Annotated in this window: 42 protein-coding genes, 1 pseudogene and 1 CRISPR repeat array; of the genes and pseudogenes, 13 read left to right on the top strand and 30 right to left on the bottom strand. The window is 47.6% G+C overall.

Annotated features, from left to right (window positions below; all coding sequences use genetic code 11):
- Positions 1 to 464: 464 nt before the first annotated feature.
- Entirely contained in the window at positions 465 to 1,088 is a 624-nt protein-coding gene (locus tag ACDJ59_RS20435) for a pyroglutamyl-peptidase I (RefSeq protein WP_413405310.1), read from the bottom strand.
- Positions 1,089 to 1,109: 21 nt separating this feature from the next.
- Positions 1,110 to 2,111: a Gfo/Idh/MocA family protein gene (locus tag ACDJ59_RS20440; protein WP_413405313.1), complete on the bottom strand. Its 1,002-nt coding sequence runs from the start codon at positions 2,109 to 2,111 to the stop codon at positions 1,110 to 1,112.
- A gap of 488 nt (positions 2,112 to 2,599) precedes the next feature.
- Here ACDJ59_RS20440 and ACDJ59_RS20445 point away from each other — a divergent pair, with 488 nt between their 5' ends.
- From ACDJ59_RS20445 to ACDJ59_RS20475, 7 genes and pseudogenes are all read left to right on the top strand, one after another.
- Positions 2,600 to 4,330, top strand: coding sequence for a helix-turn-helix domain-containing protein (locus ACDJ59_RS20445; RefSeq protein ID WP_413405315.1), 1,731 nt, complete (start codon positions 2,600 to 2,602; stop codon positions 4,328 to 4,330).
- 99 nt (positions 4,331 to 4,429) lie between these two features.
- Positions 4,430 to 5,503: a FecCD family ABC transporter permease gene (locus ACDJ59_RS20450; RefSeq protein ID WP_413405317.1), complete on the top strand. Its 1,074-nt coding sequence runs from the start codon at positions 4,430 to 4,432 to the stop codon at positions 5,501 to 5,503.
- A gap of 2 nt (positions 5,504 to 5,505) precedes the next feature.
- Positions 5,506 to 6,522, top strand: a complete 1,017-nt coding sequence (locus ACDJ59_RS20455) for a FecCD family ABC transporter permease (protein ID WP_413405319.1) — start codon at positions 5,506 to 5,508, stop codon at positions 6,520 to 6,522.
- A gap of 61 nt (positions 6,523 to 6,583) precedes the next feature.
- Positions 6,584 to 7,530 (top strand): annotated as a pseudogene (locus ACDJ59_RS20460) (iron-hydroxamate ABC transporter substrate-binding protein).
- A gap of 291 nt (positions 7,531 to 7,821) precedes the next feature.
- The gene (locus ACDJ59_RS20465) at positions 7,822 to 8,229 is read left to right on the top strand and encodes a MarR family winged helix-turn-helix transcriptional regulator (protein WP_413405321.1); all 408 of its coding nucleotides are present in this window, start codon (positions 7,822 to 7,824) and stop codon (positions 8,227 to 8,229) included.
- Positions 8,230 to 8,312: 83 nt separating this feature from the next.
- Positions 8,313 to 10,097: an ABC transporter ATP-binding protein gene (locus tag ACDJ59_RS20470; RefSeq protein WP_413405323.1), complete on the top strand. Its 1,785-nt coding sequence runs from the start codon at positions 8,313 to 8,315 to the stop codon at positions 10,095 to 10,097.
- A complete protein-coding gene (locus ACDJ59_RS20475; protein ID WP_413405325.1) occupies positions 10,081 to 11,922 on the top strand; it encodes an ABC transporter ATP-binding protein in 1,842 nt (613 codons plus the stop codon). Before ACDJ59_RS20470 ends, ACDJ59_RS20475 begins: the two co-directional genes overlap by 17 nt.
- A 674-nt stretch (positions 11,923 to 12,596) precedes the next feature.
- Here the strand turns inward: ACDJ59_RS20475 and ACDJ59_RS20480 are convergent.
- The gene (locus ACDJ59_RS20480) at positions 12,597 to 14,012 is read right to left on the bottom strand and encodes an ATP-binding protein (RefSeq protein WP_221819310.1); all 1,416 of its coding nucleotides are present in this window, start codon (positions 14,010 to 14,012) and stop codon (positions 12,597 to 12,599) included.
- A 415-nt stretch (positions 14,013 to 14,427) separates the two neighbouring features.
- On the opposite strand from ACDJ59_RS20480, the gene ACDJ59_RS20485 reads away from it, so the two are divergent.
- Positions 14,428 to 14,763 (top strand): hypothetical protein, encoded by a 336-nt coding sequence (locus ACDJ59_RS20485; protein WP_413405328.1) that lies wholly within the window; start codon positions 14,428 to 14,430, stop codon positions 14,761 to 14,763.
- 304 nt (positions 14,764 to 15,067) lie between these two features.
- On the opposite strand, the gene mglC is transcribed toward ACDJ59_RS20485, so the two are convergent.
- The 7 genes from mglC to ACDJ59_RS20520 all read right to left on the bottom strand — a co-directional run bounded on the left by mglC (position 15,068) and on the right by ACDJ59_RS20520 (position 24,868).
- The gene (mglC, locus tag ACDJ59_RS20490; RefSeq protein WP_307414744.1) at positions 15,068 to 16,087 is read right to left on the bottom strand and encodes a galactose/methyl galactoside ABC transporter permease MglC; all 1,020 of its coding nucleotides are present in this window, start codon (positions 16,085 to 16,087) and stop codon (positions 15,068 to 15,070) included.
- A gap of 15 nt (positions 16,088 to 16,102) precedes the next feature.
- Positions 16,103 to 17,608: a sugar ABC transporter ATP-binding protein gene (locus ACDJ59_RS20495; RefSeq protein ID WP_413405331.1), complete on the bottom strand. Its 1,506-nt coding sequence runs from the start codon at positions 17,606 to 17,608 to the stop codon at positions 16,103 to 16,105.
- Positions 17,609 to 17,682: 74 nt separating this feature from the next.
- Positions 17,683 to 18,744 (bottom strand): galactose ABC transporter substrate-binding protein, encoded by a 1,062-nt coding sequence (locus ACDJ59_RS20500; protein WP_036672480.1) that lies wholly within the window; start codon positions 18,742 to 18,744, stop codon positions 17,683 to 17,685.
- Positions 18,745 to 18,916: 172 nt separating this feature from the next.
- A complete protein-coding gene (locus tag ACDJ59_RS20505) occupies positions 18,917 to 20,095 on the bottom strand; it encodes a substrate-binding domain-containing protein (RefSeq protein WP_413405334.1) in 1,179 nt (392 codons plus the stop codon).
- Positions 20,082 to 21,869, bottom strand: a complete 1,788-nt coding sequence (locus tag ACDJ59_RS20510) for a sensor histidine kinase (protein ID WP_413405336.1) — start codon at positions 21,867 to 21,869, stop codon at positions 20,082 to 20,084. Before ACDJ59_RS20510 ends, ACDJ59_RS20505 begins: the two co-directional genes overlap by 14 nt.
- Before the next feature lie 26 nt (positions 21,870 to 21,895).
- A complete protein-coding gene (locus ACDJ59_RS20515) occupies positions 21,896 to 23,629 on the bottom strand; it encodes a response regulator (protein WP_413405338.1) in 1,734 nt (577 codons plus the stop codon).
- Between the two features lie 336 nt (positions 23,630 to 23,965).
- Positions 23,966 to 24,868, bottom strand: coding sequence for a tyrosine-type recombinase/integrase (locus tag ACDJ59_RS20520; protein ID WP_413405340.1), 903 nt, complete (start codon positions 24,866 to 24,868; stop codon positions 23,966 to 23,968).
- A gap of 168 nt (positions 24,869 to 25,036) precedes the next feature.
- On the opposite strand from ACDJ59_RS20520, the gene ACDJ59_RS20525 reads away from it, so the two are divergent.
- Entirely contained in the window at positions 25,037 to 25,237 is a 201-nt protein-coding gene (locus ACDJ59_RS20525; RefSeq protein ID WP_017690333.1) for a cold-shock protein, read from the top strand.
- Positions 25,238 to 25,341: 104 nt separating this feature from the next.
- Positions 25,342 to 25,614 carry an HU family DNA-binding protein gene (locus ACDJ59_RS20530; protein ID WP_036606368.1) on the top strand — a complete coding sequence of 91 codons (273 nt, stop codon included), beginning with the start codon at positions 25,342 to 25,344 and terminating at the stop codon, positions 25,612 to 25,614.
- A 331-nt stretch (positions 25,615 to 25,945) separates the two neighbouring features.
- On the opposite strand, the gene ACDJ59_RS20535 is transcribed toward ACDJ59_RS20530, so the two are convergent.
- Positions 25,946 to 26,590, bottom strand: a complete 645-nt coding sequence (locus tag ACDJ59_RS20535) for a CatB-related O-acetyltransferase (protein WP_413405343.1) — start codon at positions 26,588 to 26,590, stop codon at positions 25,946 to 25,948.
- Positions 26,591 to 26,625: 35 nt separating this feature from the next.
- Positions 26,626 to 28,314, bottom strand: a complete 1,689-nt coding sequence (locus ACDJ59_RS20540) for a methyl-accepting chemotaxis protein (protein ID WP_413405345.1) — start codon at positions 28,312 to 28,314, stop codon at positions 26,626 to 26,628.
- A 352-nt stretch (positions 28,315 to 28,666) separates the two neighbouring features.
- Here ACDJ59_RS20540 and ACDJ59_RS20545 point away from each other — a divergent pair, with 352 nt between their 5' ends.
- Together ACDJ59_RS20545 and ACDJ59_RS20550 are read left to right on the top strand one after the other, a co-directional pair.
- Positions 28,667 to 29,167, top strand: a complete 501-nt coding sequence (locus ACDJ59_RS20545; protein ID WP_413405347.1) for a MarR family winged helix-turn-helix transcriptional regulator — start codon at positions 28,667 to 28,669, stop codon at positions 29,165 to 29,167.
- 29 nt (positions 29,168 to 29,196) lie between these two features.
- The gene (locus ACDJ59_RS20550; protein WP_413405349.1) at positions 29,197 to 30,138 is read left to right on the top strand and encodes an NADP-dependent oxidoreductase; all 942 of its coding nucleotides are present in this window, start codon (positions 29,197 to 29,199) and stop codon (positions 30,136 to 30,138) included.
- 92 nt (positions 30,139 to 30,230) lie between these two features.
- On the opposite strand, the gene ACDJ59_RS20555 is transcribed toward ACDJ59_RS20550, so the two are convergent.
- From ACDJ59_RS20555 to ACDJ59_RS20600, 10 genes are all read right to left on the bottom strand, one after another.
- Positions 30,231 to 32,228, bottom strand: a complete 1,998-nt coding sequence (locus tag ACDJ59_RS20555; protein ID WP_413405351.1) for a CotH kinase family protein — start codon at positions 32,226 to 32,228, stop codon at positions 30,231 to 30,233.
- 228 nt (positions 32,229 to 32,456) lie between these two features.
- Positions 32,457 to 36,782: an alpha/beta hydrolase fold domain-containing protein gene (locus tag ACDJ59_RS20560; protein ID WP_413405353.1), complete on the bottom strand. Its 4,326-nt coding sequence runs from the start codon at positions 36,780 to 36,782 to the stop codon at positions 32,457 to 32,459.
- Between the two features lie 95 nt (positions 36,783 to 36,877).
- Positions 36,878 to 38,428, bottom strand: a complete 1,551-nt coding sequence (locus ACDJ59_RS20565) for an extracellular solute-binding protein (protein ID WP_307414754.1) — start codon at positions 38,426 to 38,428, stop codon at positions 36,878 to 36,880.
- 140 nt (positions 38,429 to 38,568) lie between these two features.
- On the bottom strand, positions 38,569 to 40,980 hold the full coding sequence (locus ACDJ59_RS20570; RefSeq protein ID WP_413405356.1) for a DUF4962 domain-containing protein: 2,412 nt from the start codon (positions 40,978 to 40,980) through the stop codon (positions 38,569 to 38,571).
- A gap of 35 nt (positions 40,981 to 41,015) precedes the next feature.
- Positions 41,016 to 41,783: an SDR family NAD(P)-dependent oxidoreductase gene (locus ACDJ59_RS20575; protein WP_413405358.1), complete on the bottom strand. Its 768-nt coding sequence runs from the start codon at positions 41,781 to 41,783 to the stop codon at positions 41,016 to 41,018.
- Positions 41,784 to 41,814: 31 nt separating this feature from the next.
- Positions 41,815 to 43,653, bottom strand: a complete 1,839-nt coding sequence (locus ACDJ59_RS20580) for a cache domain-containing sensor histidine kinase (protein WP_413405360.1) — start codon at positions 43,651 to 43,653, stop codon at positions 41,815 to 41,817.
- Positions 43,650 to 44,687 carry a response regulator transcription factor gene (locus tag ACDJ59_RS20585; protein ID WP_413405362.1) on the bottom strand — a complete coding sequence of 346 codons (1,038 nt, stop codon included), beginning with the start codon at positions 44,685 to 44,687 and terminating at the stop codon, positions 43,650 to 43,652. The genes ACDJ59_RS20580 and ACDJ59_RS20585 overlap by 4 nt, the downstream gene beginning before the upstream one ends.
- Positions 44,688 to 44,729: 42 nt before the next feature.
- Positions 44,730 to 45,608 carry a carbohydrate ABC transporter permease gene (locus ACDJ59_RS20590; protein ID WP_036672498.1) on the bottom strand — a complete coding sequence of 293 codons (879 nt, stop codon included), beginning with the start codon at positions 45,606 to 45,608 and terminating at the stop codon, positions 44,730 to 44,732.
- 13 nt (positions 45,609 to 45,621) lie between these two features.
- Complete coding sequence (locus tag ACDJ59_RS20595; RefSeq protein ID WP_413409872.1) at positions 45,622 to 46,539, bottom strand: ABC transporter permease; 918 nt, start codon at positions 46,537 to 46,539, stop codon at positions 45,622 to 45,624.
- Positions 46,540 to 46,595: 56 nt separating this feature from the next.
- Positions 46,596 to 46,805 carry a tautomerase family protein gene (locus ACDJ59_RS20600; protein ID WP_413405366.1) on the bottom strand — a complete coding sequence of 70 codons (210 nt, stop codon included), beginning with the start codon at positions 46,803 to 46,805 and terminating at the stop codon, positions 46,596 to 46,598.
- A gap of 582 nt (positions 46,806 to 47,387) precedes the next feature.
- On the opposite strand from ACDJ59_RS20600, the gene ACDJ59_RS20605 reads away from it, so the two are divergent.
- Entirely contained in the window at positions 47,388 to 49,124 is a 1,737-nt protein-coding gene (locus tag ACDJ59_RS20605; protein WP_413409873.1) for a methyl-accepting chemotaxis protein, read from the top strand.
- 276 nt (positions 49,125 to 49,400) lie between these two features.
- On the opposite strand, the gene ACDJ59_RS20610 is transcribed toward ACDJ59_RS20605, so the two are convergent.
- From ACDJ59_RS20610 to cas5c, 8 genes are all read right to left on the bottom strand, one after another.
- Positions 49,401 to 49,799, bottom strand: a complete 399-nt coding sequence (locus tag ACDJ59_RS20610) for a PIN domain-containing protein (RefSeq protein WP_100528579.1) — start codon at positions 49,797 to 49,799, stop codon at positions 49,401 to 49,403.
- Positions 49,800 to 49,801: 2 nt separating this feature from the next.
- A complete protein-coding gene (locus tag ACDJ59_RS20615) occupies positions 49,802 to 50,062 on the bottom strand; it encodes an AbrB/MazE/SpoVT family DNA-binding domain-containing protein (RefSeq protein ID WP_100528578.1) in 261 nt (86 codons plus the stop codon).
- Between the two features lie 277 nt (positions 50,063 to 50,339).
- Positions 50,340 to 51,386: a CRISPR direct-repeat array (repeat unit 33 nt; unit sequence ATTTCAATCCACGCACTCCATACAGAGTGCGAC).
- A gap of 193 nt (positions 51,387 to 51,579) precedes the next feature.
- Positions 51,580 to 51,870 carry a CRISPR-associated endonuclease Cas2 gene (gene cas2, locus ACDJ59_RS20620; protein ID WP_026081267.1) on the bottom strand — a complete coding sequence of 97 codons (291 nt, stop codon included), beginning with the start codon at positions 51,868 to 51,870 and terminating at the stop codon, positions 51,580 to 51,582.
- Positions 51,871 to 51,879: 9 nt separating this feature from the next.
- Positions 51,880 to 52,911: a type I-C CRISPR-associated endonuclease Cas1c gene (gene cas1c, locus ACDJ59_RS20625; protein WP_017690348.1), complete on the bottom strand. Its 1,032-nt coding sequence runs from the start codon at positions 52,909 to 52,911 to the stop codon at positions 51,880 to 51,882.
- Positions 52,908 to 53,567, bottom strand: coding sequence for a CRISPR-associated protein Cas4 (gene cas4, locus ACDJ59_RS20630; RefSeq protein ID WP_017690349.1), 660 nt, complete (start codon positions 53,565 to 53,567; stop codon positions 52,908 to 52,910). The genes cas1c and cas4 overlap by 4 nt, the downstream gene beginning before the upstream one ends.
- The gene (gene cas7c, locus ACDJ59_RS20635) at positions 53,554 to 54,423 is read right to left on the bottom strand and encodes a type I-C CRISPR-associated protein Cas7/Csd2 (protein ID WP_017690350.1); all 870 of its coding nucleotides are present in this window, start codon (positions 54,421 to 54,423) and stop codon (positions 53,554 to 53,556) included. Before cas7c ends, cas4 begins: the two co-directional genes overlap by 14 nt.
- The gene (gene cas8c, locus ACDJ59_RS20640; protein ID WP_413405370.1) at positions 54,424 to 56,352 is read right to left on the bottom strand and encodes a type I-C CRISPR-associated protein Cas8c/Csd1; all 1,929 of its coding nucleotides are present in this window, start codon (positions 56,350 to 56,352) and stop codon (positions 54,424 to 54,426) included.
- Positions 56,349 to 57,071, bottom strand: a complete 723-nt coding sequence (cas5c, locus tag ACDJ59_RS20645) for a type I-C CRISPR-associated protein Cas5c (protein WP_100526597.1) — start codon at positions 57,069 to 57,071, stop codon at positions 56,349 to 56,351. Before cas5c ends, cas8c begins: the two co-directional genes overlap by 4 nt.
- Positions 57,072 to 57,671 lie beyond the last annotated feature (600 nt).

A 57,671-nucleotide genomic window follows, 5' to 3' on the forward strand; every position in this document is an offset into this window, starting at 1 on the left:
TATAAGCCTTACCGGGTTTCGGGTTTCGGGTTTCGGGTTTCGGGTTTCGGGTTTCGGGTTTGCGGTTTGCGGTTTTAGAGTCTATTTTTTACCTAGGCAAAAAACTTTCATCAAGATACTTGCTGCAAACTAGTGACCTCACTAACCATGTTGGACTACACTACACATGACACATGACACACGAAATAGAAAGAGCTGTCCCCTAACGTCAGACTTATGACGATGGGACAGCTCTTTTTTTCACTTTATATTCAACTTCATATTTATACTCATATCTAACACTCTACTCAACCCAAGATCGAAGTGGAAAGAAACCCATGCAACTCCACGCTCTCCACGTCATCTTGAACCCTACTGTACTCCATCATCCCACCCCACTGCTCTCCCTTTCACAACTGAGGCCTACGAATCCAACCCTCGTCTACGATCTGCTGCAACCGCAGCCGAACAATCGGAATCATCCCCTACGAATCAACCACAGCCGTGCGGATCATAATCCGTAGCGCATCCAGCATCATGGGAATAGGCAACGAAGGGACGGAAGGCTGCAACACCGCCATCTCTGTTGAGGCGGGAAAGTGTACAAATCCGGCACGTATCGGAAGTTGCCCTACTCGAATGTGATCTAGTACCCGGTACATTGTGTTGTTGCAGATATATGTACCTGCTGTATTGGACACGGTAGCGGGAATACCCGCTGCGGACATGTCCTTCACCATGGCACGTATGGGCAACGTGGAGAACAAACCGTCCGGGCTGCCGTCTACAATTGGCTCGTCAACAGGACGCTGTCCTTGGTTATCCGCGTAGGAGCCTGCCGGAATGTCTTTGACATTCACGGCGATCCGCTCCGGTGTGATGGATGTTCTGCCCTTGGCCAGCCCACAGGCGATGACGACATCTGGCCGATAGGCTTCCATCTCTGCGATCAGCAGGTCTGCACATTCATCGAAGTGCACGGGCAACAGTACTATTTTTAGCTTAGCACCCTCGATCACTTCGTTTGCAAGAGCATCCATTAATGCCCCCGTCGGATTCACCGCATCCCCGCCAAAAGGTTCAAACCCGGATATCAGAATCTTCACCATCACACGTCAGCTCCTGTCTGTTTACTCCGATTTGTAACGTAATCCCCACTGGCCCCGAATCGTGTCCATCAGCTTCATGATTTCCAAGGATTCGTCCAGTTTAATGGTGTTGCTCTCCGTCCGACCTTCGAGGATACAACGTCCCGCTTCTTCTGCCTCAAAAGCATAACCAATACATGTTCGATCATCCGTGAACTTCTCCGGCTCGTCCTGACCATTCACATGCAGAAAGGCTTCTTTACCCGCCAAGAATAAAGGAAGACGAATCTTGCCTTCCGTACCGTATATGACCGCTTCATTGCTGAGGTTCAGACGGATGGCAGCACTCAGTGATGCAGAACGTCCCTCGGAATAGGACAACAACACGGAAAACTGCTCGTCCACACCCGTCTCACCGATATTGGCCGTACTCCATACATGCTGGGGCTGTTCACCAAAGATCATCGATGCAAAGGAGATCGGGTACACCCCTGCATCCAACAATGCGCCTCCACCCAGATCCGGATTAAGCAACCTACCTTCCGGCTCCCAGCCGACACGGAATCCAAAGTCTGCCTGGAGCAAACGTACTTCACCAATTCGTCCTTCTGCAATCCATGCTCTGGCTTGAGCGATCGGTGGCAAAAAGCGTGTCCACATCCCTTCCATCAGGAAAAGGTTACGCTCCCGTGCCGTCTCCACCAGTTGCTCCAACTGACGCGCGTTCATCGTAAACGGCTTTTCACATAGCACCGCCTTGCCTGCCTCCAGACAAGCCATTACATTCTCCTTATGCACAGGGTGAGGTGTTGCCACATAGATAATATCTACCTCAGGATCTTGCAGCATTTCATCATAAGAACCGTAAGCGCGTGCAAAACCATATTCAGCTGCAAACTTCTCCGCACTTCCCGCTGTCCGTGAACCTACCGCTGCTTTCACTGCGTTCCCGGCATGCTCCAAATCCCTTGCAAACTGGGATGCAATCCATCCCGTGCCCATAATGCCCCAACGTACTTTGTCCCGTCCCGCTATTTCTGTCATATTAAAGCCTCCCTACTGCAATTTGAGTTGAAAAGGTTCATGATTCAGATCAGGCCAACATGTTATCCCCTCTATTTTACCAAAAAGAAACGCTTACGTCAGAAAACGATTTCGATTATGTGCTTTGAATAGACTTCAAGCTCATCAGGGCCTCGAACATATCTGTGTACATTTCAATTCTCCAGTAGATTTGCTAAGATTATCAGCAGACTAGGGCCAAGAAGTCTTGTCCCTTAACATACTTGTAACTAGCGACAATCTGGTTAAACTATCGATCACATCTGATAACGGGATCATACCCGTGTGCTATTCATAAAACATCTGATTATACTGCAAACGCGCTTTTGACAAGACAGCCAGTAATCATAACATCATGCAAAACGTATCAATAGACGTTCAAGAAAGACGTTCAGGTCCGAGAAAATATGGTACGTTCCAGATTCAATTATTACCTAAACTGTTCCAAAGAGAGGAGGTCGCATAGCAACATGACTACCATCCCCGGTACCGCCCACAGCGGCATGAATCCATACACGTTACATCAGCAGACGAGTCCCAATTCAGAAAAGGAATCCTCAATCCGAGCAGACCTGGATACATTCTTGAATGATACCCTGATCGAACTTCGTCAGGCAGAACATATTATAACCCGTGAGAAATGGCGCTGGTCCACAACTGAGTTAGCTCATCATACCTTCATATACATGCACAAATTCACAGGCCAACTGATCATGAATGGGATCAAATCTCACGTGATTCGCAAATCAGCTTGTCTGTCCCTACCAGGAACTGCAATTGAACTGATTAGTGATGAAGACCATGATATTGAACTGTATATCATTCACTTCGATCTGTATCGGGCTACGGAGAAGACAAAAGCCAGACGAATCTACGAACGTGAGCTCAGTTCACCTGTTACAGGCTGGATTCAGGGCCCATTTTACGGTATACAGCGCATTGCCGCACAGCTTACACAATTAAGCAATGAAGGTTTGGAAACAGGCTTGAAAGCACAGCTCTTCCTGACGGAACTGTTACATATGCTCTGGCCTCAAGAAGACCAGACTGACGTGGGGGCTGGGCAGGATGAACCCGAACAGTGGCTCAGGTCCACCCTGCAATACATGAGCGAAAACTATATGCACGAGATCAAGCTGGAAAAGCTGGCTGAACTGGCTGACATGCACCCGTCCTATTACTCGCAGCTATTCAAGAGCCGCATGCAGAAAAATCCGATTGAATACATCACTCATCTGCGTATGAACCGGGCCAAGGAATTGCTGCTCACTTCCGATCTGCGTATCCGTGATGTGGCTCGTGAAGTGGGTTACCGTGACGAATTTTATTTCAGCCGACGTTTCCGAAACCATGCCGGTTATGCGCCAACTTCCTATTCGAAGCAGGTCCACCGAAATATCGTGTCGCTCTCCTATCCATACACGGACCACCTGATGACACTTGGTATCACGCCATGCGCAGCTCAGATCCAAGGCCATCTTCCTCATATGCCCAAATCGCTGACGCTGCCCTTTCACGCCTATGAACCTTGGGAACAGGGACGTCAGGCTTTCCTGGATGTGAATCCCGAATTGATTCTGACCAAGGACAATGCAGCTACCAAAGCCATGGAGCATATTGGCGATGTCGCGCCCATCATCACGATTCCCTGGAACCAGACAGACGTCTTTGGTCATCTGCACCAGATTGCAACGATTGTGGATCGTACCCAAGCAGCGACAGATTGGCTGGATCGACATGAACGCAAGGCAGAGCGTGCACGCAAAAAAATCAAGGAATTCGTCGGGGACATCACCGTTGCCGTTGGCACGTTAACGCCTAAAGGTCCACGGATGTACAGCCATCGGAACTTTGGACATGTCTTTTATCGAACCTTGCAATTGGCCGCTCCTCAGCGCATTCAGACCGAACTGGCTGGCAAATCTCCCGGCGTTGGATTCAACTGGCTGCCCTTTACACCAGGAGAATGGGACGGACTGGAGGCAGATGTGCTGGTACTGGCGATTAATTCTATGCATGAAAAGGCAACACTGTTGAAAGAGATGGCTTCGAATCCACTGTGGAACAGCCATCCTGCGGTAAAAAACGGACGTGTACATCTCATCGACTGGAACTCGTGGGTCGTATATGCTCCATATTCCATCAACATCCAGCTCGATGAAGCGCTCTCTATGTTGACGAACAAACCTTCACTTTTGTAATCTAAAAAATGTCCATCTCCAAAATCTTAATTTATGCCATGTACGGGCCTGAATTAAGATTCTATAATGATCACTAATTGATAATGATAATCAATAACAATGAAATGCGTTGTTGGTACCAAAGGAGTGACCCGTATTCAACATCCGGGACTGCCACATCGTCCGTCTAATTCAAGAAAATCTGCAGTGACCGTTGGGCTGACGTTTTTGTCTGCCATAGCCATACTGCTGCTAAGTATGTTTGTCGCAATCTCTTTAGGTGCCAAAGGGTTAACGCTGGAAACCGTATGGGCTGCCATATTTCAGTACAACCCAGCTTTGACACCACATCAGATTATTCATGAGCTGCGGCTGCCTCGTGTCCTTGCCGCGGTTATTATCGGCGCTGCATTTGCTGTTGCAGGAGCTTTAATGCAGGGTATTACGCGTAATCCGCTGGCAGACACGGGCATTCTGGGCATCAATGCTGGAGCCACTTTTGTCGTAGCACTGAGCTTTGCCTTTTGGCCTGGACTGCCATACGGCTGGATTATGTTTTTATCATTCGTGGGAGCTGTTCTGGGCACACTGCTTATTTTCCTGCTTGGAATGGCAGCACCTGGTGGTCTGAATTCCATCAGACTGACCGTTGCCGGAGCCGTTATTGCAGCCATGTTAACCTCGCTCAGCACAGGTGTTGCCATTTATTTTGACCTGAGTCAGGATCTGGCCTTCTGGTATGCGGGTGGTTTTGGCGGAATAGAATGGCGGCATCTGAAGTTAATTCTTCCCGTGCTGCTCGTGACGCTGGTACTGATCATGCCACTCGCCCGGCGTGTATCCCTTATGTCACTCGGTGAAGAAGTAGCGATTAATCTCGGGATCAACTTGCGCTGGACGAGGTTTCTCGCCCTCGCAGCGGTTGTTGTGCTGGCTGGTGTGTCCGTGTCGGCAGTAGGCTCGATTGGATTTGTTGGACTTGTCATCCCTCATATCTCCCGCAAACTGGTGGGTGTGGATTACCGACTCATCATTCCGATGTCTTCTCTGCTTGGAGCGATTTTACTGGTGCTCGCCGATCTGGGCTCACGCATCGTGAACCCGCCCGAGGAGCTCGCGGTAGGCATTATGGTCGCTTTTGTCGGTGTACCTTTCTTCCTCTATCTGGCCCGTAAAGAAAGGAGGGCCTTGTAGCGATGAATTTTAATACACCCTCACGAGGTAAACGTTCGATAGTTGTCAGTATCACGCTGCTCTGCATCGCCATTGCCGTTATTGTGATCAGCCTGAACACGGGAACCATTCGTCTCTCCCCAGTGGCTGTGTTACAGACTTTGTTTGGTAATGGCAGTTCGGATGATCAGATTGTACTGTTTGATTACCGACTTCCTCGCATCCTGGTAACTGTACTGGCCGGAGCAGGACTTGGTATTGCTGGAGCAGCCCTGCAAGGGATTACCCGCAATCCACTGGCGGACCCGGGTATTCTGGGATTACATGCGGGGGCAGCATTTGGACTAATGGTGTTTGTTAGTCTCTCCTTTACAATGGATGGCTCTGTAGCCTTGTTAATTCCGTTGTTTGCTTTTGCAGGCAGTGTTGCTGCCGCCCTGATCATCATGCTGCTGTCCTATGATCGGCACAACGGCGTATCACCCATTAAGCTGATTCTGGTGGGAATCGCGGTAGCAGCCGGGTTCCATGCGTTGACACTCTACCTATCCCTACGTCTGGATGAAGATACCTATTCCTTTGCCGCTCGCTGGTTGGCAGGTAGCGTCTGGGGCCGGGATTGGGTTCATGTGCAAGCGTTGCTGCCTTGGGTGGTGTTATGTATCTCGTACATCTGGAGTCGATCCAAAACGCTCGATGCCTTCAATCTTGGAGATGCTGCCGCAACCAGTATCGGGACACCTGTCCGATCCCAGCGTATTATTCTGCTGCTCTGTGCCGTGGCCTTGTCTGCCGTTAGTGTATCGATGGCTGGTGGGATCGGCTTTATCGGTCTGGCAGCGCCTCATCTGGCGCGCAGACTTGTCGGTCCGATGCATCGGCATCTGATCCCTGCTGCCGGACTCATCGGTATGGTTATTCTGGTGACCGCCGATACGATCGGGCGAACGATCTTTCAGCCTAACGCCATTCCGGCAGGCGTGGTGGTTGCTGCGATTGGTGCGCCTTACTTTTTGTACCTTTTAGTACGAAGCAAGTGATCTTTTTTTTCAAAAAACAATAAAGACATCCAAGAGATGTTCAAGGAGAATGTGACTACCCATGTTAAAGAAAAATCTTATGCTTGTCATGAGTATCTGTCTGGTGCTTGTGCTCGCAGCCTGTGGAACGACCAATAATTCATCATCTGCTTCTGGTGGTTCGTCTACGGATACTTCAACTAAGAATCAAGACAACAGTGCAAATTCGGGAGAGCAACGCATTGCCTCCATGTCGATCCATCTGACCAATGATCTGTTGTCTCTCGGCATTACTCCGGTTGGTTCCGTTATCGGTGGCGAAGCCAAAGGTTTCCTGTCCCATGTTGCTGATCAACTTCAAAATACAACGCCACTTGGTCCGGTTAAAGACCCTGATATGGAAGCTTTGCTTGCCCTGAAACCCGATGTGATCTATCTGGACGAAGAATTTTCCGGTGGTGATATTGCCAAATTCGAAAAAATTGCTCCGGTGCATGTCTTCATCTGGATGACGGCACATGGCGCGACCATCTGAAAGACATTGGCAAACTCGTGAATCGCGAGAAGGAAGCCGAGCAATACATTCAGGACTACGCAACCGAAACGGAAGAAGTGAAATCTCTGATTCATGACACGATTGGTGATGGTACTGTGATGGCGATCCGTGTTACTGCCAAAGAATTACGTGTGTTCAGTACACGCCGTCCCATGGGTCCCATTTTGTATGAGGATCTCGGTCTGACTCCTGCCAAAGGGATCACAGATATCGATTCGACTAAACCGTATCAAGTCGTCTCCCGTGAAATATTGCCGGACTATGATGCAGATGCGATCTTTGTGGTTGTGAATTCGGATGATGAAGCCCAAACCATGTTTAAGGAGCTGCAAAACAATCCGATCTGGCAAGGTCTGAAAGCAGTCAAAGCCGGTCACGTCTACCCGATTGGTGCACAACCTTGGCTGGATTATTCCTCTATTGGAAACAAGATGGCCATGGATGAAGCCAAAGAAATGTTCTCCAAGAAGTAAGTTTCCGTACACTCAACACTAACGTGTGACAATACCAAAAAACCTCTCTTTAGAGACCGGAACAGAGTTAGTTATCATACTCTCTTCCGCTCAAAGCAGAGGTTTTTGTGTTTTAATCTATTTTACTTGTTTACTTTCCAGCCAATCGACCTGGAAATACCTTTAATCCAAAATAAATGATCTTTATTCACTTGACGATATGTCAAATCGAACTTAAGATTTAGTTAGTCGACTAACTAAAAGGATATGAACGGAGCGGATGATATGAACCCAGTCCAAAATGATCGGTTAATGGGCCAGCTATCCGAACTGGTGAAACTGAAACGCTACAAAGTTCATGAGAAACTTGTGAACCACCCCGAGTTATACCCGGGGCAGCCCCCTTTGCTGTTCCAGCTTGAACGGGAAGATGGACAATCCCAGAAAAATCTGGCCGAACAACTTCAGCGCAGTCCCGCAACGGTAACCGTGATGCTCAAGCGTATGGAATCATCCGGTTATGTGAGACGTGAAGCAGACCCGAAAGATATGCGCAGTTTGCGGGTATACCTGACGGATCAAGGGCGCTCTGCGCTACAAGAATTGAGAGAAGTGATTCAGGAGTTGGAACAGCAAGCCCAGAAAGATTTTACACCGGAAGAATCCGAGATCATGTCTGAACTTGCACAGCGTATGCTTCAAAACCTGCGTGAAGCTTGAGGTAATACAGACTTGCGATTGAAGCAGCTAAAGGTATTATGAAATTGATTCACTTATGCTATGAAGATTGAGGTGATTCCCTATTGTGGACGTTAAAACGATTCTTGACCCCGTATAAGTCGGCGGCAATCGTCGCCCCGCTGCTCATGGTACTTGAGGTTACCATGGACCTGCTCCAGCCCAAGCTGATGTCCAGCATCGTGGATGATGGTGTACTTGCAGGGAATCTGCCCCATATCATAACTACAGGTCTGATCATGCTACTTGTTGCGTTAATCGGCTGGGTTGGCGGCGCAGGCTGTACACTCTATTCAAGTAAAGCTGCCGTTGGATACGGCACAGATCTGCGACAAGAACTGTTTGACCATATTCAAACCTTCTCCTTCCGCAATCTGGATACGTTTCAGGAAGGATCTCTGATCACTCGTCTGACCAGTGACATTACCCAGATGCAGACCTTTGTACAGATGCTGCTACGGATGTTTATCCGTTCACCAATGCTAATCATCGGTAGTATCATCATGGCGTTTACGATCAGTGTAAAGCTGGCTTTGATTCTTATTGCGACTGTACCGGTGCTGTTTATTATTTTATTTATTCTGATAAAAGCTTCCTATCCGCTGTTCGCCAGTGTGCAGAGCAAGCTTGATCAGGTCAACGCTGTGCTTCAGGAGAATCTTGCCGGCATTCGTGTCGTCAAGGCGTTTGCACGTGCGCGTCTGGAGAAAAAGCGGTTCAAACAATCCAATGAAGATTACACTACAACCGCCGTCAAAGCCTGGCGTATTGTCACACTGAATGCACCCGTACTCAGCCTGATGCTGAACGCTACCATTGTAGCGGTGCTGTGGTTTGGAGGTTTCCAGGTAGTGGGAGGCGATATTGCTGCCGGGGATCTGATTGCTTTTATCAACTATGTCACGGTTGTACTCTCGTCCCTCACGTCGATCGGCATGATGATGATGAGTTTCTCCCGCGCCAAAGTATCAGCTGCACGGATCAACGAGGTGTTACATACACAGCCGGATATTCAATCGGGAACCGACAACTCCGGGAATGTACAGTCACATCAGTCTAAACGTCAACAGTTCCCATACCAACCTTCTCCTCTTCCCTCCCACACAGGCGGTCAAGTGGAGTTCAGAGACGTATCTTTCCGTTATGACGGAGACCATGCACTCACTGACATTAACCTGAAGGCTCGCCCGGGTGAGAAAGTGGCCCTGATCGGTTCAACAGGTTCAGGCAAAACCTCGCTGGTGCAGCTGATTCCCCGTCTATACGATGCTTCGCAGGGTGAAGTGCTCGTGAATGGAGTGAACGTTCGCCACTGGGATCTTCAGGATCTTCGCAGCCGTGTGTCCATTGTGCTACAGGAATCCATCCTGTTCAGCGGCAGCATCCGGGATAACATTTGTTTCGGCCGGCCCGGTGCAACGGATGCTGAATTGCGTGCTGCGGCACAAGCTGCGGCAGCGGATGATTTTATTATGAAACTGAAAGATGGGTATGACACGGAGCTGGGTCAACGCGGGGTCAATCTGTCCGGTGGACAGAAACAGCGGATATCCATTGCACGCGCCCTGCTTATGCGACCAGAAGTACTGATTCTGGATGATAGCACCAGTGCCGTGGATCTGCGTACGGAAGCGAGCATTCAGAAGGCTTTGCAATCCTTGATGAAAGACAGCACGACCTTTTTGATTGCACAGCGGATCTCCTCCGTGAAGGATGCAGACTGTATATATGTCATTGATGAAGGACAGATCGTTGCCAGAGGCACACATGATGACCTTATGGCTCATTCATCACACTATCAAGCCATCTATTATTCGCAGCAACGGAAGGAGGATGTTCAATTTGGCTAAACCTGCATCTTCCTCCATACAACAAACGGTCGTGCCTCCCATCGGAAGACCCGGACCAGCGGGAAGAGGACCTGTTCCCAAAGTCAGAGCCAAAAATGCTCGCCATGCCCTGATCCGGGTATGGTCGTACATGGGACGTCATCGCAAAGGAGTCATTGCTGCATTAGTGCTGACGGCTCTTGGAACACTGCTTAATCTGGCAGGACCTTACCTTCTCGGCCGTGCCGTTAACGAACATATCGTGCCCAAAGTAACAGCGGGTTTGCTGAAGGAATGTCTCCTCTTGCTGAGTGTTTATGTCCTTGGCTCACTCCTGATGTGGGCTCAATCCTATGTCATGATTGGTGTGTCCCAACTGACCGTTAAGGATCTGCGACATGCGTTGTTCTCCCGACTACAAGAGCTGCCTGTCAGCTTTTTTGATAAAAATCAAAGCGGGGATCTGATGAGCCGGGCGACCAATGACATCGATAACGTATCTACAACGCTGAACCAAAGCGTAACCCAATTGATGTCCAGCGCCATTTTGCTAGTTGGCTCCTTGTCGATCATGTTTGCACTGGATGTTCGGCTTACCCTGCTCAGTCTGGTGACTGTACCGTTGATTACCATCGCCACTCGCCTGATCGCGTCAAGAACACGTAAACACTTCACAGCCCAGCAGAAATTGCTTGGTGAGCTTAATGGGTATGCTCAGGAAACCATTGCTGGACAAAAAGTCGTAGCGGCTTATAACCGTCAGGATCAGGCACATCAACATTTTGAGAATTTGAACGAGAAACTGCGCACATCCAGCACACAGGCCCAGACCGTTTCGGGTTTGGTTGGACCTACGATGAACGTGATGAACAATATCGGGTTTGCCATACTCGCTTCTGTAGGTGGATGGATGGCTTATCATGAAATGACGTCCATCGGACTGATCGTCAGCTTTCTCGCTTACTCCCGCCAGATTGAGCGGCCGCTCAACGATCTGGCCAATCAGTACAATCTGATTCAGGCTGCAATCGCAGGTGCTGAACGTGTGTTCCACATCATGGATACGCCTGGCGAATACGTGGAGGAACAGAAGAAACAACTGGACCAGATTCAAGGCAAAGTGGTATTTGATGACGTCTCTTTCGGATACAGTGCGGAGCGAGACATTCTTAAGAAAGTTAGTTTTACTGCAAAACCTGGTGAGATGATTGCACTTGTTGGACCCACCGGCGCAGGCAAAACGACCATTATCAACCTGTTGCCCCGTTTCTACGAGATTACAGGCGGGCGGATTACCATCGATGGATGTGACATCACGGAACTGGAGAAGGATCAATTACGGCGGCAACTCGGCATTGTACTTCAGGATGCCTACCTGTTCTCGGGTACCATTCGTGACAATCTCGCCTACGGCAAGCCGGACGCAACCGATGAACAGATCAGACAAGCGGCTGAGCTGGCGAATGCACATTCGTTCATCCGCAAACTGTCACAGGGCTACGATACGCCCATCATTTCCGGAGGAAGCAATCTGAGTCAGGGACAGCGACAGCTGTTGACCATTGCCCGAGCAATTCTGGCGGATCCGGCTATTCTTATTCTGGATGAAGCAACAAGCAGCATCGATACGCGTACGGAGATGCAGATTCAAGAAGCGATGCGCACTTTAATGAAAGACCGTACCAGCTTTGTCATCGCCCACAGACTGAGCACGATTCGTGAAGCCGATCAGATTCTCGTCATTGATGATGGACAGATCGCTGAACGGGGCAACCATGATGAGTTGATGAAGCAACAAGGATTCTACTATCAGTTACATCAGGGACAGCTCAATAAGTCGAACTAAAGCGACTCTGCAAACTTACTCCATGCCGAAGCGGACCTTAGCGCGTATGGAGCAAGTAATTACGCTGTATCCTGAATGTGGGAGAACATGTCCTTCGCGTGCGAACAAGCGATCAATATGCCACAAAAGTGGATTTAATCTATTCCAAATGAAAAGCTCCACTCCGTGCCGGGCGGGCTTGAGGACATCGTCCAGCTCGCGGTTGGAACAGAGCAAGAGCGTAAACTAACGAATCTGAGGCGCCTTATTCAAGCTTTTGAAGCTCCCTCAGAAATCTAAAGAACCTGAGACACGTTATATCCAAATAAACAGCCATTTTCAGCGTTTTTTCATGGGATGTTGGGAAATAACGTGTCTGAAGTTTCTTACAAATTAAAGTAAGGACTTGAAGGCCAAATAAGACGTCCTATGTTCCTTAGAAAATCGACTACCCATTCGCCAGGATCAACCGGCTTGAACTTCAGACTTTTATATGCTGACCTCCATCATCATATCGCTTACTTGAATTTGCAGACACACTTATAGCTAAAATGATCTGAACCAATGTAGTCTCCACACATCAACTTATTAATCGAAATATTAAACGCCGCACGGGGTTCTTCTGGACCCATGCGGCGTTTTTATGTTTTTGTCTAATGACTACTTAATTGCTATCTCTAGGTAAGTTATATGATTTACGTCTCCATGGGCAGATGAAGCGTGAAGGTGGAACCAACCCCCATTTCGCTATGGACGGTAATTTTACCATTGTGATCCTGAACGATTTTCTGGCAGAGTGCAAGTCCAAGTCCCGTACCTTCTTCTTTGGTTGTATAAAATGGATTAAAGATGGTGGATAGCGAATTTTCCGGAATGCCGCTTCCTGTATCTGTAATTGAAATGAGTACTGCGTCTCCGTCCTGCAACAAATCCATATGAACCTCACCAGGGTCTGTCATTGCTTCAAAAGCGTTACGAATCAGATTGATCAATACCTGCACAATTTTATCTCGATCCATGATGATCACAACTGGCTCATTAGTCATTTCAAGCGTAATTTGATGCCCTCGGGATGCCGCATCTGACTCGGTCAAAGACATCACGCGTTCAAGGCAGTGACCCAAATGTTCAGGCTTCATGTGATTCGCATGTGGTTTGGAAAACTGCAAAAATTCAGCCGTCAGATCGGTTACTCTTGTCACCTCACCCATAATCACTTCATACCATGGCGCGATATTAAAGGCTTGTCCACGGGAAAGCTGCAAGAATCCCCGAATTGCGGTAAGCGGGTTACGAATTTCGTGTGCCATACCTGCGGCCAGTTCACCTACAGCCCTTAGCCTTTCGGAACGAAATACTTCTTCTTCATTTTTCAGCCATTTGCTGCGCTGTTGTTGAAGCAGCCTATCCTCGGCTACCGTCATAAAGTGCTGCAACGAATCCGACATTTCCGGGTACAGGGAGATGCTGTAGCTTACCTGGAGTCCTTGAAGCTGCACGGATAGTAGTGACGACATTCGTTCTTCCACATCCTGTATCTCTGGCAAAACGACCGCAAATCGGTCTCCTGCATACCGGGATATGCCATAGGCCTCGGTGAAATGATTGCTGATCATCTGCCCTGTACCTGTGATTACCGTACACCAAGGGTCTTCTGAATCTTTTTTAAAGCCGCTAAAGTTATTGACGTTCAAAAGGACAAGCAAAAAAGACCGTTGCTCTTCTACTGTCTTATGTAACATCTCCATGTAACCTTCGTAATTCAACAGTCCGGTAAGCGGATCATGCAGGGTCAGGAACCGATTTTTTTCCCGAAGCCTGCGCTTCTCGACCTCACTGTTGATTAAGGTATGGTACAAAAAAATGATAACAACCGAGGTTAACAGGTCAAATAACGAAACCAGCAAAGCATATGTATCTACAGGCACATACGAAAGCCGAATCAACGTATATTGCAGCATAAGCAGCAACGAAATCGGCAAGGTCTGCGCCAACCTTGGTTTGTCCTGGATCATTGAAATAATGAGCATATAATATAGCATGTTGCACCAGTTCAGTTCACTGAAATAGTGGAATATCCCGAGAAAAATCCACTGAAATTTTCGCAGCACAGGATATCGTCTCTCCCCATAAATACTTGCTACCAATAATATCGCCGAGAGTGACATTATTGCCATATGAGGGGTAAGCCTGAGAACATAAGAGGACAGAATGACAAGCAGACAACCTAGCGGGAATATCACCATTTTCATCGTGTAACTAAGCAAACAGCCTCGCCCCCTTTGACATAAAACTCACATCAAACAACTTATGTACATGTATTATATCGATTATGATTAGCTGATGTTGTCGATTAGTGGAGGATCGTCAAATTCGCACGAATGTATAAATTATGAAGGCAATAGGACATATGATGTGATTGTAATCAACAAAAGTGAAACAATTCCTCTTCACATAGATCATTATCGTGGTACAATACATTAATGGATTAATTTAGGAAAAATTCTTAGTTATGGAGGATGTCACATGACAACACAACGAAAACCACTGGGCCTCGGAACACTCTCTCTACTCGTACTATTGATGGGTCTCGTCTTTAACTTCCAATGGGGCAAAGCAAATTTTATGATCAGTCATTATCTTTTTAACTTAATAAACATACCGATTTATAGCAACGGAACTCAAGGACTTCACATTCCTTTTGTAGTAGCAGCCCTCTTCTGGATTCCAGCCTTCTTGATCGCCAAAAAAAATCGTTCACATTATGGCACAAGTGTATCTTATAACGTCGCCGGATTCATGTTGCTCTTATGCATCATTGGACCAGTTATCCCCATTATCGATTGGATGGTCAATGGTTAAACTATTAAAGCCAGCTCTCTATATCCCGAGGGCTGGCTTCTTTGTTGCTTTGCTGCTTTGCTGCTTTGCTGCTTTACCATATAAGATGAATGGAATTTTTATACCATAACGTAGAGTGCAGAACCAATCTGAAGAAGCGATAGCGTTCGCCTAAAGCTTTCTAGGAGAAAGCTACATCGGAAGCACACGCTTATCAACGGATTTTCCCCTATTAATATAGGGAATCAAGAAAATCAGGGGATAAGGGCGATCGGTGGATGGTACTGCACTCGGAGTACAACGTTGTAACCTTTTCACGTTAATCTTATTTTTTCGCCATATACTTACGGATGTCAAAAGCCACCGCAGCAACAATGATCAATCCTTTGATAATCAACTGCCAGTATGGACTTACACCGATAAACGTTAGACCATAGTTGATGACCCCGAAGATCAGCACACCCGCCATAACCCCAGGTACCGTTCCAATACCTCCTGCCGTTGATACGCCGCCTACCACACATGCGGCAATCGCATCTAACTCATACATGTTACCGTAATTGTTTGTTGCTCCACCTGTGCGTGCTGCCTCAAGCACACCACCCAGACCATACAGTGCACCCGCAATGGCATACAGGGCAACCAGGTTGCGAGCCACATGAATCCCGGATACATGCGCCGCCTGAATGTTGCCACCGATCGCGTACATGTTTTTGCCGAGACGTGTTTTGTTAAAGATCACCCAGCAGATTAATGCCACCGCAATAGCAATGAGGACAATATACGGGATGGAATAACCTCCGCCCAGATCAATGTATCCAGAGCCAATGACAGTGAAGTCCTCTCTTAATCCTCCGATCGGCTGTGACTGGTTGGGTTCCGTATCAAAATAAATGGAGTTCAGTCCATACACGGCAACCATTGTACCCAGTGTTGCGATAAAAGGAGGCACATGTAATTTGGCGACAATGAGTCCATTTACCAATCCCACGAATAGACCCGCGGTAATCCCGACAAGGATCGGCAGCCCCACCCATAAGTGGGGCAGATCGGGGAAGAAGCGGTTTGCATACTCATCAATTTGCAGCATCGATGCTGATACAACAGCCGTAAGACCAACCACCCGTCCAGCGGACAGATCAACCCCGCCCGTGACAAGGATAAAGGCTGCACCGAGCGCAATAATGGCCCGTGTGGAGGACTGCTGCAAGATGTCCCGCAGTGTGGAGAAGGCCAGAAAATTCGGATCGGCAATCGCAATACCAATAATGAGCAGGATCAGTACGATAAAGATGGCGCGCTGTGTTACATATTGTTTTACTTGATTGATCATCTGTGTGTTCATCTGTTTCCCTCCTGACTAAGCCATCCGCTGCTGCGCGGCCAGCCTCATAATATCCTGCTCGGTTGCCTCGGCTCCGTCCACGATTCCAGTGAGACGCCCTTCGCTCATCACCATAATGCGATCCGACATACCCAGAAGCTCAGGCATCTCTGAACTAATCATGATAATGCTTTTGCCCTGACGAGCCAGTTCCGTAATAATGGTGTAAATCTCAAACTTGGCCCCTACATCGATTCCACGTGTCGGTTCATCCAGCAGCAGAATCTCCGGGTCGGTCAATAACCAACGGGCCAGCAGAACTTTCTGCTGATTGCCGCCAGACAGGTTTCGAATCAGCGTGTTAACTGAAGGCGTTTTGGTTCTGAACTTCTGCGTCTGCTCCCGTGCCACTTCGCGGCCCTTTTTCTCGTCCAGTAAGCCCACGCGATTTCGGTAGCGCCCCAGACTGGCAATGATCGTGTTCTCATACACCGACAACACCGGGAAGATTCCTGTGACTCTTCGTTCTTCGGTGAGCAACGCGATGTTATGACGCTTCGCTGCTGCGGGAGAGTTAATCTTCACCTTGCGCCCATGAATCGAAATCGTACCTGAAGCGAGTCCGCGCAGTCCAAACAAGGACTCAATCAGTTCTGTCCGCTGTGCTCCAACCAGGCCGCCAATGCCAAGCACTTCACCTTTTCGCAGCTCAAAGGATACATCACGAAATGATTTAGACTGGCTTGATGTCAGACCCTCGGCTTTTAATATCACTTCACCGGGTACGTTCGTCCGTTCCGGGAAACGTTCGTCCAGATCACGGCCAACCATACGCGTAATGATCAGATCTGTCGTTAGATCCGCAGCATCCCATGTCCCGACAACGAAACCATCACGCATGATCGTCACTTCATCCGAGATGGTCAGGATCTCCTCCATCTTGTGTGAAATGTAGATAATGGATACGCCGCGACTGCGCAGTTCATTAATAATGGTGAAGAGTTGATCCACTTCCTTGCCTGTCAGGGAAGAAGTTGGCTCATCCATGACGATGACTTTGGATTGAAAAGAGACCGCCTTGGCAATTTCCATGGATTGAATCTTGGAGACAGACAGTGTTCCCGCCTGAGCCTTCGGATCAATATCCAGGTTCAAGTCCTTGAACAGGGCCAGCGTATCGGTATACATCCGTTTCTCGTCCACCAGTATTCCCCTCATCGGAAAACGACCCAGCCATATATTCTCCATCACCGGACGATGCGGGACCGGATTCAGCTCCTGATGAATCATGGATATGCCTTGCTGAAGGGCCGCTTTGGAATTCGGAATATCCACGTCCTTTCCTTCGATGCGTATCGTTCCTTCATCTGGACGATACATGCCGAACAGACATTTCATAAGTGTGGATTTCCCCGCTCCATTCTCTCCCATCAAAGCGTGAACCGTCCCCGGCTTCACTTTCAAATTGACCTGACTTAGTGCCTGCACACCCGGAAATGCTTTGGAAACTCCATTCATCTCCAGCAAGTAAGGTGACTCCATCTTGGTTCCTCCCTTCCATATGACCGGCAAAAAAGGGACGCTACCCGAATGTCGGACGTCCCTGTCTCGTGCTGTTATTGGGCGTCGGCGATGTTGTCTTTTGTAATCTTTTTGTATGCAATCCAGACGTATTTACCATCTGTAATGTCGTATTTGGTATTTTCCTTTGTTGGTGTCTCACCTTTAGCAAGAACGGAAGCCAGTGCCACCGTAGCTGCACCCTGATTCTTGGCATCATTAAGCACCGTGCCCAGCATCGTGCCATCCTGGAGAGCCTGAATGGCTGGAGCTGTTGCATCTACACCTACAACCGGCATGGATTTGCCATCCTTGAAGTATCCGGCTGCTTTCAATGCCTCAATGGCTCCCAAGGCCATGTCATCATTGTTTGCGAGAACGGCTTCAATCTTGTCACCATGGGAAGCCAGGAACGCCTGCATTTTCTCCTGACCTTTCACCCGATCCCACATCGCTGTGTCTTCCGCCAGCGCTTCCACTTCGATACCGGCATCCTGGATCGCCTGAACCGAATATTTGGTCCGAAGCTCTGCATCCTGGTGACCCGGTTCCCCTTTCAGCATGACGTATTGCAGTTTGCCATCGCCGTTTTTGTCCGCTTCCGGATGTGCTTTCCAGTAATCCACAATTAGCTGCCCAGAGATCGTACCCGACTCCTCCGCTTTGGCTCCTACGTAGTACACTTTATCCCACTTGTTCATATCTTCAGCTACTGGCTCACGGTTGAGGAACACCACTGGAATATTCGCTGCCTTGGCCTTGTCAATGATGACACCTGCCGCCGTGCGGTCCACCGGGTTCACAGCCATTGCATTATATTTCTTGGATACAAACAGATCCACTTTCTCATTCTGGGTTGGCTGTGCATTCTGGCTATCCACGATATCCAGGGTCGCAATACCTTCCGCTGCTGCGGTCATCGCATTACGTACACCCGTCATGAATGTATCATCGAATTTGTAGATGGCAACACCAATCTTGGGCGTTTCCGTACCGGCTGCTGTCTGGCCTCCTGTATCTGTTCCCGTACTTCCACCTGCACTGTCTCCGCCGCTGCTACACCCCGCCGCCACAACCATACATGCCGTAATCAACAGTGTCATCCATGTTTTCTTCATATCCTAATGACCTCCCCCAAGTTCATTCGGCTTCACCGATGTCTTTATTATGAAAGGGTTTACATTAAATTCGAATACAATATCTTCACCTGTTCTATCGAAATCTTCCTCAAGTTAACAAACACCTTAATTTTTATTCAGCATTCGTTCCGGCACTCGTTCTAGCATTGGTTCATTGTACAAAAGGAAACAACAGCTTCTGGTTATCCATCCAGAACATATTGTCTGTACTAACCAGCTTGGTCTCAAGTAACACTCTAGCTTGCACCTGTTGATTGTTCAGCCGCGCAACGGCTTGATTCAATCCCAGATAACCTGCACTGTATCCATTCTGGACGATGAGATGATCAAAGACCCCTTCTTGCAATTGCTCCAGTTGCTGTTGTTCACTGCCAAACCCAACAATCCTTATCTTGTCCGCAGATTTTCGTCGATTCAGTTCATCAGCTGCTCCCAGAGAAGCAGGTTCCTGAAGAGTAATGAAGCCATCCACCTCCTGCTGGTCCAGCAATTGCTTCGCAGTCTGCCAACATCCATCCCGTGTATTACATATCGATTTGGGTTCCACTTGAATATTAGGATACTGTACCAAGGCTTCCATAACTCCCTGCTCTCTCTGAATAAGACCAGAATTAAGAGGATCGGGGCCCAATAAGGCCACATGCCCTTTCCCTTCCAGAAGCTCCGCCATAGCCTGGCCGGCCTGTCTTCCCGCCTCAACATTATCCATCGAGATGAAACTGGTGATGCCTTTCACGGGAAATTCATCGTTAAGCACAATGACAGGAACAATGGTTCCATTGGAATTTGTTGTCTGTGCCTCCTGAATGATGTCACTAAGTGCCTTCTCACTTAGGGGATCAACCAATAGAGCTGATGCCCCCTGCTTCAGAGCCGAGGCGGCGGCCTTAACTTGAGCCTGCTCTCGCGCACTGCGAGACAACGTTTGGCTGTTGATATTTGCCTGTTTGACCTGCATCTGACTTCCAGCAGAGTCCAGAATGGCAGGCGTGTACACATCACCATCGGAAGGGTATGCTTCCACGGTAATCAGTTCGGCTCCGTTCTCTTTGGCAGCCGCTTCAGCACCAAGCCGGATGGCTTCCGCAAGTTCCCCTGTCCCAGCTGGCGTAATCAGCGCGATACGTGGTGGTACTGCCGTAGCATCGGGACTCGATAAGCCACAGGCGCTGCATATAAGCAGACAGCAGCTTGCAGCTGTCAGGGTTACTAACCGACGTTTCCGGATTCCAGGGAAACTCGCAGCAACCTTTTTCCAAAACGTACGAATGTATGACCCTACAACTCTGTGGCTGTGGATATCACTCCTATTCTCCTTATTGTCTGTCATCAGGCTCGCCCTCCTTCTGCTGCGATTGAATGGGGATCCGAATCCAGACCGTGGTGCCTTCTTCCAATTCACTTGCAAATTCAAGTCCGTAACCCTCCCCATAATAGAGCCGGATTCGGTCATGGACGTTGCGTACCGCTACGCCGGAGCCTGCACCGCTTTTGATCACAGGACGACCACTTAATAATCCCGACATCTGTTCTTCCGTCATGCCGACCCCATTATCTGTAATGCGAAACACCAGCTTGTTGTCCTCACGATAAACATCGATCTCAATACATCCTTCGTCCATGTGGTACTCGATGCCATGAACAATGGCGTTTTCAATCAGGGGTTGAAGCACCAGCTTTAATGTAAGGCAATCCAGAAGCGTCTCATCGGCTTTAATCGTAAAGTTGAATTTGCGCTTGAACCTCATCTGCTGAATCGTCAAATAATGCTGCGCATGCTCCAGCTCTTCCCTGATCGTAATGATCGTTTTACCTTGACTAAGGCTGATACGGAACAGGCTCGAAAGAGACGTGATCATCGTAATCACTTCTTCATTGCGGCTCATGCCTACCATGCGGACTACGGAATTCAGGGTGTTGTATAAAAAATGTGGATTGATCTGAGCCTGTAAAGCCTCCAGCTCCAGACGCCGCTTCTGTTCTTGTTCATGGATGATCTCATCCATCAAGGTGCGAATTTTATTGACCATCAGGTTGAAGCGACGGGATAGTCGTTCCACCTCCAGCGGCCCTTCAATAGGCAACTCCACGTTGAAATCCCCGCGCTCCACCGCCTTCATCTTACGTTCCATTCGCCGGATCGGACGCGTCAGACTGGAGGAAAGAAACAGGGATACGAGAATGACCAGTACCAGAACAACGACCAGTACACGAATGAGATATCCATTGACCTCCTGACGCGTTGTCATAATCTCATCCAGATAAGCAACACCGACGATTTTCCACCCGATATTGGCAACGGACTTCACGGTATTCAGCCTTTTCTGTCCATCTGCTTCATCTTCGTAACTGCCGGAAGCCACCAAAGCCTGTTCGATATTCTCGCTTTTGAGTCCCATATACATCAATTGTTGCTGCGGATGGTACACGATATTGCCCGCACTCTCATCGATAATATACACGTATCCTCGTTGCCCCAGACTGACCCGACGGCTCAGTTCATCCATCTGTTTGAAATTGATATCGACCAGCAGGATAACCTGCCGATCCTGACCATTTTTCCGTATCGTTATGCCTTTGCTCATGGATACGACCCATTTATATGGGCCTGTGTACATGTTCTGAATATGAGGTAACGAGAAACTCAGGTGATCCGGCACACGAAGCGCAGACTGAAACCACCCTTGCTGTGTCACATGGGCGCTGGTTTTTAATTCGGCTGTAGGTCGGTTCTTGAGCAATTTCCCCGTGGAATCAAGCAGAGTAATCGAGATGATATCTTCACGACTGCTGAGCAGTGTGTCGAGCTGTTTGTCCACCAGATCCCCTTCCCATGTCCCGTCACGCAGCATGTGTTCCTCAATGGCACGGTACAGATGCGACATACTGCGGACGTAATCCTCCAGGTTATAACTGACCTGATCCACAATCTGTCTCGTCGTCAGTTCCGCACTTCGCTCGGCAGCCTGTGTGAACTTATCGTGTAGAAGCATCGCCATGATAGTCAGCACCAGAACGATGAAGACAGAGAAGGACCATGTAATAATAAACCGGATACTGCTGACCCTGGACGAACGCAGACGAGAGCGTAATTGAAATCCCATAGACTTCACCCATCTGGACAGGAACTTCATCGGATCGAACCTTCACTTGCTGCCTGAGAAGCCTGTTTACGATATTCTTTGGGCGAGACGCCAATATGTTTTTTGAAACAAAAACTGAAGTAATTCGGTTCGGCAAAGCCAACCTGCTCCGCAATCTGAAACGACTTCAGCTCTGTCGAGCGAAGCAGTTCACGGGCTGCCTCCATTCGGATCTGCATCAGGTACTGCAGGAAGGTAAGTTGTACTTCTTTTTTGAAAATGCCACAAAAATAACCGGAGCTGATATGCAAATGCCCGCACACCTTCTGAATGGACAGGTCCGGGTCGGCATAATGCTCTTTGGTGAAAACTAACGCCTGCTCGACAATATCCTTGTATACATGCTGGCGTCCGCTCGCAATGCGATGTTGCACGAGTAGACAGACCTCCTGTACCTTCTTCTGTGCCTCAGTGAGTCCCGGCAGTCGGAACAAATCCGTATACAACTGGAACCCTGCACCAAAGATGTCTTCCATCGCTTCTCCTGATGCCTGTGCTGCCTTCCATACTGTTGTTAATACTTCAATTAAATAGAGCTGAATATCACTTCGCCCGTGTTCCACAGTAATTTCCCGGAAAATGATCGCCAGTGCTTCCTCCAGCTCTGCTTGTGTACCTGCCTTCAGGCATCGTGTCAGCGTCTGTTGCTTCAATTCATCGAACCGCAGCTTGCCCGCCGTCTGTCGCTCTACGTCCGCAATGTATATGATTGAATCCGTCCCGGGCACAAGCCGATAATCCAACGCCAGCAGGGCATCTTCATAGGCATGATTCACATCCGCGAGTGTATCCACAATCTGACCCGATCCCACCGTAGCCGGGATACGTAAATAGTGGTTGATGCTGCGCATCACATTTTCCAATGCCTTCTGTTGCCGCTTCGCTCCATCTGTACCGCCCGTGCGATCCACATAGAGCAGGACAATCGTCTCCTGATGCATAAAGGCATGACCAGCCCCATGCTCCGCCCAGACTTCTGCCGCAATGTTAAGTGCAGCAAAGCGTTTCAGTTCAGCATCCTCAGATTGACGCAAGGAACCTCCGGGAACAAATATCTCAGACTGATCCGCTGCCTCGGATGTTGTTTTGTTATGTCGCTGTGAAGGCTCGCTGAATACTCCCTCAGACTTCTCCTTCTGTACATCTCCATCCATATGCAGTGTCAATACGGACACACCATAACGTTCTCCTGTCAGATCCAATCCGCATTGTTTTGCTTTACTATGAATATATGTCGAGGATTTCTGTCGATGGAGCAAGGTCGCCATCAGATCTGCCTGTAATAAAGGCAAACTGGTATGATAGTGTTCACGCAGTTGCTGTACATCTTCACGCTCAGCCACTTCAGACGCCATCTGGGCGCGCAGTCTTGTGAGCAGTTCGGTGAGATGTCCTGCTGAGAACGGCTTCAGCAGATATTCATCCACACTTAACGAGATGGCTTGCCTCGCATAATCAAATTCATCATACCCAGTCAAAATGACCACCTTCACGAGTGGATTACGCTTCCTCAATCTTTGTGCGAGTTCCAGACCATTCATGAATGGCATGCTGATATCCGTCATCACAATGTCCGGCTCTACCCGCTCCGCCATCTCCAATGCTTCCCGCCCATTCTCAGCCAAACCGACTATCCGCAGATCGAGCGCTTCCCAATCGACCTCTACAACAAGTCCTTCACGCACATCTTCTTCATCATCCACCAGCAGTACCCGGTACACGTTTGGATTCCTCCCTTTTGATGACGGCCTTATGCCCTATCAACGAATATATATGTAACATTGTGAATCCATTTGATTTCTTATTGCTCACCGAATTGAAGCAAAATGCAAAGGCTCATGTTGATCTGTTCCAAGGTTGCCATCATAATATACAATATTATCAGGGATATGTAATCGCTTTCTTCATTAGAGGTAAGGCAACCCTGTCGGGCAGTGCCTAAGTGAGATGTGAAGGATCGTATATGAATGCTAAAGGTAGGTTAAAGTAATACAAACACGGAAAATTTCGAAGTACTTCTAATAAGAGGTGTTTTCATTCTGACTATAATTCAGACTTCATTCTTGTTCTTTACGATGATTCGTACTTAATGCTTTAAAATAAATCATTGTTGTATCTGGGTTGGTGTGTCCCATTATCTCGGCCAAACGGTGCAGTGGCGTATGCTCAGCCATGGCGTAGCCAAAACGATGACGCAGGTCGTGTGAACTCAGTCCTTCCAGCCCTGCTGTTATCATTACTTTTTTAATCAGGTGGCGCAATGCTCTCTCCGTTAAACGATCGTTTGTCTTCTCTGAAGGAAAAAGGTACGCACGATCGGTAGCAAGATCAGATAAGTACTGATTCAACATGACAACACACTGTATATTCAAAGGGATCTTACGTTGCACGTTGCGTTTATCGGCTCTCACTGTCAGGTGACCGCTTCGTCTACCAAGTTCGATATCATGAGGCTTGAGGTTGCATACCTCCATCGTTCGCAAGCCTGTGTGAAACATAAGGGTCAGGATGGTCTGATCACGAAGGGAATTACCATACTCCACTGCCGCGAGGAATGCCTGCTCTTCTTCCAATGTCATTCGGCGTGGACTTACTTTGTCTTCCGGAATGAATTTTAATGGTTTGGAAGGGTCATGACTGAGCCTGGATTCCAAGACAGCCCATTTGAAAAAACGCTTCAGCGTAATCAACCTCCGGTTAATGGTGGCTGGTTTCAATAACATAACTTTGTGAGCATCTTCACGATAACTGACTAAAGTGGATGTATCCACATCTTCAATTCGCGGTGAGAACTCTTCGCTGAGCATGGTGCTTTCCTTGTACCATTCGATAAAGTGTTTCAGATCACTTGTATATTCCTTCACGGTTTTGGGATGCAATTCTCCCTCATTAGCAAGCATATGTATGAATTCCTCTATCGTCGCTTCCCGCTGCACCGAAATCCCTGATGACTGATTCATTAGAAAATACCTCCAAATCTTGACTTATATTAGCGGACATGGTATTATCATATTAATCGATACATTAGCGGACATCAAGTTCGTGGTTTAAATGCACCAGGTGAGTGTCAATTTTAATTTATACTCGTCATAATGATCGGCTAAAAACTTATTTTTTGGAGGAATCACATGCAAACAGGTACAGTGAAATGGTTCAACGCGGATAAAGGATTCGGCTTTATCGAAACTGAAGAAGGAACAGATGTATTCGTTCATTTCAGTGCAATTCAAGGTGAAGGTTACAAATCTTTGGACGAAGGTCAACGCGTTCAATTTGAAGTAACTCAAGGTAACCGTGGACCACAAGCTGAGAACGTTACTAAACTTTAATTATATGAAAGCTGCCTTATTAATAAGGCAGCTTTTTATTTACACATATGTTGCACAGTAAAGAAAAGATTTCACATCCCAAGAATGAAAGCGAGGTATTCCCCATGGATAAAGAACAATTGATCACAGAAGTAGCTAAGGCTGGCGGTTTCTCCAAGAAGAATGCTGAAAAAGCTGTAACCGTTGTACTGGACTCGATTCTCGAAGCTCTCAAAGAAGGCAAAGAAGTTCAACTGGTCGGATTCGGGAAATTTGAAGTGCAGAAGCGCGAGGCAAGAACGGGAAGAAGCCGGAAAACAGGCAAAGAAATTCAACTACCTGCAGGTAAAGTTCCTGTATTCACAGCAGGCTTAAGCATGAAAGAAGCTTTAAATTAAACAACGCAACAACTTATTGAAAAGAGGTTTTTATTCAAACACACAATGATAATATGGATTTAAATGTCGTGTTTACTACCGTTGATGATATCATTAACTTTTATTCAGGCAAACAGACAAACTCGGATCATACAGAAAATCACACTCATTTGAAGCCCCCATCAACAAAGTCTGATTGTACCCTACGACCACCCACCCGTTAAATTAACATTTCATCTTGGACAACAAGAGGCCCTGATCCGCTCAAAACGGTCCAGGGCCTGATTTGCTTGGAAGCCGGCTCCATCAGGAACCAGCTTTTTTTGTCTTTTAAGCACAATGCACATCCATCCTATTTGCTGTTCAGAAGTTCGCGCAAGATCTGTAGATCATATGTAGAGACAAGACGTTCCAAATGCGTATCCAGCCATTCCTCATCCTGATCCCACCACTTCAATTCCAGCAGCAGTGCAATCGTCTCTTCGTCAAAACGCTTTTTAACAGTCTTGGCTGGGTTACCACCAACAATCGTATAGGGTTCAATGTCCTTAACAACGGTTGAATTGGAGGCAACAATTGCCCCGTCTCCAATCGTGATACCAGGCATGATCGTTACATTTTGTCCAAGCCATACATCGCTCCCCAGTACCGTGTCACCCTTATATGGAAGTTGTTCCAGTGTAGGTGTCACACGCTCCCATCCTCCACCAAAAATGTTGAACGGATACGTGGTCATACCCTCCATCCGATGATTCGCACCATTCATAATGAATGTCACACCTTCCGCAATTGCACAGAAATTCCCAATGACTAGGCGATCACCAATAAAGTCATAATGATGCTGTATCCGGTCATAGAATTGCTCTGGCGGATTTGTATTATCGCTATAGTACGTATAATCACCGATGTCCACGTTGGAACGCGGCGGCAGGTTTTGAATGTAACATACCGTACGGATATTCTCATTCGGGAAAAGTTTTGTTTTATCAGGGGCCATATTGTAGTCCCTCCTTTTCCCTATTGTAACAGATATTAAATCTTAAACGGACTAAGTGAGGTCTGCAGCTCTGTCGACACATCAGACAAAATAGCCGCAGATGCCTTGATCTGCTCTACCGACTTGAGCTGTTCATGGACAGAGTCGGCAGCCTGTTGTGAATTGGTACTAGCAGTTTGCGCATGGCGAGCGATCTCATGCACAGAAGCCACAATCTGTTCCACGCCTGCGGACATCTCTTCACTTGTCCCAGCCATGTCCTCAATCTCTGTAGCAATACGCAGGTTTGTATCCCGGATCAGGCTGAAGTTTTGCTCCGTTTCCCGGGTCAATCGCAGTCCTTCCTGTACTTCGTCCTTCACTCTCGACATGGCCGATAGCGATTGCTGCATATCTTGTTCCATGGCTTCGACCAGTTCTTCAATACGATCTGAAGAGTCTCCAGCTTGTTCGGCCAGTTTACGAACCTCGGTAGATACGACGGCAAATCCTCTGCCATGCTCCCCTGCTCTTGCTGCTTCAATGGATGCATTGAGGGCAAGCAGATTCGTTTGATTTGCAATCTCATGAATGGCGGAAACCATCTGGCTAATCTTTGCCGACTTCCCTTCCAGCATACGAATGACTTCATCCGTTGTTGTAACGGAAGATTCAATGGTAGACATCTGCTGAACGGTAAGTTGCACCGCTTCACCTCCGGTTTCAGCCTGTTTGCGTGAATACAAAGCAGAGTCCGAGATGCTGGAGGCGTTGTCCGCCATGCGTTGTACGGCTATCGCCACTTCTTCCATGGCCTGCAGATTATCTTCCGTACTAATTGTCTGACTCTCGGCTCCTTGTGCGACTTGTTCAACGGAGGATGCAATCTGCGCCGATTCTTTGGACGTTTGGTCCGCAATCTTCAGTAGCAGCCCAGTCGAATGCTCTGCTTTCTCCGCAGCTTGAAGTCCTCCTTGAATGATGACCTGGAGATTACTTCTCATCTCATTGTATCCCATGCCCAGCATGCCAATCTCGTCTTGGACGTTGTCCACAACTGGCTGTGTGAAATCGCCCGTACCCGCACGTTTAATCGCTACGGATACCCGTTCGATTCTTACTCTCACCCTGCGAACGTACAGCAGGATCAGGGTAATTGCGACTAACATTGCAAGCAGGAATACGATCAGGAATGTCTTGAGGAACGAGGAGATAATCACATCAATTAACGATTGAGAAGCGCCAACATAGAAAATTCCGATAATCTCTCCGGATGCGTTCTTGATTGGTTCATAGGCCGTCTGATATTTCTGACCCACAACCACGGCTTCACCGAAGTATTTTTCCCCTTGCTGCAAAACGGTCTGGGCGACCTCGTCCGATACCTTCGTGCCGACAGCACGCTTTCCGTCCACCATGACATTTGTTGCAACACGTTCGTCACCTCGGAAGATCGTCACCGTGTCCCCAGACGCTTGTCCAATCTCATCCACCAGTTCAAAGTTGCCTTCCAGCGCGGTATCTCCCTTGAATAATTGTCCGTCCTTAATGGCCCAATCTCCTGGATGCTTATATGTAATGATACTATTCGCCATCTCCAGATCTCGCTTCGCTTTCTCTGTAGCAAATGTCGTAATCCCCTGTCTCATCTCCAGGATTACACTTACCGCCACGGCTGAGGAGAAGACGATAAATATACTGATAACGATCAAACTGATTTTGGTACCGATGCTCATGCTTCGCATGTGTGTGAGCCACCCTTTTCCCTATGTAATTGTGGGGATATTCAAGCCGATTTCGATTCCGTTTCGAATATCACTATAGTCTTATCGGTAGGAGTGTTCACAATATTTATAATATTTCAGTGACTTTTATCACAGTAATCAAAATTAAAAATCAAAGTTTTTCCGCTTTCTCCGTAATTATGTGAGAATGATCTGCTGTCTGGAAATTTAAACAATCTAGAAAGAGAAATTGGATATGTCAATATTCATGTATAAGTAAGCACAAAAAATATATCACTTAATTATGTTGCCAACCACATATTTAAGTGATATATTTATGTTGCCGACAACACAATTAAGAAAGTTGAGGTACATGATGACAACCAAAGATGATTTCAAAAAAAATGATAATCTTCAAGAATTAAATAATGAGGAATTCAGTGCAGTAGCGAACTATCCCATCAGTTTTAGCATTTTTGCTCTGGCACGCTCTCACAAGGGTCTTGCTGCGCAGTTGATTCGGGATACCGGGCTTTTTCCCGGTCAAGAGATTATGCTGATGCAGTTATATGCCCAAGACCATCAATCCCAAAATTCTCTCGGTCGCACACTTCGCCTGGACCATTCAACTGTAGCCAAGTCTGTTCGCCGCCTGGAAGATGCCGGTCTCGTTACTCGGAGTCGGTCCAAAACCGATGGACGGGTGACCATTGTATCCCTGACAGAAGCCGGACGCGCACTGGAGGATCAAGTGAATAACGCTTGGCGCCAAGTGGAGCAGATCACCACAGCTGGCCTCTCCGATGAAGAGAAGAACTTGCTTTTATCTCTTTCACAGAAAATTGCTGCACAGATTGATTCATCTCTATCCTAAATTTCCTTAACGAATGGAGCATGTACACAATGCATACATCTAAAATGAAAGCTATTCAAATTCATCAATACGGAGGATCCGATACATTACAGTTCGAACAGGAAGTCCATAAGCCCCAGCCAGCTGCCGGCGAAGTTCTGGTACGCATTCAGTATGCTGGAGCCATTCCACTGGACTGGAAGATTCGTAACGGCTGGTTGCAGGACGTGTTTGTCAAAGAGCTGCCTTATACACCCGGAACGGCCATGTCAGGCATCGTTGAGTCCGTGGGAGAAGGTGTCGATACCTTCAAGCCGGGAGATCGCGTTTTTGGTAATGTGAACGGAAGTTATGCCGAGTATGGTATGGCTCCTGCTCAGGATTTGGTGCATATGCCAGACGACCTGAGTTTTGAGGATGCTGCGACCATTAAAGGCGGAGCTGAAGCTGCATGGAAAGCACTGTTCACCGAAGGTGAGTTGGAAGCCGGGCAAACCGTTCTGATCCACGCTGCTGCGGGCGGTGTCGGACAATTCGCGGTGCAGCTGGCAAAATGGAAAGGCGCTCATGTTATTGCTACCGCGTCTGGTGCCAATGTTGATTTTGTTGCTTCATTGGGTGCTGATCAAGTGATTGATTACAAGACAGCCTTGTTTGAAGAACTGGTAAGCAATGTCGATCTGGTTGTTGAAGCTGTTGGTGGAGAGATCGAAGATCGCTCATGGAGTGTTCTGAAACCTGGGGGTAAACTGGTATCGTTAACTCAACTGCCTTCTGCCGAAAAAGCAGCGCAGTATGGCGTTACAGCCAAGTTTAATTCCAAATTCCCGACATCAGAGGATCTGTACACAATCGCTCAGCTAATCGCTAACGGTTCCCTCCGTTCACAGATTGATTCCATCTTCCCTTTAAGTGAAGCGAATCAAGCGCATGCCAAAAGTGAGGCCAGACATGGACGAGGTCGGATTTTGCTGGATGTTCGCTCCGTCTAACCTGAAAAGCAGAACAAAAAGGGATTCGATCTGACCACCGAATCCCTTTTCTTATTCTCCATACAACAACGTTGATCTGCAGGAGATATTTCTTATTTGGATGTAAGGCTTACTTGTGCAGCGGTTTGATCCCAGTCCACGGTAAGTCCCAGTCCTTCTGAGATGAAGCGTACAGGCACAAGTGTGCGACTGTTTTGAATGATCGCTGGTGCATCAATTTCGAGTGTCTCCCCATTTACGGTTGCGGTGCTGCTCCCGATCTTGAGCACAAGGGTCTGATCATTCAGAACAGCTGTTACCGACTTCGCCGTTTTGTCCCAAGTCACTTCTGCACCCATTGCTTCAAGGATTGCGTTCACAGGCACCATCACTCGGCCATTTTGCTGCAGTGGGTCCTGATCCGGGAATGTGATCGATTTACCATCGAGTGTTACGGTAATGGTTTTGTCGTTTGTTCCGGATGAGGTATTCGAACCTGTCTCTTCCGAAGTCTCAGGCAAAGGCGTTACTTCACGTCCAAGCTGCTCTTGCAGATTCGCAAGACGGTTCAGTGCAAATGTCGTCAGTGATCCGGCTGCCATGGAGCCCATGCCTCCGCCGCCAAAGTTACCACCAGGGCGTGTCTGCGTATTATCTGTACCCGTTGTTGCATCTGTTGTACCGTTTCCAGTTGCAGCACCCGACTGAGTTGGAGGTGTTGTTCCATCTGGAGGTGTCATTCCTTCGAAACCTTCAGGCGGCGTCATACCTTCCATGCCTTCAGGTGGGGTCATGCCTTCAAATCCTGCTGGTGGTGTACCGCCCCCCATACCACCTGCCGCGTCTGCATTGGCAGAATAAGCGATGTTGGATTCAAACTGTTCTGTCGTATAAAACTTCGTTGGATCTGCTTCCACATAAGGACGAATCTCATCGGCAAGGCCAGTAATACGATCCTGAATGCCTTCCATATAGTCTGTCAGTTCATTGACGTAGCTCAAATATTTTTCCTTATACTCCGGCACAGCAAGCAGGTTGTTAATCATCGGTACATTTTCCATGTTAATGCCTAGTACCGGCTCGTTCACAGATACGTTTGTTGCGTTCGTGTTGGTCGTGGTTGATCCGGTTGTTGTGCCACGTCCACCTCCACCCGAGTACCCGTTGAAGGACATGTTGAAGTCCCAAGGAACAACGGTGAACTTGCCAGAGGCATCACTGTAAAGCATGTAGTTGTGTCCTTTGTCACCGTTGTAACTGTCATAGTTGCCAAAAACCATGTTGCCTGCAATATATTGAAGTGCCGAATTTACGTCCAGTACACTTTCAATATCACCTTTTTCACCTTCTGGCATCTCGTTCAGCGTTTGGATGAAGGTTTTGAGTTTGGCTTTATCCTTATCCGTACCCAAGTCTTTGGTGATTGTACTGTAGTCACTGCCCTCTTCATATTGAAGATAACTCTTCTCATCCGTATCATAGAGGACGCCTTCTTCGTAATCCTCACCGTAGTTGCGCTCCAGATAGCTATCATCCACCGCTTCAACGCCAGTATAGAAACCAACCAGCTCGCCGTTAACGTACAAATTAACATAGTTCGTCATTGGTACATCCATGCCAATGCTGCGCAGTGCTTCATAGTGAAGAACTTCACGCATGTACGACGGATCGGCGTAGTTATTGTTTAGTACCATTTTATCCAGTCCAAGCAGCGTTTGTGTTTTGTCGTATTTATCAAACTTCAGTCTGAAACTGTAACGGTCCGAATCTTCCATTGATGCTACGGCTTTCAGGGTCAGATTGCCCTTGGTGGAAAAACCGACATTGTCCAGCTTGTTGCCGTCCACTTCCACACTAACATTCTTATAATCCTTATCCAGCGGACTTTCGAGCATGCTCTTCCAGTCTGCATCATCAATCGTCACACTCACATTAATGACGTTATCCGTCTGGAACAACGATTCATAAGCTTGCGTCACGCCTGCACTCGTGGTTGTCGCTGTGTTCTCTGCGGCAAATGCCGCATTCGGACTTCCGATCAGCCCAAAAGATGACGTTACCATGGTCAGGGATAATGCCGTTACTGCAACTTTTCGTAATAAAATATTCAAATGATGAATCCTCCTTCTTGGTTTCTCGGTAAGCAACTGGGGCTTATGTAATCATGGTAGGGGACGAACCTTTAGTGAATCTTAAATAAATGATTCATAACAAAAAGTAGCCCATCAGGCTACATAAGTTGAACTATAAATGTTACACCTTATCACTCCGATTGCAGTATGGTGTAAAATTGAGCTTCAACTTATATAGACGCCTGCCAGGCTACTTGTTCTGATTCTTTATAACTCGGTAACGGTCACACCTGCTGCTTTGTAATAATCCTCATTCACATTGTTTAGAATGTTGGCCTTCATTAGAATGCCTACTCCGGCAAAGAGGCCGATTCCGTTTGTATTCCCTTCAATAAGGTTATTTTCAATCCACACGTTCTCAGGGTCCCCTTCGCCGACATTGCCTGCTCCGGCATCACCTTTGTCGCGCTCAAGCCTCACACCCCAGTAACCGCTCGCCGTATTGTTACGAATTACATTGCCGCGAATCACCGTGCCCGGTCCGTTCAACACTTTGATCCCTGCTGCCTCTGCAATCACTGTAGTATTCTCGATGAGATTATCCTCAATTAGGGTATCGGGGGTACCCATGGTTACCGAAATACCGATTCGACTGTTGGTAATTGTGTTGTCATGAATGTAGTTCCCTTTGCCAGACTTGCTGTGGTTGCTTGGCGCCGAACCCCCGGTATTGCCGAGCCCAATCCCTGCGCCTGTCAATACGTCCATAATGACATTGCCGGAGATTTCATTCAAATACTCCAGTTCACCATGAAGGTCGATGGCGTCCAACTTTGTTCCGTTAAACGTATTGCCACGTAACACATTATTATGAGCTACAAACTGAATCAGTGCTCCATGTCTGAGATAAGGACCTTCAAATGTACTGTCCTCAACCACGTTCCATAATGTATCATTGTCAAATCCGAGCCGATCGGTCTTGGCCGTTCCCTGAATCGAAATGCCATAACCTGAACCTCCAGGGCCCAGATCTGTTGCATTGCGGAAGGTTGCATGCTTCACAACAACATCGCGGCTGTGCTCAATGCGGATTGCCATTCGTTTGAACTTCTCCACAATTACGCCGTCAATCGTAATGTCATACGATGGTGCCTCGCCATAATTGGCGATATGGATCATGCTATCCGGCCCCCCTGCGGAGGGATTATTGGATTGATGATCGGTCGTGTAGCTGCCGGACCAGGCTGAAGTTATGGTCATGTTGGATACGAGAATGCTATGCTGAGCCGATGCTTTCAGAACGGCACTTCCCGTCACCTGATTCAGCGATGTCTTGAGCACAGTTCCTTCACGGCTCTCACCTCTCAGATTCACTCCGGATTTGAGCATCAGGTTGGTGCTGCCATCCGGCCAGGATAACAAATTGTACACTCCATCAGGCAAAAACACTTCATCCCCAACGTTGGCCTCGTCCATCGCAGCCTGTATAGCAGGGCGGTCATCACTCGTGTTGTCAGCAGGATCTGCTCCATAATCCCGTACATCAATTATACGTCCGGTCACGGCATGTGGAGCATGGACAGCATGTGGTGTGCCATCCGTTTCCGTTAGACCTGGGGCGATAAAGGGCATCGTCCCTTCAGGTGGATGGGGCACGATGTATGGAATTAGAGCCACAGGTGTCCCTCCCCCTGCAAAAGGAGCATACAGATGCACATCGCTCAGACTTGTGTAGATACTTCCATCGGAATTGCCACGTCCGGTGATTCGCACATAACGTGCAGAAGTGTCCGGGATATCAAACGCCTGCATTTCGGTTGTATCCCCACTACTTTCGCCATTAAATATCTGGGTCCACTGCTCACCGTCAACAGACGATTCCATCTCAAAAGATGTCTTTCGGATATCCCCTTTGTAAAAACCAATCCCAACATAACCCACTGGCTGTGCCTGCCCCAGATCAAATGTGATCCATTGCCCCTCTCCTGCAACAGACCAGCGTGTATAGCTGTTATTGTCGAGGGTATTGGTCGCCAGGTTGCCGTCGCTGCCACTTGCCGTGACGGAAGCCACAGGCAGGGACGATACCGGAACGCCAAGGGTTATCATTTCGGTTGATAAAGCACTGCTGATGTTGCCCGCTTCGTCAATCGCCCTCACTTGAAATGTATATGGTGTATCCGCTGCAAGTCCGCTGTCCCGGAATGACTGCTTACCTTGTTCGCTCAGCAGAACTCCATCCCGATAAATCCGGTAGGCAGATACAGCCGTATCGTCACTGGCAGCAGGCCATCTCAGTTCTGCAAAATCCGTTCCCCAGTTGCGAATCTCCAGCTCGGCTCCCTGCTCCCATTCGGGTAACTGCGTGTCACTGCCCTCTTCAATCAAAGCAATGACTGATAACTGTGGTCGCGGATTACTCGTTCCGTTGGCTTCCTTGGTATATACGTTTACAGAGACACTTGTTGCCCCCGCGTCCCCGAGCAAAAATGCCACTTGCCCAACATCTGCACGTTTCTTCACATAATCGGTTACATCCACTTCATAGACTGCCGGACTTCCATTCCGATCTGCCGTGACATGGAGTGTGCCCAGCAGCGAAGCTTCGCTCAGACTTTGGACGGGAGCATTCGACCAGGTTAATGATGATTCATTCCAGTCTGTAGCATCCACACCATACAGAGACAACTCTGTATCGGTATTCGATGTTCCTTTCTTGGCGGCAATCCGTAGTCGATACCGATCTCCTTCCGGCTCATTTCCGGTCATATCAAATTTGAGATATACATATTTCTTGGTTGATGAAGTGGAAGAAATACTTAGTAATCCGGTGCTGGAACCTGTAGCCTTATTGAAATTCAGGTCAGGCTTGCTGCTGTCAATCGCCGCATCGTCGCTTGGCAGTTTGCTGGCGATGACCTTCTCAATCAATGGTGTTTCTTCTTCCTCTTCTTCATCTCCATACGAAGTGTCTTCGGGATTACTTTTGAAAATAATTGGCTCCGTAACGATCCGGTTCTTCACATGTTCATCCAAGAAGGCCCATGCCTCCGCATTAGCATTCTCGGAAGCTGTACCTGTAAATCCATGGCCCTGACCGGGTACAATCTTCACATCCACCATCGGGACACCCGCAGATTGAAGCTGCTCTGCAAAAGTAACACTGTCCGTGTATGGAATGGTGGCGTCAGCATCCCCGTGGCGAATCCAGAACGGTGGATCATCCGGTGAAGCATACGTGCCCGGCATCGCAAGTCTGGCCTGTTCCGGTACATCCAATGCGCGATGACCGCCTAGCAGAGCCGTGACCGAGCTATAATTATTGGCAAATGTCGTCGTAAAATCAGCGGGTCCGTACCAGTCGGCAACCGCCTGCACTTTGTCCGAATACTCAGGCCATCCGCCAGAACCTTCGAGATTCGGTACCTCTACCGTGACTCCTGTATCAAGCACGACGGGATCACCAGCGACCAAGTCCCCCGTGGTCCCGAGTAATGCGGCCAGGTGACCGCCCGCAGATGATCCCCAGACGCCGATACGACTTGGGTCCAGATTGTACTGGGCGGCATGGGCCCGCAAATATCGGATAGCAAGTTTGACATCCTGAATCTGGGCAGGGAAAGGCGCCTCAGGCGTCAGCCGGTAGTCCAGAGATACACCGATGTAACCACGTTTGAGTACATAATTGCATATGGAGTTTAATGCCTGCTTCCGATCCCCGTGGTTCCACCCACCTCCGTGAATATAGATCATGACTGGCATCGGTTCAGCTGCCGCAGTCTCGGGAACAGCAATGGATGAATACATCGCCCGTCCACCAGCCATGCCAATCTCCACATCCTCGTATAAAGTCACTCCTTGCGGTGGTGTAAATTTAGTATTCTCCTCTCCAGGTGGCACTGGGGACGGGGCAGGCGTTATACCCGGAATGGCCTGACCGTAAATGGCAACATTGTCGATATACATGTTGGCCTGCATGACATCTCCTGTCCGAAATCGAATATTCACTGTACTGTTATTGTTCGCCTCCGCACCCAGCGTCCAGCTTTTTAAGGTATTGCCTTCCTTATTCTTTATGTCTGGATTTCCTGGGGGAAGTTGGAACGTCTCCAGCGTTGACCAGGAAATTCCACCATCCTTCGACCATTCAATAATCACGCTTCCGCTTATATAGGAGGAAGCTCTTGTGTAGTAGCTTAGCCGGATGTTTCCGTATCCGGTCAGATCAAGTGGCAACGCGAGTGCATCGGTTCCGTCTATCTTGATCATGTTGGGTTGGGATGGTGCGGTTGTTGAAGATGACGTTTTGGCCTTGCTCCCGCCCGCACCGTCCTGACGCCATGGTGCCTTTAATGCAATTCCGCCCGTAGAGCCAAAATTGTCGGGATCATCAAAGTTTTCCGCGTAAATCTCCAGTTCGGGCCCCTCGGGTTCCGGGATATTTTCTTCCTGTGCAGCATTGATAACAGAATGAGGAATATCGTCTTCCATCGCCCGGACTTCATGCACAGGAATGGCGATACCGGTAATGAGTATGAAAGATATGGCAACAAGTGCAGCCCGCTTCGTCCACGTTTTGAACAAGTCTTTCATTAGTATCCCTCCGTATTCACCTGACTTGCCACTCCAATGACAGAAAAACCTTCCGATCGCTGTGATCGTGTAAATGTATTGTTCAACTTATATCGTTAGCGACGCGGGGCTGACACTCCCTCACCCTTCTTAAATTTCTCCGTAGCTTCCTCGATGGCCTGATCGCCACCTTTGGATTTCCATTCCTCAACCACTTTTGGCCAATCGGAGATGGGCTCCTTACCATAAACCATCTTGATCATGTGCGTGAGCAATACTTGAGGAGGTGTATCCGAATTGGGAGCAATCTCGGGATTCTGCACAAAGGCCTCCAACCGCGGATCAAAGTTGATGCCATCCCGGCCTTCTTTGGCTAAAATCGTATCGTAAATATTCATCAGTTTCCTGCCTTCTTCTGTCAGCGATAACGAGCCTTTATTGTACGTTGTGTCCTGAACAAACCATAAGAAAGACTGACGGTAACGCTCTTCATCCACGCCAGCGGAATCCGTTGGAGCGGTGTACGAAATCACGCCATTATCCTCTGTGTAGGTTTCTCCTTCCGTGCCGTACGTGAAAAACTTCTCCGCTTCATCGGACACCATCCAGTTAAAAAAACGGATAATGGAAGCCGGATCAGCCGCATCCTTATTGATAAAGTAGGCACGTGTCACCGGACCGTACAGATAGTAACCACCTTTACCGTCCGGGCCAACAGGGGAAGGGATAATTTCGATTTTGGCATCGGGAACCGACGCTTTGATCTGCTTCTCCCATTGAATCAGTTCGTTGGCGTTCATGGACCACATGCCCGCCTTGCCGGAGAGAATCGTATTTTTGAATACCGTCGAATTGATGGTCGCAAACTCTTTGTTAATCAGCCCTTCTTCGTACATCGTCTTATAAACCGTCAGGGCTTGCTGCATATTCTCGTTATCCATGAACTTGGGTACAATCTGGTCGCCCTGCTGCTCCATCATGGACAGGAACTGCTGCACATCATAGGCACCAAAGAAGGTATCCGCATATTTGAAATCTTCACGCCCCATATATGGATTCTCCACACCAAGCTTTTTAAAGGCACGCAGCACTTCCAATGTTTCTTCCACCGTGGTGGGCACCGGCAATCCCGTTTGGTCCAGCAGATCCTTACGAATCCAGGTTGCCCGGCGGGATGGATTGGATAAATATTCGGGAATGGCATAGATCTGGCCGTCATGGGTGACCTGGTCCCAGGCTTCCTTCGGCACGGCTTTCAGCAAATCTTGCCCATACTGCTGCAACAGCTCATCCAGCGGCTGGAATACTCCGGCTTCAACCGAGCCGGCCATCTCCTTGCCGTTGACACCGCCATCACCCTGCACCACATCAGGAATATCGTTGGTGGCAAACATTTGGACCATTTTCTGCTCATATTCCTTATGAGGCACAAGCACGATTTTCAGATCACTATTGGTCAGCTCCTCCAGCTTTTTCACCCATTTATCCTGGTTGATGTCCGGTGACTTCTCCACATACGTATACGCCAACGTTCGCAGTGACATGGAGAACCTCGTCTTGCCGTCTCCCCCATTCTCACCAGATTCAGCCCCACTCCCCTTGCTGCATCCCGCCATGAAGGTTGCCGCCAGCAATAGCGCCATGCCTGTGACCATCCACTTTTTCATGCTACCCCTCTTTTCATCCTGATTTAGGTTTAGGTATCACTTATTGTGAAGCGCTTTCATAAAGATGATAAAACATCCCCACCGCCTGCAACAATGGGGATGTTTTAGATGAGATTGCGTTTTCTTTAGGTCAGCACTTACTAGTACGTCTTGGATACCTCGATCTTCTTTGTTACACCGTTGTCGGTAAAATAGAGATGGATACCGTGATCTTGGTCATCGATGAAATAGGGGACATACTTCGGCTCCTCGATCTTATATGGTACAAGCAGCGTAACAATTGTATGACTTGTGGCAGACCGCGTTTCCGCGCTCAGATGATAATGTCGGTCCAGCCCTTCGTACTCTGCCGGGTCCACCTCTGCAAATTGATCCGTCTGGCTAAGCGCCAGTTCACCGGAGGAAGCATAGACAAATGTCCCCTCAAGCCCCGCCTTAGTACCGTTCAGGCGGAAGCTCTGCCCTTTCAACTGTAGCGGGTGCAGCGCATGGAACAGCCATTGAATGCTGTCCGGTTTCTCCAGATCAATGTGGTCCACAATAACGAAGTAGGCGGATTGCAGAAAATGAATCTCCCGTACAACACGCTTCACATGAGGTACGGTGCTGGCATAAGCATCGGTCGCTACCGCGCGCACATAACCATCGCCATCCCGCCAATAGGCCTCTTCGATCTGACCGGTTGCAGCCATATTCAGCACCTTATTGTTCTCGGCATACTGACCTGCTCCGCCAATCAGCAGATTGTTTTTGGAGCGTGTCTGCCTGCGCCATTCCCGGTGAAAGGAGCTTCCGTGCGCGATATAATAGCCCGTATCCGCCGCGAGCGGCTCACCGAATGCATGCAGAGTAAAGCTGTTCTGATCCGCATGACTGTGGCTGATCGAGCCATAACGGCTTGACTTGAGAAGCAGCATGATATGCTCATCCGGATCATCCATCCGGTGATGCATGGCTACCCACCCCACATCACGGAACCACTTCAGCGGCTCGATGTCCACAGGCGACTCTTCCTCCACCTGCGGATAATCGTGGCGGTATACTAATTCGTCAAAGTTAAAGTCCCACCAACCGTAGTTATAAAAAGCACCCTCTGTCCCCGGATCAGATTGACGTACACGCTCAAAATACCACTGGTACGAGCGATTGCCTGTAACCCCAGCCAGTTGGCGCACAAGATAACCTGTTTTCAAGTTTACCGGGTCACCCAGCGTAGACTGGTCCCCAAAGCTGGCGCGCCGTGCATCAGGCGGGTAGACGTAGAATGGAAAATCCCCGGTACGCTGGAAGAATGGCCGACGGAAAAAGTCGATGCCCGCATAGTTTCGCAGCAAATTCATCGCTTCGGTCACATAGGCCATGCCTGTTGTCCAATACATCGGACCTTCGGCCCAACCTCCATCACTGCCTCCCCATGGGGAGTACAGACAGGCATAATAATCGATTGCATAATCCAGCCACTCTGCAGCCTGCTGCTCTTCATGCAACAAGGCCATACAGCAGGGCACAAGCACGGAGGATAATGAACGCACGGCATGGCTGTCATAGGGCACATGATGAATCTTCGAGCGAACCATCACATGCTGGGCTACCTGTTCTGTCCGCCGTAGCAAACTGCGCCTGACCACTTCCTGCTCTTCACTGTTCAACTCATCATGCAGCCAGTCATAACCCCAAGCGAGCGCAGCGGCAACCCGAAAGGCCGCCTCGTCATTATAATCGCGGGAGGTCGTTCCCTCCGTATCCCAAGCTGCCACATGCAACAGCCAGGTTTTCGCCGCATCAAGCAGCAGTTCGTCACGTAGCACCCGCCCCGCGATGCTGAGATGACGAATCGCATATAACGTTTCCTGACAGTCAATGTACATTTGCCTCCAAAGTGCGGCGACACGTTTGTTCTCCGGGTAAGGCTGCGGTTCACGAATGGGTTCACGGTTTGCCCATGGCTCCACGGAATTTGCCATAAACGCATCCCAGCCGCAATACGTGGAATCGGACGCAACACCATCCGCAAGTTCATTCAGCCCACGCTCACCAAGCCACAGCCGGGGGTGAGACATGTCTGTGGAATCGTATCGCTGCGCCCGGGAAGGTAGCGGTGTCTCGGGTAATCCCACTGGCACAGTGAACCGCCGCACCTCACTCCAAGCCGACATTTCTCCTTGCTTCCCTTGCGAGGCATGCCCTTCGGCTTCACTCCCTTGCTTCCCCTGTGAGACATGCGCTTCGTATTCGCTCCCTTGCTGCTGCACTGGGTGATCTACAAGCAGCGCATATCGCCAATAATAATCCCCAGGTTTAAACACCCGGTCTGGCGTGAAAAAGTTATACGGAATCGGCGCAAAGGTCATCGTCTCTTCTTCCTGAAAAGAAGGGCTCGCCGACACTTGCAGCAGATAGGCATTCTCATCCTCCTGCTGTGCCGCCATCCAGGTAAACCTTGGCGGATTCTCTGCCAGAACGGTATGCTCGTCAGGCGCATAGTCCACATGGAACGGCCCGCTGATGGGTTGGTACAAGGACTTTTCTGCAAGTTTTCGCTTCACTTCCATCGTTTTTCCCCCTCCTTATCGCAATTGTTGTAACATCAACGCATATACATGCCGCCATTGATTTCAAGCGTCTCTCCGGTTATAAAAGAACCCAGGTCGGAACACAGGTACAACGCCGCTCCAGCGACATCATCGGGAGTTCCTTCCCGTCCAAGCGGAATGCTGTTTACCGCAGAAGACCGACCTTCTGCCGAGGTGAACGTAGCATGGAAAGCCGTCTGTCCGATGAAGCCGGGGGAGAGCGCATTCACCGTAATCCCGCCAGAGGCAAGCTCTTTGGCAAGCCCTTTGGTTAACGCCATGACAGCCGCCTTGGATGCTGCGTAAATCGCTGCACCCGGCCCGCCCCCATTATGGGCCGCTACGGAGGTCAGATTGATAATTCGTCCGCCACCAGCCGCCTTCATGCCAGGAATGACTGCTTTGGAGACAAAGACGGTGCTCTTCAGATTGACATCCATAATCCGGCTGTACAGCTCCTCACTCATCGTTTCAATGGGGCTTCGCTCCACCAGATGTCCCGCGTTGTTAACCAACAGGTCAATTGGACCGCCGAAACGGAGTGTAATATCTTCAACCATCGCTCTGATCGCATCCGTATCCGTCACATCTGCCTGAAATGCCGCCGCTTCACCACCAGCATCCCGGATTGCAGTCACGACTTCCTCCGCCCGCTCCATATTGTGCAGACCATTCACAGCGACCTTCGCCCCGCAACGAGCTAACGCTCCAGCAATAGCAGCACCAATCCCTCCACTGGAACCTGTTACCAATGCGATTTTGTTCTGTAAATTGATATTCATGTTCTATCTTCCTCCTTGTTATTAGTTTCAATTAAATTCGCTTGCTGTGCTGGTCCGCAGGAAGGGCCATCGTAATGGTCGTTCCCATACCTTCCTCACTCTCCATCATCAAGCCGTATGTTTCTCCAAATACGAGCTGAATCCGGCGATGTACATTCATAAGTCCGATGCCACCACGATGATAAACATCATCGGTGTCTTCACCTGCCAGACGGTTCAGTTCCAGACGGCGACGCAGCTTCTCCAGACGTGCATTGCTCATGCCCATACCATTATCCTGAACGATGACAAGAAATCGATCATCCAGACGTCGAGCATCGATGCGGATAAAATGACCCGGTTCCATGCCCCGTGGAAACGCATGTTGCAGCACATTTTCCACCAGAGGCTGGAGGGTGAGACGAACCATTTTTTCCAACAACAGATCCGGTGCAATGATGACCTCAACTTCAAGCTCCCGATCCATGCGATGTTTCATGATGGAAAGGTAGGCCAGCACATGCTTCAGCTCATTGGCAACCGTAATTTCCTCCAGATTGGTCTGAATGGAATAACGGAGCATATGAGCCATCGATTCCACCATCTGCGTAATTTCTTCGGAATCCTGTACGACGGCATAACATTTGATCGTCTCCAATGTGTTGTAGAGAAAATGCGGATTGATCTGCAACTGGAGCGCCTGAAATTCCGCACGGTGTCGTTCCAACGCTTCCTGCTGTAGCTCAATTTCCGACTTCTGGCGGCGCAACTCCGACTCATATACACTCTCAATCATGTCCGACAAACGGCTGACCATCAGATTATAGCTGCGAATCAGCACTCCGATCTCATCTCGCCTTTCCTTCATCTCCACCTTGTTCCAGATTCCCTTCTCCGTCTGTCTCATTCCGTTCATCAGCACACGAATGGGTTCTACTTGAGATGCTCCGATCCGGTAGGCCACCACAAGCGCAGCGAGCAAGGTACCTGCACCAACCCATAATGTAGCTGAGCGGATCGTTGCAATCGGCCTTTGAAGCTCCGACAGCGGCACGGAAGCAACAAAACGCCAGCCCGAATAGGCAGACAACTCCGATATAAACAGCCGCTTGGTACCATCCGTGTTCTGTTCCAGAGACCCTGCCTCCATGTGCATAAGCCTGTTCACAGTGCTAGACGACATCACGGTCTGCGCCTCTTCGTCCCCAGGAGTGTAGATAACATTTCCGTTCTGATCCATCACATACTGATAGCCCCCTTGACCGAGATCGAGTTCTCCCCAGATGTTGTCAAGTTCCAGCACATTCACTTCCATCGCCAGCACTCCATTTGGTGTATAGGAGGACACCCCCCTGATCCGGCGCGCAATCGTAATGACATTTGCATTCTGTCCACTGCGAATACTACGGGTGAGCAAAGTCGATTCGCCATTCGCAGGGGTTGCAGCGAGCAACTGCTTATACTGCTGTGCAGCATCGATATCGGGAATGCCCGCTGAATTCTGGTTGTCATCGATGACAACCCGTCCGTTCCCCCCGATAACATACAGGAACTTGATCTGTGGATATAACATAAAAACAGGCGGGAACACGTTCCTTTTAATCTGACGGCTATACTCGTAATAGGCATAACTATCCTCCGAATTCATATCGAGAAAGTGCTTCACACTTCCGTTCGAGAGAATGGAGTAGGTAGCACGATCATAATTTTGCAAATACAGATCGGTCTGGTACACCGTATTACGCATCGTTTGGGCGATGTTGTCCGCCAGCTGATCGTTCATCTCAGTTGAGGCATAGGTATAGGTAAACAAGCCAATGGCAGACAGGGACAACGTAATTACGATGGCAAAATGAAAGAACAGGCGGATCGACAGGCTGCGCTTCATCATTCAATGCCCAACTTACTGCGGTATTCAGACGGGGTCAGTCCGGTAATCTTCTTGAATGTCTTGGTAAAATGGGGATGATCCGCATACCCCACTTCGTAGGATATATCCGTAATCCGGTTGCCCGGCTGTTCCAGCATGCGTTTGGCCAGTTCCATTTTGCTGCGTATACGGTATTGGATAAAGGTCTGACCTGTCGTCTGCTTGAACAGCTGGCTGAAGTAGGACGGGTTAAGGCCCAGCTTGGCGGCAATCTCGTCCAGTGACACTTCGCGGCGCAAATGCTTCTCCAAGTAAGCCTTTGCTTCTTCCACCGGATGCTTGCGCTTGCCACTGCGTTTTTCCTTGATCCTATTCATCAACGTCTGGATTTCGTTGCCCAGAGCCTCGAAGCACTCCTTAGAGGAAGCGCTTACAATTATCTTACTGGACGTACTCATCGTTCCGTTGCCACGGGCGTTCATGCGGGCCACAATCAATTCCAGCAATTCCTGAAAAAGCTCCGCTGTCTGCTCAGGCATCAGGGCATATGCCGGATAACGATTCGACCATGCTGCGAGCAGCTCCGTCACATCGGATTGCCTTAACTCCCATATAGCCTCTTCCAGACGCATGGCCCAATCATTCAGCTCCCTCACGGGTACAAGGGATACCTTAGGTTTATCCTCTTCGGAGGCCAGCAATTTGAGCAGCAGTTCATGAAGCTCCTGTCGTCCCACTGGCTTGAGCAGATATCGCTTTACCCCATAATCCATACAGGCTCTTGCATATTCAAAGTCTGAATAACCGGAGACTACAATAATGCGCATCGTACTGCCTTGCTCGGATAAATGTCGGCACAACTCAATACCATCCATCGTTGGCATACGAATATCCGTGAACAGGATGTGTGGCCGAAAGTCTTTCACCACCTGAAGGGCCTCTTCCCCATGCGCCGCCTGCCGAATCTCACAATCAAACAATCCTGCTTGCTCTATCATCTTCGCCAGACCCAGCCGAATCATCGGTTCATCGTCCGTAATCAAGATTCTGAACATCGCCATTCCCCCGTTTCCGTCAGATCTGTATGCTGCTTGTAGTTAAGATTTGACGGAGCCGACCATGATTCCTTTTACAAAATGCTTTTGCAGGAAAGGGTATATGATAATGATTGGCAAGGTGGCGATGATGATGGTCGCCATTTTGATGCCTTCCGGCGATGTATGTGCAAGGGTGCTATAGACGGCAGAACCCGGATCGACGGAAATATCGTCACTCTCAAACAGCTTCTTGAGTGTGACCTGGATCGGCCACCAGGCTGGATCGTTCAGATAATAAAGCGCGGTGGAATACGCATTCCAGTGGCCCACCGCATAGAAAATGCCGAGTGATGCCATGGCCGGTTTGGACAATGGAATAACGATACGCCAGATGATGCCAAACTCCCCACAGCCATCGATGCGGGCGGCATCGATCAGTTCACCCGGTAGCTGTGAGAAGAACGAACGCATGACGAAAAAGTTAAAGGCGTTAATCGCTCCTGGCACAATCAGCACCAGTGGATTGTTGACCAGGTGTAACTCTTTCATCAGAATAAAGTTCGGAATGAGCGGTGCCGAGAATACAACGGTTATCAGGACAAACATAACGACCAGTGAACGCCCTTTGTACTCTGGACGGGACACGGGATAAGCCAGCGATGCCGTTGCGGCGAGATTGACCAGCGTACCCACTAACGTTACCCCAACCGATACTGCAAAGGCCCGCCAGAAGGCAGCATCGCCGAATACATATTCGTAATTGATCCAGGTAAAAGCTACTGGCCAGAAGCTGACCTTTCCGCCCATGATCGCTTCCGAGCTGCTAAGTGACTGGGCCAGCACATTAATGAAAGGCAGAATCATCGTTAACGAGAGCAGCGTAAGAAAAACGAGATTTCCAATGCGAAATATACGGTAACGGACACTGGGGGTACGCATCCATCTCGCCTCCCTAATACAGGCTTTCGCCGGTTGTTTTTTTGCTAAAGAAGTTACCGAGTAGAATAAGCATCAAGCCCACGACCGACTTGAACAACCCGATAGCTGTTGTATAGCTGTATTGCTGTGAGAGAAGCCCGGCTTTGTAGATATACGTATCGAGAATCTCGCCAGACTCCAGATTGAGCGGATTCAGGAATACAAACACACGCTCAAAGCCCAGATCAAGGAACTTCCCGATGTGCAGCAGCAACAAAATCATAATCGTTGGCAGCAAGGATGGCAGAGTAATCGACCATATTTGCTTCAAACGTCCGGCTCCATCTACCTCAGCCGCCTCATACAGATCGGGATTGATGCCCGCAATGGCAGCCAGGAAAATAATCGTGCCGTACCCGGAGTCGCGCCAGATCCCGGAACCGATCAGAATGGAACGAATGTACGAGTCTTCTCCAAGGAAGTAGATCGGCTGCATGCCCAGAAATCCAAGTGCCTTGTTGACCAATCCGGCATCCATTGAGAAAATACCCATGAAAATCCCGCTAATGACGACCCAGGACAGAAAGTGAGGCATGTATACAATCGTTTGCAGCAAACGCTTAAACACAATCATCCGTACTTCATTCAGCAGAATCGCCAGTAAGATCGGTACCGGGAATGCAATCACCAGATCATATAATCCAAGCAGAAGTGTGTTATTGAGAATTCTTAAAAAATCATAATGGCTGAACATCTTCTGGAAATGCTCCAGACCTACCCAATCACTTCCGGTGATGCCTTTGAAAATGTTGTAGTTCTGAAAGGCAATCACTGAACCGAATAAAGGTACATATTTGAAAAGGAAAAAATACAGGATACCCGGTAAGGAGAGTAGGTATAGTATCCGGTATCGCCACAAATAACGACCCGCATCTCCGAGCCGAGCGCCCAGACCAGACGAGTGAAGTCCAGTTGCACCCCGGCTTGGTGGCACGATATCTGCCGGCTTCACGTCTTCTCCCCTCCCTGCTTCTGTGTTTGCGCGCTTCTCAAGTTATCAGGAACGTTCTCGTCCCATGGGATCTCATTGAATTCGATGGAAATGTAATCCGGCTCCCGGTCGATAATACGTGAGAGCTCGCGTGTGAATACCTCCACTATCTCCTGCTTTTGCTCATCCGTCCTGCCTTCATACAGCCTGATCGTAATTTCTGGCATCCGATTTAAGCTCCCTTCATCACGTGATGTAAACGCTTTAACAACTTCATCTTAGCGTTCCTGCGAAAGGGCAACAATGGACTGTCTTTTCATTCACTTGTGTTTTTTTTAGGTCAAGACAAGTAAGCCCAAAAAGCCCCCTTACGAATGGGGACCTCTGGGAACATAATATTTTTGGGATATATAGTAATTAATTTTATCTATCTCACTAGAACCTTGCATTAACAAACGTAATAATAAAGATCAAAAATGAAAAACACGCCCACAGAACCAGTACCTTAGAACCATTTTTGCTCTAAAAGCTAATATTAATATGACTTTATAACGATATAATCTACGAAGTAACTTACCTGGGGGTCCTATAAGTGAAGTAGAACTTGAAACAATGTAAAAAGCACACTGAAGCATGAGAGAATGTCACGTAACCACAGCAAAATCAGAATTATAGAAGTTGCACGATAACAATTTTCCACTAAATATTCATTAGATTACATAGCGTATAGCATCCCATCCAGGTATAGTGCATTTTCACAATCGTAGAAGGAGTGAACCATCTTGTTTAATAAGCTTCGCTGGAGTACCATGCCTTTCTTCATCAAAAATTTGGTGATTTCATTCGGCAGCATCATGTTGATCGGTGTAATCCTGATTACTGCCGCGTATCAATTGCAAAAAAATATCTTGGTTGAACAGTTGCACGACCAAGCTACCGTCATCACCCAGAAATGGTACGATGATCTCGACACTGCCAAAGTGGCAGAAGCGGCTAAGGAAAAAAGCTACTCCGGTCCTGTACAGCTGGAAATGAAAGCTTATCTCGATTCCATCCATGAATTCTATCCAAACATCGCGCAAGCGTACATTTTCGGTTCAGAACTTGAGGAAGGAAACGGAACGTCCATCATCGCGATTCCAACCAACCTGTTGGAGCCATTCGAGGAAGGTAATCTGCCCGCAGGTGCCATGTACCCGCTGCCTCAGAATAACGTCGTAGTGCTGGAACAGATGAAAAAGGACGGGAAGCCTGCCTTCAGTGATTTCTACACGGATGAGTACGGAACCTGGACTACTCTGATCTATCCGATTAATAACGCAGATGGCTCCATGTACGCTGCTCTTTACTTCGATGTAGATGCAAGTGCCGTTCCAAAAGGCCTGAACAAACTACTTACGTACGGTTTGATGTTCCTGATCGGTTTCCTGATCCTGTTCATGGTGTTGCAATTCATTTTGCTGAAAAGAACGTTGCTTCCGATCCGCAATCTGATGAAAGGGATCGAAGAAGTCAGCACGGGTAATCTGGACGTAACCATCGATACCGGGCGAGATGATCTGGGTGTCATCAACGAGAAGTTTAATGCGATGATCCATCGCTTCAATACAACCATCTATAAAGTACAGAATGCTTCACATCACCTCTCGGAATCTTCCAAACAACTACTGGGCATTTCCGAGAAAAATAATGTGAACATTCAATCCATCAGCACCAATATTCGAGAAATATCTACTGGACTGGTATCACAAGACAAAGCCACTGTGGAGAACGCACGCGCCATGACAGAGATGTCAACGGTAGTACAGACGATCGCCAGCAGCTCAGCCGATGTGGCAGATGAAGCACTCAGCATGGAGCAGCGCTCCAGCACAGGTAATGTGGTGATGCAACAAGTTATTGAACAGATGCGCCTGATCTCCGGTGCGGTGCAAAATACGTCAAACTCGATTCAGTCTTTGGAGAATAACTCGAACCAGATTAGCAACATTGTTAACGTGATTACGGAGATTGCTGGACAAACTAACTTGCTTGCACTTAACGCTTCAATCGAGGCAGCCCGCGCAGGTGAAGAAGGAAGAGGTTTTGCGGTGGTTGCAGGTGAGGTACGTAACCTGGCAGAGCAATCGCAGGAATCAGCGAAGCAAATTCGACAGTTAATTGAAGAAATTCAACGGGATATCATGCAGTCTTCCGAAGCGATGCAGTTGGGTTCCAAGGAAGTTACCAAAGGCTTGGAAGTTACCCAAGAGACTGGTGTATTCTTCGAGAATATTCTGACTGCTACGAATAAAGTGGCAAACCAGATTCAGGATATCTCCAGTTCTACTGAAGAGATCTCGGCAAGTACACAGGAAATGTCTGCCACGGCCGATGAACTGTCTGCCAATGTCAGCAAGGCAGCAAGCAGCAGTAAACAAATTGAGCAGTCAATTGATGAGCAGGAAGCCTCCATGGCAGCCATTGTGAGTGCCTCCGATGAGCTCTCGGTTGTATCCGAGCAACTGCAAGAACTGATCTCATTCTTTAAAGTACGTGCAGAATAGAATTAATAGGATATAGATAACAAGAATACGACACAGTAAAAAACCAAGGCTCATGAGTGACTGAACTCAAAGCCTTGGTTTTTTTGTTGATACCAGGGTAGGCTCTATACCTTCCCGGTATCATTTAACAGACAACGGTGTCATCAACTGATTGTTGAACCTCCAATGGCAAAAGCTAGTACAACTATCTGTGTTTTTATTACAGGAATTAGGAGCTCAGTTAGATACAAAATCCATTCTCGTCCTCTTACCAGAATTTCAATCACCTAACAACATTTAAAGTTGATTTGGCTTGTAATACTCGCATCCCAGCTTCGTAAAATCACTGTCCCATGTTACTACTGGCATGTTAATTGTTTTTGATTTTGCGCTAAGATAACAGTCCACAATGTCAACGTTACCTTTTTCAACAAACAGCCTTAACGCATCTTTCATGTAATCTTCTTCAAAGATGATGTTATCAATTTGCGATAGACTAAGCAGGGCATTTCCTACATCAACATTAGAATGCTTGTAATGTGATTTCAGTACCCAACATGTTTCAATAATTACTGGTGATGAAACAATTATCTGAAAATCCCCGCTATCTAGCATTTCAGAAACTTTTTCAAACTGCTCCTTATCGTCTTGAGTGAACAACCGTACTAGTATGTTTGTATCAGCCAAAAAATCCATTGCTATTCCCCTTTTTTGTAACTGTTCCCCACCCAGTCAATCGCTGACTTCCTAGCTTCCTGAAGATCATGTTCTTGACCTGTCTTTAAGATTCCTACAAGATCAGTTAACTTCTTCTGTTTCCTAACTTCTAATTTTGCTTCGCCATTTTGGATAATTACAATAATTTTGTCGCCTGTAGCTATACCTAGTTGTTTCCTTACCTCAACTGGAATTGTAACCTGTCCTTTCGAAGTTACCTTACCTGATTCATACATACTCATACACTACTACCTCCTACTCTATTACCTATATTATAATGTACTACTTTAATGTTCAAGTATTACTTTTTACGTTGGGTAATATACATTCCAAGTATAGTCAATTGGAATTGAATTTCTAATGCTGAGTAATTTCAGCGTCAATATGTAAGCCCAAAGCTGTTTTACATGTTCATGTGAATTATAAACTTCAACTTCCCAGTCATAAGTAGGTATTTGCCGTTCCAATGTACTTCTTTAATGTGAGTTATTTCCCATTAACATGGTCATTAATGACAATATTTCAATCCACGCACTCTATACAGAGTGCGACGTCAGACTATGAAAAGATACTAACCGAAATGAAAATTTCAATCCACGCACTCCATACAGAGTGCGACTATACACGACAGAATCAATGTGACCGTTATATACGATTTCAATCCACGCACTCCATACAGAGTGCGACTATCGTCCCGATCCACCTTATTGCGAGGGCGATAATTTCAATCCACGCACTCCATACAGAGTGCGACATGCGATAAATAAATACAAAATTAGCGATTGCTAATTTCAATCCACGCACTCCATACAGATTGCGACGCCAATGGGGCGCAGCATTCCAACAAAACGCAACGATTTCAATCCACGCACTCCATACAGAGTGCGACGCGATTCATACCTTGGATGTTTCATGACGACTCAATTTCAATCCACGCACTCCATACAGAGTGCGACAAGATGATTGTTAAGTCCATGCTGCGTAGATATCTATTTCAATCCACGCACTCCATACAGAGTGCGACTACTTCCGGATTACGGCAGCGATCTCCGCATTGGTATTTCAATCCACGCACTCCATACAGAGTGCGACGATATTTATATTTGCAACGAAATTTATGTTCATGAATTTCAATCCACGCACTCCATACAGAGTGCGACACCACCATGTAATACCTGGTCTAAAAATGGGATTATTTCAATCCACGCACTCCATACAGAGTGCGACGGGAACAAAGCTGAGCGAAGAATATGACGATGAAGATTTCAATCCACGCACTCCATACAGAGTGCGACCACTGCCGATCTGGCAGGGATAGAGAGGACTATTATTTCAATCCACGCACTCCATACAGAGTGCGACCATTTCCCACGTGAAGATGCGGCTAAGCCTGAACAATTTCAATCCACGCACTCCATACAGAGTGCGACGCACCACCTGTGTTATACCGTGAATCAGGTAACGGATTTCAATCCACGCACTCCATACAGAGTGCGACATCTGCTTATCAATCATCCGATCCGATTGGGCAATATTTCAATCCACGCACTCCATACAGAGTGCGACAGCGAAAAGTGACGTAATAACTATGCTTGAAGAATAACTATTAACGTATTTTCGATAGTTCTACTTCTTTAAAACCGTTATCACAAATTTCCGATCATAAATCATTGCCAAAAGGTCACAATAAAGACCTTTTCGACAAATTCCGAGGTGCGAATCCCCCAGGGAAATCATGTGAGCTTGGCATTCGCACCTGCTAAAGTATTAACGGATCACCCATATCATAGGAATCTTTGGCACCCACATGTTGAACTTTACTTTTGTAATTATCACCTAAGTTATAGAATCGGAGACTATCTGTATCCTTATCAATCAACTCTTCCAGTTCGAATCTTAATCGTCTAAACTGGGCAGCATCCAGTATACATTCAAACACCGAGTTCTGCACTCGCTGACCGTGATCCACACACTTTTTTGCCACTTTAGATAGTCTTCTTCGGCCTTCACTATCTATCGTGCTCACATCATACGTAATCAAAATAAGCAATCATCACACCTACTTCCACAGAAACGGAGGATACTCATCCAGATCCCCACGTATATATCTTGCCAGTAGTAACGCTTGAGTGTATGGTACAAGCCCCCAAGGTATTTTTTCATTCAAATACGGATGCATAATCTTTTCCTGTTTACGATCTTGCCACGCTTTTAGCACTTTCTTTCGTGTCTCATCATCCATAATCACTGCGAGATTTTCTTTCACATAAAAACCTTTATCGTTAACTACCTTCTTATTAATGAGAGAAAGTACAAATCGGTCTGCGTACACTCCTCGAAGTTCCTCCATCATATCCAGTGCAAGTGAAGCTCTGCCAGGACGATCCCGATGCAAAAAACCAACGTATGCATCAAGTCCGACAGATTCAAGTGCAGACTTCATATCATTAGCGAGTAAGGTATAAGCAAATGATAATAGTGCATTCACTTTATCCAGCGGAGGACGTCGGCTACGTCCATAAAAATAAAACGATTCCTTTTGCTGTAGAATCAGATCATCGAACACAGAGTTATATTGCACGGCAGCCGATCCTTCCAATCCGCGCAATATATCCAATTGCTCCACCTCGCGCAACAGCTTCATCGTTTCACCTAGCGACTCCGTAACCTTCTTGATTCGTTCCGTGTCGATACGTAGTGCATAATCCCGTGTGGCTCGTTCCAAAATCCACTTGTTGTTGTATAACTTGCCTGTAATCATATTACGAGCAACCCGCGCACTACGCACCTCATCGTCCGAGATACGATACTGTTCTTTGCGAAGAACCACATTTCCTCGATCCTCACCAATCACCCGTGCGAGGAATCGCCCCGTTCGTGTCATAAATGTCAGACTAACATTGCGTGACGCACAAGCCCCCATCAGTGCTGGACTTACTCCAGCATAGCCAAAGGTACAAACGGCCTCCAAATTATGTAGCGGATAGCGAGCAAGAATTTCTTCCTCCTGCTTCACCACAATGTTTTCCCCATCCAGTCCAAGGTATGTATCGGGTAATGTTACAAATAAGGTGTTCAGCAGCTTTTTCATTCATTCAACCTGCTTTCGATGTAACTTGAAACGGAGCGTTTGTTCAAGATATCAGGCACACATATATTGTTCAAAGAACAACTTAGGCAGTGTGGTCCTGCTTTGGCTTTGGGTGTATGGTTCCGTTCAAAATAATGTCTCATCTCTTGAATACTTGCCTTCACTCGTTCCCGATCTGCCGCAGTAATTATGACTTCAACCCTATGTTTGATCTCATCATAATAAAAATAGGCCTTGGGAATATCACATACGAGCATTTCTTCGAGACATATGACTTGTGCTACCAATTGGGAGTGATCCGAATCATTTCGTTTGGGCTTGCCGCGTTTGTATTCAACAGGATAAGGAAGGTATAACCCTTCCTCTCCCGCAAGTGGAACTCCAGATGGATCACGAATGAATTCAACCACATCACAGATGCCTGTGATCCCAAGTTCTCTCGATTGTACCGGAAGTGCACGAACCACTAGTTTATCGCCTCGTTTTTCACGAAGCGCTGGCTGATCTGCCTTTCGATGCAAATGATCTCCTTCAATGGTACGCACATTGTCTTCCCACTGCTGTTCGATATGAATTAATGCCCACTGCCTTCTGCAAAAGTTAAAATGCTGAATCCCCGAAAGCAGCAGATAATCCTCTTCGTTATAGTCCTTCATATTCTTGGACTGCCAAGCCTTCCAGCGGCACCACTGTATAATTATAATCATCGTAGGACTTTGCTTCTGCTACTCCTGGCTTCAATTCAATTTGCAGAGAACGATGTACTTTCGCAGATGAATACTGCCCCATTTTGGAGCTATGTTCCCACCAATATAACTGGTGAACCTCCATGCTACCATCAGGACGGGCCGAGGACGTATCATTCTCGAATAAGGTTCTCAGTGATTCACGAATTTTCTCCGCGTCTTCATATGTAAATCCGGTCTTCTCTGCCAGTTGCGTGTTGATACTTCCATAAAAAACATAAACTCCAAAATCTACGCGGTGTTTCATGCCCATCGTGTCTGAACCTTTTTTGTCTGGATCTTTAGCTGTTGTGACAGAGTTAACACTCTTCGTAATCTGCATGCTTGAGATGTCAATCCGATCCAAACTAACCGCTGTATGAATCGATACCGGACCCCGAATCCCCACAGATACATCTGTGCCGCTAAAAGCAAATACCTGTCCAAAGCTACGTACGTCAATCCAGGACTGACAAGCGGCTTCTGCATACATATCCTTATTTGCCTTTTTACCTTTGGCATGCTCTTGTACATTCTCATTGGCATCGACACGATCTTTAATGGAACGGTGAGCATCATTCCGTTTTTCATCGGATTGCACCAGAATGGACTCTCCCATATCCTGAAGGCGGTTACGAATTTTACGCTTTATACATACATCCGAGATTTCTCCTAAGCCATCGTAGTTCTGACGAGGACGGTTTCCATTCAATGGATCACCATTCGGGTTGGCATTACGAACAGACAGTACAACAGCAAAATCGATTTTGTGATCAAGTGTACTCATTTAGTTATCCCCTTGTTCGTTCAATTGGTTTTCATCGTCTTTATCAAGTGTAGCTGCGGCTTCTTTATCTTTCCTACTTGTATATAAATCGTTACGCTGACTGTAGAAGCCTAGTAAGTATAATCCCGTAAGTGGCTTGTCTGTAAAATCTTCCAACTGTAGTTTATCTCCAACTTCATCCAGCAACGAATTATAATATCTGGCACCCGTCCCCATCCGCGCTTGATAAGGTTGGAGATTAGATTGAATAATGCTCCAAGTTCTGCCTGGTCGTTGTGCAAAGGCGTTCATATATCGAATGGCATTTGTCGCTCGTTTTTCCTCTTTACCCAGAGCACTTCTCTCTAATACATCTGCAATGGCAAGCATTCTGCCAAATACGTAGCTACGATCCGTTGTTTCTGTATTCAGACTCACTCCATACCCCTCCTTCTTATTAACAAGTGCGCAAGTAATGCTCAGTGTTTTCTCCCACTCCCAATTTTCCATGCCTACCGGGTTGGATGTACGTTGGATAGAACTGCGAACGATATCCAGCGGAATGGGTCGCTCATCTATGATACATGGGAGCATTCGCTCCATTAATCCCTTAACTACCTTGTCACTGGCTCGTGGACCATAGGCTGCAAATGCAATGTCTTTGGTCGCAGGCGCCCCAACAAACGAGACGGGTTTGTCATTTTTATTTTTCCGATAACGATGTAACCAATAACAGCTCTCATGCCAAGCTAATATTCGATCCAAATACTCGTTCTGATCTAAACTCCGATAATACATAATCGACATTCGCCCTGGTGTGGCCGCATCCAGTGTCATCAAAGTCACTTCATGTTTAGAGTTATACTCCCCATCGTATCGGTAACCGCCAATCGCCTTCCTGATTTGCAAAGCAAACTCCTTATGAGTTGTGTCCCCGCCAGCAAATGCTTCCTCATCATCCTCATCCCACAAGCTAAATGCATCTTCTTGAGGTTCTGGCATATCCAGACTTGTGCTTCCCCACACCAGAAACACTTTGCCATCAATGGTGGTTCCTTGTCGATCAATAAGCCACTTCAGAGCGTTATGCCCTTTCTGTGAAGCTTCGTAGCTTACTACAGCTGCGTCACGACTGGTACGAAAACGCCCCCGATACGTAAATCCACTAGAGTCGTTAGCTGAGATCAACTTGGACTTATCCCCTGAGTGACGTATGCGAGAAGCATGTTTATCAGCAACTGGTAGGTAATCACCTGTCACGAAACAGATATCCTTGTCCTGCAAACTCATCTCGTAAAAATGGATAAAAGACTGCTGTACCGAAGCATCCCGCCATAATCTGGATTCGGGTTCTCCTGGAATATCTACAGCAAATCGAACAAATGCCCCACTCTGATCTGCTGCGATGACATTAAAAATTTTTGGTTTCTCGCCTTCCTGGTCACCTGGTCCTGCGGTCCACTTCTCCAGCAGCTTTCCTCGACTATCCGCATGAAGTATGCCTCTGTCGACTAGATCAGCAATCAGCGTGCCTTTACTAACATAGTGAAGTATGCTCTGTACTTTAGAGTGACTAAATGGAGATTCGCACCAAGCCTTCAGTTGGGTCAAATAATCCTGATACGGTGTTCCCTTGACCTCTCCGCAAAACTGAGTGTAATCTCCTGCAACATAGGATAACTTGTCAAAAAGCGGATACGGTACAGGGGCACTCGTTCGGCTTGCGGAAGCTTCGGTGCAAGGAATAATCGTACTGCCATCATTCTTTTCTACCACTTTGGCATTTACGATATCTCCTTTTCCATTCAGATGAACTTCAATATGGGCGGTCTGTGTTGTGTGCGAGATTGGAATCAGAGCGTATTCCTTGCCATTTTTCTTCATTTCAAATTGTCCGACAACCTTAGCGTGATCATCATACGTTCTGCTTAAATTGGCAAGCCAACTCATTCACTCACCTCATTTCCAAACCATTCTGAATGAAGATCATCTACAGATTGCATATTCCCTGCATCGAATATTTTAGCTGTACCTTCTCCCACTTTGCGCACCAATGTGCATTCATCCGGACGGATAAATTGAATGACACCATGCTGCATTTTCGCTTTCCACAGACGAACCTCTCGCTCATTGCTTCCTGTTTCATCCGGGTAACTGATTCCATGCAGCATCGTGCCAAAATCAAGCTCACCTATACGATCATAGAAACTGTCATCTTCACCAAACTGGCACGGTTCAACGTACCCCTGACATTCACGGGTCCCCAGAAAGATATCTCTTCGTCCCCCAACCTGAACTGCTCGTTTGGCGATATTGTGATGTTTATGTTCGTTCTGGTCATGTATCAAATCTTCACGATGCGGATTAAATATAAAATGAGCCTTCACCTGATAACGCACATCTCTTAGATAGGTGTAATAGGCCAGTGTGTTGCCCCCGCTATATTCAATCGGACGCATACCCTTTGATTCGGTCTGAATTGGATTCATAATACGGACTTCATCTACAATCCAGGTCAGCGTTGGCTTCCAGTAAATAGATTCAACAATCCCTTTGAGGGCTTGGTATGTAGGAATCTGATAAGAGAATTTTTCTCCGCCCAACTTGGTCAGTGGATCGGTGAATAGCGCATATTTTCCCGAAACCTCAAATTCGATTTGATTTCTCAACATTTCAGCTCCTTTCTATGGGGTATAGGAGGGAGAAACATGTGTCATGAATCTCCCTCCTGTAATGGATGTTTAAGAGGGCAAAAATCTTTTATTGCTCCTGTGAAACATCCACGAAGTTGATTGTTCCGACAATGCAAATTCTTTTCTTTTTAACTCCAGTATCAATTTTCTATTCTCAGATCTGATCATTTCCAATTTATCCTGAAGATCTTTACTTTGATTTAATACTTTCGCGACTTCTTCAAAAAACACTTCATAGTTATGAATTATGTTTTTCCCTGTGCAATGTAAAATAATTTTGTCTATAATTTCATCTAACTTTAATTTAAATAATTCTGTTTCCGACTGAAAAATAAATGTTCCATCTGAATTATTAAGGTAATATTTGATATAGTCACCTCCATGTAATCCTTTTTTAGAATCCTAATTATTTCTTCAATGACATATTCTTACCACCTTCTTATGATATTTGATATTGATCATTTCCCCTTACACACTCAATATATGTAGCAAAAATCATAAAATACCCGAATCATGAATACAGTGATATATATATGAAATTCAAGTCTATTGATATTTCTAGAAGCATGTATTTTT

Source organism: Paenibacillus amylolyticus, from assembly GCF_047302515.1.
Classification (GTDB): domain Bacteria; phylum Bacillota; class Bacilli; order Paenibacillales; family Paenibacillaceae; genus Paenibacillus; species Paenibacillus amylolyticus_G.

Excerpts from the sequence above, each read along its gene's own strand:
- ACDJ59_RS20435 (WP_413405310.1), bottom strand. The coding sequence starts at position 1,088 with ATGGTGAAGATTCTGATATCCGGGTTTGAACCTTTTGGCGGGGATGCG.
- ACDJ59_RS20440 (WP_413405313.1), bottom strand. The coding sequence starts at position 2,111 with ATGACAGAAATAGCGGGACGGGACAAAGTACGTTGGGGCATTATGGGC.
- ACDJ59_RS20445 (WP_413405315.1), top strand. The coding sequence starts at position 2,600 with ATGACTACCATCCCCGGTACCGCCCACAGCGGCATGAATCCATACACG.
- ACDJ59_RS20450 (WP_413405317.1), top strand. The coding sequence starts at position 4,430 with ATGAAATGCGTTGTTGGTACCAAAGGAGTGACCCGTATTCAACATCCG.
- ACDJ59_RS20455 (WP_413405319.1), top strand. The coding sequence starts at position 5,506 with ATGAATTTTAATACACCCTCACGAGGTAAACGTTCGATAGTTGTCAGT.
- ACDJ59_RS20465 (WP_413405321.1), top strand. The coding sequence starts at position 7,822 with ATGGGCCAGCTATCCGAACTGGTGAAACTGAAACGCTACAAAGTTCAT.
- ACDJ59_RS20475 (WP_413405325.1), top strand. The coding sequence starts at position 10,081 with ATGTTCAATTTGGCTAAACCTGCATCTTCCTCCATACAACAAACGGTC.
- ACDJ59_RS20485 (WP_413405328.1), top strand. The coding sequence starts at position 14,428 with ATGACAACACAACGAAAACCACTGGGCCTCGGAACACTCTCTCTACTC.
- mglC (WP_307414744.1), bottom strand. The coding sequence starts at position 16,087 with ATGAACACACAGATGATCAATCAAGTAAAACAATATGTAACACAGCGC.
- ACDJ59_RS20495 (WP_413405331.1), bottom strand. The coding sequence starts at position 17,608 with ATGGAGTCACCTTACTTGCTGGAGATGAATGGAGTTTCCAAAGCATTT.
- ACDJ59_RS20500 (WP_036672480.1), bottom strand. The coding sequence starts at position 18,744 with ATGAAGAAAACATGGATGACACTGTTGATTACGGCATGTATGGTTGTG.
- ACDJ59_RS20505 (WP_413405334.1), bottom strand. The coding sequence starts at position 20,095 with ATGACAGACAATAAGGAGAATAGGAGTGATATCCACAGCCACAGAGTT.
- ACDJ59_RS20510 (WP_413405336.1), bottom strand. The coding sequence starts at position 21,869 with ATGGGATTTCAATTACGCTCTCGTCTGCGTTCGTCCAGGGTCAGCAGT.
- ACDJ59_RS20520 (WP_413405340.1), bottom strand. The coding sequence starts at position 24,868 with ATGAATCAGTCATCAGGGATTTCGGTGCAGCGGGAAGCGACGATAGAG.
- ACDJ59_RS20525 (WP_017690333.1), top strand. The coding sequence starts at position 25,037 with ATGCAAACAGGTACAGTGAAATGGTTCAACGCGGATAAAGGATTCGGC.
- ACDJ59_RS20530 (WP_036606368.1), top strand. The coding sequence starts at position 25,342 with ATGGATAAAGAACAATTGATCACAGAAGTAGCTAAGGCTGGCGGTTTC.
- ACDJ59_RS20535 (WP_413405343.1), bottom strand. The coding sequence starts at position 26,590 with ATGGCCCCTGATAAAACAAAACTTTTCCCGAATGAGAATATCCGTACG.
- ACDJ59_RS20540 (WP_413405345.1), bottom strand. The coding sequence starts at position 28,314 with ATGCGAAGCATGAGCATCGGTACCAAAATCAGTTTGATCGTTATCAGT.
- ACDJ59_RS20545 (WP_413405347.1), top strand. The coding sequence starts at position 28,667 with ATGATGACAACCAAAGATGATTTCAAAAAAAATGATAATCTTCAAGAA.
- ACDJ59_RS20550 (WP_413405349.1), top strand. The coding sequence starts at position 29,197 with ATGCATACATCTAAAATGAAAGCTATTCAAATTCATCAATACGGAGGA.
- ACDJ59_RS20560 (WP_413405353.1), bottom strand. The coding sequence starts at position 36,782 with ATGAAAGACTTGTTCAAAACGTGGACGAAGCGGGCTGCACTTGTTGCC.
- ACDJ59_RS20565 (WP_307414754.1), bottom strand. The coding sequence starts at position 38,428 with ATGAAAAAGTGGATGGTCACAGGCATGGCGCTATTGCTGGCGGCAACC.
- ACDJ59_RS20570 (WP_413405356.1), bottom strand. The coding sequence starts at position 40,980 with ATGGAAGTGAAGCGAAAACTTGCAGAAAAGTCCTTGTACCAACCCATC.
- ACDJ59_RS20575 (WP_413405358.1), bottom strand. The coding sequence starts at position 41,783 with ATGAATATCAATTTACAGAACAAAATCGCATTGGTAACAGGTTCCAGT.
- ACDJ59_RS20580 (WP_413405360.1), bottom strand. The coding sequence starts at position 43,653 with ATGATGAAGCGCAGCCTGTCGATCCGCCTGTTCTTTCATTTTGCCATC.
- ACDJ59_RS20585 (WP_413405362.1), bottom strand. The coding sequence starts at position 44,687 with ATGTTCAGAATCTTGATTACGGACGATGAACCGATGATTCGGCTGGGT.
- ACDJ59_RS20590 (WP_036672498.1), bottom strand. The coding sequence starts at position 45,608 with ATGCGTACCCCCAGTGTCCGTTACCGTATATTTCGCATTGGAAATCTC.
- ACDJ59_RS20600 (WP_413405366.1), bottom strand. The coding sequence starts at position 46,805 with ATGCCAGAAATTACGATCAGGCTGTATGAAGGCAGGACGGATGAGCAA.
- ACDJ59_RS20605 (WP_413409873.1), top strand. The coding sequence starts at position 47,388 with ATGCCTTTCTTCATCAAAAATTTGGTGATTTCATTCGGCAGCATCATG.
- ACDJ59_RS20610 (WP_100528579.1), bottom strand. The coding sequence starts at position 49,799 with ATGGATTTTTTGGCTGATACAAACATACTAGTACGGTTGTTCACTCAA.
- ACDJ59_RS20615 (WP_100528578.1), bottom strand. The coding sequence starts at position 50,062 with ATGAGTATGTATGAATCAGGTAAGGTAACTTCGAAAGGACAGGTTACA.
- cas1c (WP_017690348.1), bottom strand. The coding sequence starts at position 52,911 with ATGAAAAAGCTGCTGAACACCTTATTTGTAACATTACCCGATACATAC.
- cas4 (WP_017690349.1), bottom strand. The coding sequence starts at position 53,567 with ATGAAGGACTATAACGAAGAGGATTATCTGCTGCTTTCGGGGATTCAG.
- cas7c (WP_017690350.1), bottom strand. The coding sequence starts at position 54,423 with ATGAGTACACTTGATCACAAAATCGATTTTGCTGTTGTACTGTCTGTT.
- cas8c (WP_413405370.1), bottom strand. The coding sequence starts at position 56,352 with ATGAGTTGGCTTGCCAATTTAAGCAGAACGTATGATGATCACGCTAAG.